Raw genomic sequence first — 57,671 nt, 5'->3', positions numbered from 1 at the left:
TTTCAGAAGTTGGTCCAAAAACTTCAGCAACAATTGGAGCTGTTATTGGCTCTTCTTTCGGTAACACTGGATGTGTTAATTCTTTCTTTTCAAATTTCCCGAAAGTATTAGCTACTTTTTTAATGGTTGTATCAAAATCTAAATCACCTACTAAAACAACTGCCATATTATTTGGCACGTAATATTTATCGAAATAGTTATTAATATCAATTAATGAAGGATTCTTCAGGTGTTCTGCAGTTCCAATAGTTTTTTGTTGACCATAAGGATGATTTGGAAATAAACCTTCTAACATAGAAGCGTAACGTTTTCTTCCATCATTATCTTGACCTCTATTAAATTCTTCAAAAACAGCTTCTAATTCCGTATGGAATAAACGTAATACTAACGTACTAAAACGTTCTGCTTCTACATCAATCCACTTATCTAATTCATTTGCTGGAATCTTGTTTTTATAAACAGTTTCTTCAAACCAAGTATGTGCATTTGTACCTGTTGCTCCAAGTGAACTAATCATCTTATCATATTCATTTGCAACAGAATAGTTAGATGCTTCTAAAGAAACTTTGTCAATTTCTTTATACAATGCTAATTTTTTAGTTACATCTTTTTCAGCTCTGTGTTGCTCATATAATTCAGAAATCTTATCTAAATATACTTTTTCTTTTTCCCAATCTACAGTACCAATTTTATGCGTTCCTTTAAACACCATGTGCTCTAAGTAATGTGCTAAACCTGTAGATTCTTTAGGATCGTAGTTAGAACCTGCTCTAACTGCAATATAAGTCTGAATTTTAGGTTCATCCGTATTTTTACTTAAATATACTTTTAAACCGTTGTCTAATGTGTACAAACGTAAACCAGTTGGGTCGTTTGTAACTGTTTCGTAATTGTAACCGCTTGCGTCTGTATGACTTTCGGTTTTTGCTTCTGTAGAATTATTGGTTTTACAGCTTAAAAAAGCGATAAAAGCAAAACTCATCCACATAATTAGTTTGATGTTCTTCATAGATGTTGATTGATTTTTGATTTTGATTAATAAAAAAATCCGAGGCTAAAGATATAGCTTCGGATTTAAAACGTTAGTTTTTTATATATATTTTAACAGTTACGCTAATACTTTAGCAACCATTTCTCCAATTTTAGCTGGAGAGCTTACAACGTGTACTCCGTTTTCAGCTAATATTTTCATTTTTGCTTGTGCTGTATCATCAGCTCCACCAACAATTGCTCCGGCATGACCCATTGTTCTTCCTGCTGGTGCAGTTTGTCCTGCGATAAAACCTACAACTGGTTTTCTGTTTCCATCAGCTTTAATCCATTGTGCAGCTTCTGCTTCAAGATTTCCACCAATTTCACCAATCATAACAATTGCTTCAGTGTCTTCATCATTCATTAATAACTCTACAGCTTCTTTTGTAGTTGTTCCAATAATTGGATCTCCACCAATACCAATCGCAGTAGTAATTCCAAAACCTTGTTTTACAACTTGGTCTGCAGCTTCATACGTTAAAGTACCAGATTTAGAAACAATACCAACTTTACCTTTCTTAAAGATAAAACCTGGCATAATACCAACTTTAGCTTCATCTGGAGTAATAACTCCTGGACAGTTAGGTCCAACTAATCTACAGTCTTCTAAACTATCGATATAGGCTTTTACCTTTACCATATCAGCAGTAGGAATTCCTTCTGTAATACAAATAATTACTTTGATACCTGCTTCTGCAGATTCCATAATTGCATCAGCAGCAAAAGCTGGTGGTACAAAAATAATTGAAGTATCTGCTCCAACTTCTTTAACTGCATTATCTACAGTGTTAAAAACTGGTTTACCTAAGTGTTCTTGCCCTCCTTTACCTGGAGTTACACCACCAACAACATTGGTACCGTAATCTATCATTTGACCTGCGTGAAAAGTTCCTTCACTACCAGTAAAACCTTGTACTATAATTTTTGAATCTTTATTTACTAAAACACTCATTGGTTTGTTTTTTTTATTTTTATAAGACAAGCAAAAATAGTTTTTTGAAGTCTATCTAAAAAATGATTTGTTACTTTTATTTTTTATTGAAATCTTTTACAATTCTTTTAATTGTTGCAAGCTCTCTTAATTTTGTTCTAACTTCTTCTGCAGGATAACCAAAATAAGATTTTCCGCCTTCTAAAGACTTACTAATTCCAGACTGTGCTTGTATAACCGCGCCTTTACCAATTGTAATTCCGCTTGCCATACCAACTTGTCCCCACATAGTAACTTCATCTTCAATTACAACACAACCAGCAATACCTGTTTGCGACGCTATTAAACATTTTTTACCAATAACGGTATCATGCCCAATATGAACTTGATTATCTATTTTGGTTCCTTCTCCGATAGTTGTATTTCCAGTTACGCCTCTATCAATTGTACAAGAAGCTCCTAAATCTACATTATTTTTAAGTACAACTCGTCCGCCTGAAAGCAATTTATCATAACCTTCTGGTCTATTTTTATAATAAAAAGCATCAGCTCCTAAAACCGTATTTGCATGTATAGTTACATTATTTCCAATTATAGAACCACTGTAAATAGTTACGTTTGGATGAATAACACAGTTTTTTCCTATGGAAACATTATCTCCAATAAAAACATTTGGCTGAATTATTGTTCCTTCTCCAATAATTGCAGTTTCAGAAATTGTACTTTTTGAAGCTATAAATGGATTGAAATGTTTTGTTATTTTATTAAAATCACGAAAAGGATCATCAGAAATTAGTAAACTTTTACCTTCTGGGCAAGCTACTTCTTTATTGATAAGTATTGTGGTAGCATTAGATGCTAACGCTTTATCATAATACTTTGGATGATCTACAAAAACAATATCCCCATTTTCAACAACATGAATTTCATTAATTCCAGTTATAGAAAAATTTGATGCACCAACAAATTCAGCTTCAATTAAAGAAGCAATTTGTTGCAATGTTTGTGGTTGGTTGAATTTCATTCTTCAATTATCAATTATAAGTAAACAATTATCAATTAAACAGAACTGATAATTGTTTATTGATTATTGTTTTCTGAATTATTCTTTAATACGTTCTTGGTAAGTTCCTTTTGTTGTTTCTACCTTAATCTTATCTCCTTCATTGATAAATAAAGGTACATTTACAGATGCTCCTGTTTCTACAGTTGCTGGTTTTGTAGCATTTGTTGCTGTATTTCCTTTAACACCTGGCTCAGTTGCTGTAACTTCTAAAATTACACTTGCTGGCATTTCTACTGATAAAGGCATTTCGTCTTCAGCATTAATAATAATAGTTACAATTTCTCCTTCCTTCATTAATTCTGGCGAGTCTAAAGCTGCTTTTTCTAATGAAATTTGAGAATAATCTTGTTGATTCATAAAGTGAAAAGTTTCACCTTCATTATATAAATATTGAAATTTATGAGTTTCTACTCGAACATCATCTATCTTTCTTCCTGAAGGAAATGTATTATCTATTACTTTACCATTTGTAACACTTTTTAATTTAGTTCTTACAAATGCTGGTCCTTTTCCTGGTTTTACGTGTAAAAACTCAACAACTTTATAAATATCGTTGTTATATCTCATACATAATCCGTTCTTAATATCTGAAGTACTTGCCATATTATTCTGCTTTTTGCTTTTAATGCAATTATTTATTATTCTATTTTTTAATTTGCTTTAAAGTATCCTTTCATAATTCCTCTATGTGAGTTTTTTATGAAATGAATAATTTCGTCACGTTCTGGAGTTGCCTCCATTTCTGCTTCAATAATATCTATAGCTTGGGTATAGTTATAGTTTTGTTGAAATAAAATTCTATATATATTCTGAATTTCTCTAATTTTTTCTGTTGTAAATCCGCGTCTTCTTAATCCAACGGAATTAATACCAACATAAGATAATGGTTCTCTTGCCGATTTTACAAATGGTGGAACGTCTTTTCTTACCAAAGAACCTCCAGTTACAAATGCGTGTTGGCCAACTGATGCAAATTGATGCACAGCAACCATACCAGCTAAAACAACGTTATCTCCAATTGTTACGTGACCTGCTAAAGTTGAATTGTTAGAAAAAATACAATTATCACCAACAATACAATCATGAGCAATATGGCAATATGCCATAATTAAACAATTATCACCAATTTTGGTTTTCATTCTATCAGCAGTTCCCCTATTTATCGTTACACATTCACGGATAGTTACATTGTCTCCAATTTCTACCGTTGTGTCTTCGTCGTCAAACTTTAAATCTTGAGGAATAGCAGAAATTACAGCTCCTGGAAAAATTCTACAATTTTTACCAATCCTTGCACCTTCCATTATGGTAACATTAGAACCAATCCATGTTCCTGAACCAATAGTAACGTTTGCGTGTATTGTTGTAAATGGTTCTATTACAACGTTTCTAGCTATTTTTGCTTGTGGATGAACGTATGCTAATGGTTGATTCATATTATTTCTTTTTTGCTATTTGCGCCATTAATTCTGCTTCTGCAACTATTTTTCCGTTGGCATAAGCATAGGCTTGCATGTGACAAATTCCTCTTCTAATAGGTGTAATTAACTCACATTTAAAAATTAAAGTATCTCCTGGAAGTACTTTTTGCTTGAATTTAACATTGTCCATTTTCATGAAGAATGTTAAATAATTTTCTGGATCTGGTACAGTATTCAACACTAAAACTCCACCACATTGTGCCATTGCTTCAACTTGTAAAACTCCTGGCATTACTGGTGCTCCTGGAAAATGTCCAACAAAGAAATTTTCATTCATTGTAACATTTTTCATACCAACCACGTGAGTATCTGTTAATTCTATAATCCTATCAATTAATAAAAATGGTGGTCTGTGTGGAAGAATATCCATAATTTGATGGATATCTAATAAAGGCGGTTGATGTAAATCGAACTTTGGTACGTTATTACGTTTTTCCTGTTTTATTAGTTTCGCTAATTTTTTAGCAAACATGGTATTTACTAAATGCCCTGGTTTATTTGCTATAACTTTACCTTTAATACGAGTTCCTACTAAAGCTAAATCTCCTATTACATCTAATAATTTGTGTCTTGCAGCTTCATTTGCCCAATGTAAATCTAAGTTATCTAATATTCCGTTAGACTTAACTTTAATATCTTCTTTATTAAATGCTTTTTTAAGTCGTTGCATTGTAGATTCAGATAATTCTTTATCAACATATACAATTGCGTTATTTAAATCACCTCCTTTAATAAGGTCGTTTTCTAAAAGCATTTCTATTTCATGTAAAAAACTAAAAGTTCTTGCCGCAGAAATTTCTTCTTTAAAATCTGAAATATGATCTAAAGTAGCATTTTGAGTACCTAAAATTTTAGTACCAAAATCTACCATAGTTGTAACTTGATACTCATCTGAAGGCATTAAAATTATTTCACTTCCAGATTCTTCATCTTTGTAAGATATTATTTCTTTTACAACATATTCTTCTACAGAAGCTTCTAATTCTTTTATTCCTGCTTTTTCAAGAGCTTCAACAAAAAACTTAGAAGAACCATCCATAATTGGTGGTTCTGAAGCATTTATTTCAATTAATAGATTGTCTATTTCTAAACCAACTGCTGCAGCTAAAACGTGTTCTGAAGTTTGTATTTGAACTCCGTTTTTTTCTAAGTTTGTTCCACGTTGTGTGTTAGTAACATACTCTGCTTTAGCTTCAATTGTTGGTTGTCCTTCTAAATCTACACGCATAAATGCATAACCATAGTTTGCAGGCGCAGGTTTAAGGGTCATTGTTACGTTGTTACCTGTATGTAATCCTACTCCAGATAACGTTATTTCGTTTTGTATTGTTTTTTGCTTCTTACTCATTGCTTATATTTTGAGTCTTCAACTCTTTTTCTATGTTATTAACTACTTTTGCTATTTTAGGTAAATTTTTAAAAAGCGCATAACTTTTAAAGTAATCAGAATAACTCATTGCTGGACTACCTTGCACTTTTTCACCATCTTTTAAGTTCTTAGAAATTCCTGATTGTGCTTGTATCTTTAAGTTGTTACCTAAAGTTAAGTGCCCAACAATACCTACTTGACCACCAATCATACAATTTTCTCCAATTTTAGTAGAACCTGCAACTCCTGTTTGAGAAGCAATTACAGTATTCTTTCCTATTACAACATTATGAGCAATTTGAATTTGGTTATCTAATTTTACGCCCTTTCTTATAATTGTAGCGCCAAAAGTTGCTCTATCTATTGTGGTTGCAGCACCAATATCTACATTGTCTTCAATAATAACATTACCAATATGCGGTATTGCTTTATATTCTCCTTTATCATCCGGTGCAAATCCAAAACCATCTGAACCAACTATTACTCCTGAATGGAATTTACAGTTATTTCCAATTATAGTATCTGAATATATTTTAACGCCAGAAAAAAATGTACAATTATCTCCAATAGTTACATTATCTCCAATATAAGAGTTAGGATAAATCTTAACATTTTTACCAATAGATACATTTTCACCGATGTAAGCAAATGCTCCAATATATTCTTCTTTGCCTATTTTAGCTGATTTTGCTATAAAGTGAGGTTCTTCTCTACCCGATTTATTATTTTTTGCTTCGTTATAAAACTCTAATAATTTTGAAAAAGATTTATAAGCATTCTTAACTTTTATAAGTGTTGCTGTAACTTCCTTTTCTGGTATAAAGCTTTTGTTTACAATAACTGCAGATGCATTTGTAGTGTAAATGAAAGGGTTATATTTAGGGTTAGATAGAAAGGTTAAAGAACCTTTTTCTCCTTCTTCAATTTTAGAAATTGTAGAAACCTCTTGATTAGGATTACCAACTATTTCTCCTTCTAATATATCTGCTATTTGTTTGGCTGTAAATTTCATCAAATGCAAATGTATAAAAAAGCTACCATTTATCTAAAATTACTTCTTTGGATAACATAAAAAATACTTAACCACTGGTTTTGTTAGTGCTTGAAGGTTTAATTGATCAGATGCAGATGCAATATCTTTTAATTTCCCTTTCTTACTTAAGATTTTTATAGGTTTTTCTGTGTTATAAGCCTGATTAGAAGTAAAATCATTAAAAACAAAATAAGAAATTTCTGAATCTGAAAGCGCTAGTTTTTCGCTATATTTTGCTTCTTTTTTAGAAATATATTCTTTTGAAAAGGGTTTATCTTGCATTTCAATTTTCAACAATTTTCTATTAATTAACATTGTTGCTAAGCTAGATAACACTTTATCCTCGCTAAACATCCATTGTTTTATGGAAGCCAACACATCATAATCATCTAATGTAGAAAAAAGTTCTAATGTTTTTTCTGAAAAGTTTTCAGCAGAAATTTCCGTATTTAAAAAGTATTTAAAAGCTTTTGTAGCAGGAACTTCTACTCCACTCTTTGCCAACTCCTTTGCTCTTTGCAATACTTTAACTAACATATTTTCAGCCACTAAACCTGTTTTATGCAGATATACTTGCCAATACATTAAACGTCGAGAAATTATAAAGTTTTCTACAGAATAAATTCCTTTTTGTTCAATTACCAGTTCATCATTTTTAACATGCATCATTGCAATTAATCGGTCTGAAGAAATATCCCCTTCTGTAACACCAGTATAAAATGAATCTCGTTTTAAGTAATCTAATCGATCAACATCTAATTGACTCGATATTAATTGGTTTAGAAACTTTCTATTGTATCTTCCTTCAAAAATTTGAATTGCTAAGTCTAGTTTTCCATTGAACTCTTCATTCAATTTTTTCATAAATTTTAGAGAAATCTCTTCATGAGAAATTCCGCTAACAATACTATGTTCTAAAGCATGTGAAAAAGCTCCATGACCAATATCGTGTAAGAGAATTGCAATTAAAAGTGCTTTTGCTTCATCATCCGAAATTACTACATTCTTAGAACGTAAAACACGTATTGCCTTATGCATTAGATGCATACAACCAATTGCGTGATGAAAACGAGTATGGTTTGCTCCTGGATACACTAAGTTAGACATTCCCATTTGAGAAACTCTTCTCAATCGTTGAAAATATCGATGCTCAATAATATCAAAAATGAGCGAATTAGGTATCGTTACAAATCCATAAATAGGATCGTTTAATATTTTTAATTTATTTTTTTTCGGTTTAGCCAAATCAATAATTTTTAGCAAATCTAACAAAATCGTTTTATTAACGTAATTTTAAGCTTTTAAAACGCAACAAATTTATTTTTTGGCGTTAATTAGTAGACGCTTATTTCTTTAAAAATTAATTAGCAAAAACTTTTAAAAATAATTATTACAAATCAGGTCTTTGGCTTGTATTTTACATATAAAACACTATGAAACAAATAGATATACTTTGGGTAGATGATGAAATTGATTTATTAAAACCACATCAACTATTTTTAGAAAAAAAAGGATATAAAGTTACAACAAGTACAAACGGAACAGATGCTATAGATTTAATAGATGAAAAACGTTTCGATATTGTTTTTTTAGATGAAAATATGCCTGGTTTAACAGGTTTAGAAACACTTGCTGAAATAAAACAAAAACAACCCAATCTTCCTATAGTAATGATTACTAAAAGTGAAGAAGAATATATTATGGAAGATGCAATTGGTTCTAAAATTGCAGATTATTTAATAAAACCAGTAAATCCAAATCAGATTTTATTGAGTTTAAAAAAGAGCTTAGATCATTCTCGTTTAATTTCTGAAAAAACAACTTCTAATTATCAACAGGAATTCAGAAAAATATCGATGGATTTAGCAATGGTAAATTCTTATGAAGAATGGTTTACGTTATATAAAAAGCTAATTCACTGGGAATTAGAACTAGAAACAATTTCTGATGCAGGAATGTTAGGTATTTTAGAAAGCCAGAAGCAAGAAGCTAATACACAGTTCTTTAAATTCGTAAAAAAGAATTACCAAGATTGGTTAACAGCTGGCGATAGACCTACTTTTTCACATACTTTATTTAAAGATTTTGTAGTTCCACATTTAAGCAAAGACCAAGGAACTTTATTAATTGTTATTGATAATTTACGTTTTGACCAATACAGAACCTTAGAACCTTTACTTAATAATTTTTATAAAAAGGAAGAAGAACACTCTTATTTAAGCATTTTACCAACGGCAACACAATATGCCAGAAACGCTATTTTTTCTGGATTAATGCCTTCGGAAATGGAGAAAAAACATCCAAATTATTGGAAAAATGACCTCGATGAAGGTGGGAAAAATTTATATGAAAATGAATTTTTAGAAGCACAAATAAAACGTTTAAACCTAGATATTAAGCACGAATATTATAAAATAACCAATTTACGAAGCGGAAAAGAACTTGCCGATAATTACAACGGAACAAAACAGAACGACTTAACAGTTGTAGTGTATAATTTTGTTGATATGCTTTCGCATGCTAAAACCGAAATGGAAGTAATTAAAGAGTTGGCTGGAGATGATAAAGCATATCGCTCACTTACAGTAAGTTGGTTTAAGAATTCTCCTTTGTTCGAGATAATTCAAAAAGCAAAATTATTAGGTCAAAAACTTATAATAACAACCGATCACGGAACCATAAATTGTAAGCATCCTACTAAGGTAATTGGTAATAAAAACATCAGTTCAAATTTACGTTACAAAACAGGTAGAAGTCTTTCATATGAAGAAAAAGATGTCTTTGCAGTAAAAAATCCGAAAGACATTTTCTTACCAAGTATAGCAATTAATAGTCCGTTTATTTTTGCAAAAGAAGATATGTTTTTCGCCTATCCAAATAATTACAATCACTTTGTGAAATATTATAAAAATACGTATCAACATGGTGGAATATCTTTGGAAGAAATGATAATTCCTTGTGCTATTTATGAACCTAAATAAAGTTGGCAGTATTCAGTTCTCAGTAAACAGTTGCAATAAAACTATGTTTTGGATGTTACTATGTGGTCAGTTTTCAGAGTTTTATATTTTTTATAAAAACTAATCGTTGTTTTCATTATTTTTGCATTAATGAACAAAGATTATTCTATAGCGCAGTTATCTGAAATTGCACAAGAAATTATTACTTCCGCAGTACATAAAACATTGTTGTTTAATGGAGAAATGGGTGTTGGTAAAACTACACTTATAAAAGAAATCTGTAAACAACTAGGTGTAGAAGATGTTGCCCACTCACCTACTTTTTCTTTAGTAAATGAATATTTAACTACAAAAGGAGAAACAGTTTATCATTTCGATTTTTATAGAATTGAGCACGAAGAAGAGGCTTACGATATGGGAATTGAAGATTATTTATATACAAATAATTGGTATTTAATTGAGTGGCCAAACAATGTAGAAAATTTACTACCTTTAGAAACTGTGGAAATTAATATTTCGCTTTTAGAAAACGGACAACGCAACATTCAACTAAAAACCAACTCATGAGTTTATACTCGCCATTTAGTAAGGAAGATTTAATGCCTCAGCCAGAAATGCTTGAAATTCAAAAGCAAAAAGGTGAATTATTTATCGGCTTACCAAAAGAAACACATTTCGAAGAAAAACGAATAAGTTTAACACCAGATGCTGTTTCTGCTTTAGTTGCGCATGGACACAGAATTGTTGTAGAAACTGGTGCAGGAGAAAACTCAAATTATGCCGATAAAGAATACTCAGAAGCTGGTGCAAAAATATCGTACGATGTTAAAGAAGTATTTGGTTGTAACATTATTTTAAAAGTAGAACCGCCTTCTATTAATGAAATTGAAATGATGAATCCACAAACCATCTTAATTTCAGCATTACAATTAAAGACTCAGAACAAAAAATACTTTGAAGCTTTAGCTAAAAAAAGAATTACTGCTGTAGCATTCGATTATATAAAAGACGAACACGGTGTGTATCCAATAGTAAAATCACTTAGTGAAATTGCAGGAACCGCTTCAATTTTAATTGCTTCAGAATTAATGAACAGCATAAATGAAGGAAACGGTTTATTATTAGGAAATATTGGTGGAGTTCCGCCAACATCTGTGGTAATTTTAGGCGCAGGAACTGTTGGTGAATTTGCAGCGCGTTCTGCAATTGGTCTAGGTGCGCGAGTAAAAGTATTCGATAACTCGCTAACAAAACTTAGAACATTACAGCATCGCTTACCGTCACCTATTTACACTTCTACAATACAACCAAAAACATTGGCAAAAGCATTAATGCGTTGCGATGTTGCTGTTGGTGCAATTCGTGGTAAAGATCGCTCTCCTGTTGTTGTTACTGAAAGTATGATTGAAAAAATGAAAGACGGAGCAGTAATTGTTGATGTTAGTATAGATCGTGGAGGTTGTTTTGAAACTTCAAACATTACAACGCATAGCAAACCAACTTTTACAGAACACGGTGTTATACATTATTGCGTTCCAAATATACCTTCTAGATATTCTAGAACTGCCTCTGTATCAATAAGTAATATTTTAACGCCGTATTTATTAAGTATTGCTGAAGAAGGCGGATTTGAAAATGCAATGCGTTACGATAAAAGTTTACGAAACGGAATGTATTTTTACCACGGAATTTTAACAAATAAAACGGTTGCAGATTGGTTTAGCTTACCATTTAGAGATATCAATTTATTGATTATTTAATTGAAAAAAAGTTTACACAACGCTTTGCGTTGAGTTTCCGTTGAAATTGTCATTCCTGCGTAGGCAGGAATCTAAAGTTAGAAATATTTTAATTATAAACTGATTTTTTACATTAAATTTGCAGTTCAAATTTAAAACATGCTTAAAAGGTTTTTTTATTACTTAATTGGTTTATCACTTGGTTCTTTAATTGTTTACTTCTTTTGGACAAAAAAAGATGTTACTTTTAATTACGGAATGGATGCGCGTACGCTAAAAACAATACGTATAAGAGAACGTTTATATTCTGACGAAGCTAAGTTAACAATGGCAAAACATAATATTGACAGTCTTCAAATAGCTACAGTTTTAGAAAATGGCGATGTTAATTTTGGTAAAAGTAAAGCACGTATAAAACCTTGTCCAGAATATTATGTTACTGGAAAAAAGTTAGACTTATACATTATTCGCTGCGATAGTACTTCAACAATAAAAAATATTACAATAAAGAGCAATTAAATTGCTAATTCTTATCATCTAAAACGTTTTCGTAAATTATTTTTCAAAAGAATAGTCTTTTTGTTAAATATAATTTACATTTGAAGCGTGAACGTTAATAAAAATACAAACACTTCTAACTCAATCATAATGATTGGGCGTATTACTATTATCACAATTTCTACAATTACCCTTTAAGGGTGTAATTAATTTCATATAAACTTTAGGTCAACATTATACTTTCAAACGAAGGCAAATAACCATAGGCTAGTAAAAAAAACAATAACAATTATCAATAAATATTTAAAATGAAAGTTTTAAAATTCGGAGGTTCATCCGTAGCCAGTTCTCAAACAATACAACAAGTTTTACAAGTTGTTAAACAAACAGCACAAAAAGATAAAGTATTAGTAGTTGTTTCCGCTTTCGGAAAAACTACAAACAAGTTAATTGCTGCTGCAGAACAAGCAGCTAGAAAAGATACTAACTATACTTCTCTTTTTAATGAGGTTAAACAACACCATCTTCAAGTTATTGCAGATTTAATTGCAACTGAAAGACAAGATGAGGTTAAAACCAAGGTCGAAAAATTATTTTCTAAACTAGAAATTTTACTACAAGGTTGTTTCTTATTAGAAGAAATTACACCTAAAACATTAGCAACTATTAGTGGTTTTGGTGAACTTTTATCTTCTTACATAATTTCTGAAGCTGCAAAAAACGAAATAGATGCGGGTTATAAAGATAGTAGAGAGTTAATTATAACATCTAACAGTTTCGAAAATGCACAAGTTAATTTTAAATTAACAGAGAAAAATTGTCAAGATTTCTTTAAAAATAACAATAACCAAGTAACATTATTACCTGGTTTTATAGCAAATACAGAAAATGGGCAATCAACTACGTTAGGTCGTGGAGGTTCAGATTATTCTGCGGCTATTTATGCGGCTTCTTTAAATGCTGAAGAATTACAAATTTGGACAGACGTTAGTGGAATGTACACTGCAAATCCATCTGTTGTAAAACAAGCATTTCCAATTCCGCATATTTCATATCAAGAAGCAATGGAATTGTCTCATTTTGGCGCAAAAGTTATTTATCCACCAACAATTCAACCAACATTAGAAAAGAAAATACCGATTCTAATTAAGAATACTTTTCAACCTGAACAAAATGGAACTTTAATTACTGATAAAACCAACAGCAAAACCAGTGTTAAAGGGATTAGCCATATTGAAAACATAACATTACTTACTTTAGAAGGAAGCGGAATGATTGGTGTTTCAGGTGTTTCTAAACGTGTTTTTGAAACATTATCTGTTGAAAATATAAACGTAGTTTTAATTACACAAGCTTCTTCAGAACATTCAATCTGTATTGGTGTTTTTGATAAAGATGCAAATAAAGCAGCAGAAAGCATCAATGAAACTTTTGCTTTTGAAATTGAAAGGCATAAAGTAAATCCTGTTATTGTTGAACAAAACTTAGCAATTATAGCTTTGGTTGGTGATAACATGAAAAATCACCAAGGTTTAAGTGGGAGAATGTTTAGTTCTTTAGGAAAAAACAACGTAAACGTTAGAGCAATTGCCCAAGGAGCTTCTGAAAAAAATATCTCAGCTGTAATTAATAGTGTTGATGCAAAAAAAGCTTTAAACACGCTTCACGAACAATTTTTTGAAGAAAATATAAAACAGTTAAACTTATTCGTTACGGGTGTTGGTAATGTTGGTGAGCGTTTTTTAGCACAAATTCATAAACAAGCAACCTATTTAAAAGAATATTTAAAACTGAATATAAGAGTAGTTGGAATTTCTAATTCTAGAAAAATGACTTTTAATGAAGACGGTCTAGATTTAACAAATTGGAAAGAAGCCTTAGAAAATGGGGAACAAACATCTTTAGATGCCTTTTTTAATAAGACTAAAGCATTAAACTTACGTAACTCAGTATTTGTAGACAACACAGCTAACAAAAACGTTTCGGAGGTTTATCAAAATTATTTAGAACAAAATATTGGCGTAGTAACTTGTAACAAAATTGCTTGTGCCTCTAATTTAGATAATTACAAGACACTTAAAAGAGTATCGCGTAAATTTAATGCTCCTTTCTTGTTTGAAACTAATGTTGGTGCAGGTTTACCTGTAATTGACACCTTAAAAAACTTAATTGCTTCTGGAGATAGAATCCATAAAATACAAGCAGTCTTATCGGGAAGTTTAAATTTTGTTTTCAATAATTTTAATGAAAATACTACTTTCCATGATGTTGTTGCACAAGCTCAAAAAGAAGGTTTCACAGAACCAGATCCAAAGATAGATTTAAGTGGAATTGACGTTGCAAGAAAAATTTTAATCTTAGCGCGTGAAAGCGGATACGAATTAGAGCTTTCTGATATTGATAACAACTCATTTTTACCAGAAAAAAGCCTTAAAACAACTAATAATGACGATTTTTACGCATCTTTAACAGCATCTGAAGCTCATTTTCAGAATATCTACAAAGAAGCGAATGACAAAGATTGTCGTTTAAAATACGTGGCAACTTTTGAAAACGGTAAAGCATCAGTTGGTTTACAACATATTCCATCAGATCATCCTTTTTATAATTTAGAAGGAAGTGATAATATTGTGTTATTTTTCACAGAAAGATATCCCGTAAATCCATTATTAATAAAAGGTGCTGGAGCTGGTGCAGAAGTTACTGCTTCTGGTATTTTTGCGGATGTAATTAGAATTGGAAAGAACTAAAAAATGAAGTATTTAAAAATATTTTCTCCTGCAACTGTAGCAAATGTTTCCTGCGGATTTGATTCGTTAGGTTTAGCAATTGACTCCGTTGGTGACGAAATGACTTTTACTAAAACCGAAGAAAAAGGTGTTAGAATTACTGAAATAACAGGCGCTAATTTACCTTTAAACGCAAAAGAAAATGCTGCAGGTGCTGTTGCTTTAGCAATGTTAGAAAAACATCCTGTAGATTTTGGAATAGAAATGACAATGCACAAAGGTTTTTCTCCCGGAAGCGGTTTAGGAAGTAGCGCGGCAAGTGCTGCTGGTGCCGCTTTTGGTGTAAATCAGTTTTTAGGAAATCCGTTTTCTCAATTAGAGTTAACAAAATTTGCTATGATTGGCGAAGAAACTGCTTGCGGAAGTGCAATTGCAGACAATGTTTCTGCGGCTATTTACGGTGGTTTTGTTTTAGTTAGAAGTTACGAACCTTTGGATATTATTAAAATTCCTGTTCCAACAGAATTAAGAGTTGTTGCAATTCACCCACAAGTGGAAGTTAAAACAAAAGATTCTAGAGACGTTTTACCAAAAGAAGTACCTTTAAAAAGTGCAATTACACAATGGGCTAATTTAGCCGGATTAATTAGCGGTTTACATACTGAAAATTACGAGCTAATATCTAACTCGTTAACAGATATTATAGTAGAACCTGCTCGTAAACATTTAATTCCGCATTTTGATGTAGTTAAAAGCGAAGCTTTAAAAGCAGGTGCTTTGGGTGCTGGAATTTCTGGCGCAGGACCTACAATTTTTGCGTTGTGTAAAGGAGATACTATTGCAAACGATGTGTTTGCATCAATTGAAAATGCATATAAAAATATAAAAATCGATTTTAATATGCATCGTTCAAAAATTAATACAGAAGGAATAAAAATTTTAGAAGAAAGATAAATCAACGAATATTTTAAACCCATAGTTTTCTATAAAAAGTGTTTTTTGAGAATTATTTGTCATTCCTGCGAAGGCAGGAATCTATAATTAAGTTTGTATGGATTCCTGCTTTCGCAGGAATGACAATGGAAGTTTAAAAAATCGTAATTAAATATTAAAAATGAAGTATTATAGTCTTAATCATAAATCACCAAAAGTAAGCTTTAAAAGTGCTGTAGTTAACGGTTTAGCGCCTGATAGAGGTTTGTATTTCCCAGAGAGCATCACTCCTATTGCTAGTGATTTTATTAAAAATATTGCCAATTATTCTAACGAAGAAATTGCGTATGAAGCTATCAAACAATTTGTTGGAGATGAGATTCCTACAGAAGTTTTAAAAAATATTATTGATGAAACCTTGACTTTCGATTTTCCTATTGTTAATGTCGAAGAAAACATTGGTGCATTAGAGTTGTTTCACGGACCAACAATGGCTTTTAAAGATGTTGGCGCACGTTTTATGGCGCGTTGTTTAGCGTATTTTAATAAGAATAATGAAGATAAAGTTACTGTTTTAGTTGCTACTTCTGGAGATACTGGAGGTGCTGTTGCAAGCGGATTTTTAGGTGTTAAAGGCGTAGAAGTTGTTATTTTATATCCAAGCGGAAAAGTTAGTGATATTCAAGAAAAGCAATTAACTACTTTAGGACAAAATATTAAAGCATTAGAAGTTGATGGTGTTTTTGATGATTGTCAAGAAATGGTAAAAACTGCTTTTTTAGATACTGAAATTTCTAAAACGTTAACATCAGCTAACTCAATAAATATTGCACGTTGGTTGCCACAAATGTTCTATTTTTTCTTTGCGTATAAGCAATTGCACAAAAAACATAAAGACATCGTTTTTTCTGTACCAAGTGGAAATTTTGGAAATATTTGTGCCGGAATTATGGCTCAAAAATTAGGTTTACCAGTAAAACATTTTGTTGCTTCAACCAATATAAACGATACAGTTCCTAACTTTTTAGCAACTGAAAAATACGATCCAAAACCATCTAAAGCTACTATCTCTAACGCTATGGATGTTGGTAATCCAAGTAATTTTATCAGAATTCAAGAATTGTTTGGTAACAATACAGAAAAATTAAAACAAGCTTTTGCCTCGTATTCTTTTACAGATGAAGCAACTAAAAAAGCTATGAAAGAAATTTATAAAACTTCTGGTTATGTTACAGATCCACACGGTGCTGTTGGATATTTAGGTTTAAAAAAATACAATTTAGCCGATACTGATTTTGGTGTATTTTTAGAAACTGCACATCCTGTAAAGTTTTTAGATATTGTTGAGGAAACATTGCCTGTAACTGTTGAAATTCCTGAGCAGATTAAATCTGTAATTGATAAAGTAAAAGTTGCTACAAAAGTTAGTAATTATACCGAATTAAAAGCGTTTTTAAATTCTTAAGATGTTATAACGATTTCAAATTTATAAACCTCGCTTCCATTTTGGAGCGAGTGTTTTTTTTTATATCTTGATTTTCTTATTAAAAATATAACTTAACTACTTACAAACTAGATGGAAAATTATATAGGAAAAATAGTTTCACCTTTTAATGAAAATGAATCTATTGATTTCGTTAGACTTTCATTGTCTAATGAAACTATAGAAATTGAATTATCATCTAGCCAACGAGGTTTTAACAGCATAAAAACTATAATTGGAGTATTTAATGGATTTGGTAAAGCTACATTAGTAAACTGTAAATACATTGGAATGTCAATTGGAGCTGGTGCAGATGTAAAAAAATATTCTGCTGAATATCTGTTTAAAGGAGATTTTATAAACAACCCCGAATTATTTTACTTTGATAATGTAAATATAGAAATGACAGGCTTATTAGATTGGACTAATATTTCAGCAATTAAAAACAATCTTATTAATGATAAAAAATTAATTATAGAAGATTTTGATTTAATTGAAATTTATAATTCTGATGTTTTTTCTGTAGAATTATACACTTCTAACAACATAAATATTAAGAGAAAAAACAATCAGATAACCATTAAAGAAAATATTGGGTTAAAAATAAAATCAAACAAAGAAGATATAAATGTTTGGAAGTTTTTAAATTTAATAAAAGAGTTAAAAAAAATATTTTTTATTCTTAGCAACGAAAAAACAGAGATTGACAGTACAACTTTCCATAAAAAAAAGGAAATGCCTGTTTCTTTATATTGGACAGGAAATAATTCTTTGGGTTCACCATCACCATTGAATCCAAGAATTAAATTTGACGACATTAAACATAATTTAGACGAAATTATTCAAAATTGGTTTGAAAAAAAAGACCTTCATACAAGTATAGAATTAATCTTAGAAAAATCTATAAATAACAAGTTAAGCCGTGAAAATTATTTTTTAAATAATTGTTTCTCTATCGAGACATATCATAGACGTTTTATGAATTATAAATTATTTGATAGGACCAAATTTAAATCTATAAAAAAAGGGATATTAGAATCAATAGAAGATAATACAATTAGAAATTTAATAGAAAATAACTTGGCACACATTAATGAACCAAATTTTAGAAAAAGGTTATCTGATTTTGAATCTGATTTCTCTACTTTACTTCCTAATGATTGGGATGTTGAGGAATATATAAGAAAAATTGTAAAATCACGTAATTATTTAGTTCATAGAAGTTCAACAAAGAATATATTTAATAATTTTGATATGTTATATGCATCAATTTATATTGAAATAATTATTAAAATTAATGTTTACAGAAGTCTAGGAATAAATGAAAGTTTAGTAAAAAAATTACTTATTGAAACTGGAGAAAGAGTTAAAGGTTTTTATGATTCTAATAAACAAAGAAGGTTTGAAAATAATAAATTGAAGATAAAACGTATAAAAAATTAGTAAAGTCATTACACAAATACTTCAGCATACATCACTTAAAGACTCAACAATTCTTATACTTATCGTGTAAACCTTCGCCACGTAAAATCATTGGAATAATTTTTTCTAAGCGAGATAATTTTGTGGTTTCACGTTTTGCTCCAAAAATATGGTCAGCAAAATCACGTTGTTTACTTTTTGTAAACTCGTTAAACGCAATTTTTATGTCTTCGTTTTTAGTAAATACTTCGTTTAGTAAATCAGGAATTAAAAGCGGTTTTGTAGTTCGTTTGGGTTTAATCTCCTTCCCTGCTTCTATATTATCAATTGCTTCTAAAATGTATCCTTTAATAATGTCTTCTTTAATTTCAGAAGCAGCAACTAAGCGCATTTGTCGCATTGCTTGGGTTTTACCTTCTTGCGCGTTTCTTAAAACCTTTGCTTTGTCTTTTAATAATCCACCTTGAAAAAACCACAATCCAAAATGATTTTTAAATGCCGCAATACTAACCACATTTTTCCCTTTGTAAGAATACGTTGGTGAACCCCATTTTATAGTTTCCTCCAAAGGAAGTTGCATCAAAATAGTACGCATGTGAATTAATTCTTGCGTCCATTTTTCTTTAGATGTAATAAATTCTGTTACTCTCGAATCCATTTTATCTATTAAGAATTATCGTTAGCAGGAGCACTAATCATCCATTGTATGCCAAATTTATCGATACAGCTTCCAAATTTTCCACCCCAAAAAACTTCAGCATAAGGCATTGTTGTTTTTCCGCCATCGGCCAAACCATCAAAAATTGCATAACCACTTTCTTCATCATCCGCCGTAATAGAAATATTACTATTATTTCCTTTAACTAATGGTTCCTCAAAACTATCAGAAAGTTTTATTTGACTGTTTGTTCCAAAAGATAAAGTTGCATGCATAATTTTATTGGCTATTTCTGGTGAAGAAAATTCAGGTGGTCCTTCAGAATAACGCATTATCATTTCAAATTTACCATCAAAAATATCTTGATAATATAGCATTGCTTCTTCGCAATTTCCATCAAAAAATAAATAAACATCACTTCTCATAATCTAACTTTTTAAAATTCTTTCTAAAGTTAGTTATTTTTATTTAAATAATGTTCTTTGATTTTATCTACGTTTTTAATGGTTTTTTCTACCCAATCTGCATAAATAGTTTCCTTTTCTTCTTCGGAAAGTTGCCAATCGATATCCGTTTTTTTCAGCTTTGTAGTAACGTCTTGTAAAATGATTGCCGCGGCAACAGAAATGTTTAAACTCTCGGTAAAACCAACCATTGGAATTTTTAAAAATCCGTCTGCATTTTCTTTTACATAATCAGAAATTCCTTCTTTTTCAACACCAAAAACAAAGGCAGTTTTTTTAGTAACATCAAAATCAGATAAAACTTTATCTGTATGTGGCGTTGTTCCAACAATTTGATATCCTTTGCTACGCAAGTCTTTAAAACAATTTTCTATATTATCTCCATCTTCTTTAAAACGATGAAAATCTAACCATTTCTGACTTCCTTTTGCTACATGACGTGATACTTTATTGATGTAATTATTTTCTACCGTATACAAATCTTGAACTCCAAAAATATCGCAAGTTCTTACCACTGCGCTTGAGTTATGCGCTTGATAAATATCTTCTAAAACAACTGTAAAATGACGTGTTCTTTCTGCTAAAACAGTTTTAAAAAGTGCTTTCCTCCTATCCGTTAAATATCCTTCTAAATATTCTCTTAAATCTTTATTAGCCATAGTACAAACATAAAAATTATTATTTTTACGTTCTAAGAGAGATTCGTTTAATTTACTCATAATTTATAATAAATGAAAAATTTAGTTGTTTTAACGGGCGCGGGAATTTCTGCCGAAAGCGGTATACAAACATTTAGAGATGCTGACGGTTTATGGGAAGGACATGATGTTATGGAAGTTGCATCGCCAGAAGGTTTTGCAAAAAATCCTGAATTGGTTTTGGATTTTTATAACCAACGAAGAAGACAATTGTTAGCAGTAAAACCAAATAAAGGACACGAAAACTTAGCAAAATTAGAAGCTTATTTCAATGTTGAAATTGTTACTCAAAATGTAGATGATTTACACGAACGCGCAAAAAGCACCAATGTTACACATTTACATGGAGAACTTTTAAAAGTAAGAAGTGTTGCCAATGAAACCTTGGTTACCTACAGAGAAAAAGACATTGTTTTGGGCGATTTAGCAGAAGACAACCAACAATTAAGACCACATATAGTTTGGTTTGGTGAAATGGTTCCGATGCTAGATAAAGCAATAGAAATTACGCAAAAAGCTGATATTTTGGTAATTATAGGAACTTCTATGCAAGTATATCCTGCAGCAGGTTTGGTAAATTATATTAAACCGAATACGCCAATTTATTTTATAGATCCAAAACCATCCGTAACTAAAAACGATTTTAATAATTTAACAATTATTAAAGACGTAGCGAGTTCTGGAACGGATACTTTGTTGGAATTATTGATTAAATAATATAGACTTTGTCTTTCCGATGGAGTGAAGCATGAACGACGAGGAATCTAATATTTTTAATATTATGAGATTCCTGAATCGCTTAAAAAGGCGCTATTCGGAATGACAGTTTTTACGAAGTAATTATCCTATTAAAATACTCGTATAATTCTCCTTTAGAAATAGAACTTCCTTTTTCAATTAAATCAAAAATTTCTACATTTCTTTCTTTTCCGTATGGTTTTTCTCCGTTTAAAAACTCCACTTTTTCATCTAAAGCGTTCGTTAACAACCATTCAAAACCTTCTTTTTCTAACAAGTTTATATCTTTATCGACCTTCACAACAATTCTGCTAATTTCTTCATCAATACACTTAAAAAGGTTGACCGTTTTTTCAGAAAAGTGCTCTAAATATTCAACTTTAGTCAATACATCATCCCAAACAACATCAGAAAAAACATTCATTTCTTCTTCTGCAACTTGTGGTTTTTCTTCTTTTAATTGCTTCCATTCTTTTACATCAATACTTTGTGATGCTAAAAAGTGAGCAAACTCTTCGTGTAAACTTTCAAACTGTTCTTTGGTAAGCTGTCTATATTTCATTTGGTAATTTTAGTAAACTATTAGGGTTTGGGCAATTTTGTTTGTAAAAAGGTAGTTTTTCTTTTGAAGAAACTCCCGGATAATCTCCAGAATAATCTTCCATATTTAAAATTAATTGAAAATGTAAATGCGGCGCATAATCTCCATTAACAGTACTATTTCCTAATGCTGCTATCTTTTCTCCTGCTTTTACGTTATTTCCAATTTTAATATTTTGAATAGATTCGGTTGATAAATGTCCGTATAAAGAGTAAAAAGTAACGTCTTCAACTTTATGTTTTAGAATAATTGTTGGTCCATAATCTCCAAAATTATTATTATTTTTAAAACTGTGTATTTCACCATCTAAAACTGCTAAAACATTAGTTTTGGCATTACACCATAAATCGATTCCTAAGTGAATATTTCGTTGATTTTCTTCGGAATTAAAGTAACCACTTCTATTATAAATGTCTCTTTCTTCTAAATAACCTCCAAAAGCAACTTTTGCAGTATTCTCCTTTAAAAAATTAGAAAGATAAGTTTCCCATTCAGATGAAGAAGAAACATCAAAATTTAAGTCTTTATTTTTTGATGAAATTGAAATTGGAACATATTCGTTCAACGAAATTGAAGCATCAATTACCCGTAAAGGACTCGCTGATAATTTTGTTAAAAATGAATTTATTTCCATAAAAAAACCGCCAACTAAATAGGCGGTTCAAATATCTAAAAATTCTAGGGGAAATTAAAAAATATACTAATTTATCTACTAACAGATCCAGAAATAATTGCAACTGGTCCTGCGCCCATTGTTATTGCTGTATGCACATCTGCATCTGCTGCAACTGGCTGAGCTAATGGTTTTAATGTAAATGGTGCAGTGCTATTATCTGGACTTGGTTCTACAGAAATTACAATTGTTGCTCCCTTTAAACTTGTAGGAAAAGTAACACCTGCTGCACTTCCGTTTAAATAATCTTCTCCAGGATAACCAGGACCATTTCCGTCTGTTCCTTTAAAAGGAGAAGTAGCTGCATTATCATCTGCCATACTTGCATCTGTAAAAGTTCCTGTAGAAACTGGTGTTCCGTTAATTACAGCCCATCCTTCGTATTTCCAACCTGCAGATAATGTTGGTAATTGCAATCCAACTGCTGCACTTACTGAAGAGTTATCTAAAAACCAAACTCCACTATCTTCATTTGTATCATCCATATCTGTTGGTGTAGCTAAAATAAATTTTCCTGAAGATGCTCCTAAAGTTCCTAAAGAACTTGTTGCATCTACAACAATATTATCTGAATTTACAGAAGCAGAATTACCGTTAAAAGCTCCCATTAATATTTTAGTTGCTGCTGGTGCAGGATCATTATCTGGATTTGGTTCTATTGATAACACAAAATTTGTTGCTGCTGCTAATTGCGCTGTATTTGTAGGGAATGAGATTTGAGATAAAGCTCCTGAATCGTCTACAGAAAATGTACCTGTAGAAACTGGTCCATCGTCAAGAATAATCCAACCTTCATAACGATATTCGTCTCCTAAATTCTCTAAACCAGAAATATCTAATGTTAAACTAGATGTTGAAGGAGTATCATCGTCATCACTACAAGAAGTAAAAGCTAATGTTGCTAAAGCTGCAACACCTAAAAGTAATTTTTTCATAATGTAAATTTTAATAGTTAATATTTCAACTTAAGTCGAAGTAAAAAAAAACTGCTTACAAAAAAAAAACTCCTTTTTTAAAACAAAAGGAGTTTTTCGCATATAAAAACTTGATACTAAGCGTTTTCTTTTTTAATTAAATTTAAAGCAGAACCCTCATTATACCATTCAATTTGCCCATCATTATATGTATGATTTGCTATAATTATGTCTTTTGAACCATCTGCATGCACAACTTCTAACGTTAAAGGTTTGCCTGGTGCAAACTCATTTAAGTCAACAAAATTGAACGTATCATCTTCTTGAATTAAATCGTAATCTGCTTCATTTGCAAACGTTAAACCTAACATTCCTTGTTTCTTCAAGTTTGTTTCGTGAATACGAGCAAAAGACTTAACTAAAACTGCAGCAACACCTAAATGTCTTGGCTCCATTGCAGCATGTTCTCTAGAAGAACCTTCACCGTAATTATGATCTCCAACTACAATTGTATTAATTCCTGCTGCTTTATAAGCTCTTGCTGTTTTTGGTACTGCGTCATATTCTCCATTTAACTGACTTTTTACAAAGTTCGTTTTCATGTTATAAGCATTTACAGCTCCAATTAACATATTGTTAGAAATATTATCTAAATGACCACGGAAACGTAACCAAGGTCCTGCCATAGAAATATGATCTGTTGTACATTTTCCGAATGCTTTTATTAATAATTTCACACCGTTTAATTCATTTCCTAAAGGAGTAAAAGGCGATAATAATTCTAATCTTTCTGAAGTAGGATTTACTTTAATTTCTACACCACTTCCATCTTCTTCTGGTGCTAAATAACCGTCATCTTTTACCTCAAAACCTTTTGGCGGTAATTCCCAACCTGTTGGCTCATCAAACATTACTTGCTCACCATTTTCGTTAATTAACGAATCCGTCATCGGGTTAAAATCTAAACGACCCGCAATTGCAATTGCCGCTGTTAGTTCTGGTGAAGCAACAAATGCGTGTGTATTTGGGTTACCATCTGCACGTTTTGCAAAGTTTCTATTAAACGAGTGGACAATACTGTTTTTGGGTGCATTTTTAGGATCGCTATATCTTGCCCATTGCCCAATACAAGGACCACAAGCATTTGTAAAAATCTTAGCGTCTAATTGTTCAAAAATCCCTAAAATACCGTCTCTTTCTGCTGTGTAACGTACTTTTTCCGAACCAGGATTAATACCTAATTGCGATTTCATTTTTAATCCTTTATCTAAAGCTTGTTTTGCTATAGATGAAGCTCTTGATAAATCTTCATAAGAAGAGTTAGTACAAGAACCTATTAAACCCCATTCAACTTGTAAAGGCCAATCGTTTTTATTTGCAATAGCTGTCATGTCTGAACCTGCTTTTGTAGATAAATCTGGTGTAAATGGTCCGTTTAATAATGGTGTTAATTCCGATAAATTTATCTCTATAACTTGGTCAAAATATTGTTCTGGATTTGCATATACTTCATCATCACCTGTTAAATAATCTTTAACCTTGTTTGCGGCATCAGCAACATCAGCTCTTTCTGTAGCTCGTAAATAACGTTCCATAGATTCATCGTAACCAAAAGTAGAAGTGGTTGCTCCAATTTCTGCTCCCATGTTACAAATTGTACCTTTACCAGTACAAGACATACTTCTTGCTCCTTCTCCAAAATATTCTACAATTGCATCTGTACCTCCTTTTGCAGAAACAATTCCTGCTACTTTTAAAATAACATCTTTTGGTGCAGCCCAACCAGAAATTTTTCCAGTTAGTTTAACTCCAATTAACTTCGGAAATTTTAACTCCCAAGCCATTCCTGCCATAACATCTACTGCATCTGCTCCACCAACACCAATTGCTACCATTCCTAATCCACCAGCATTTACGGTGTGCGAATCTGTACCAATCATCATTCCACCTGGAAATGCATAATTTTCTAATACTACTTGATGAATAATTCCTGCTCCAGGTTTCCAGAAACCTAAACCATATTTGTTAGAAACAGATTCTAAGAAATCAAAAACTTCACTACTTGTACTATTGGCCGTTTTTAAATCGGCAGCAGCACCATCTTTCGCTTGAATTAAGTGATCACAATGTGTTGTAGTTGGAACTGCAACTTTAGCTTTACCTGCTTGCATAAACTGTAATAAAGCCATTTGTGCAGTAGCATCTTGTAATGCAATACGGTCTGGTGCAAAATCTACATAATCTTTACCTCTAACAAAGGCTTTATTAGGATTTCCATCCCATAAATGTGAATACAGTATTTTTTCTGCAAGTGTTAAAGGTTTCCCTGTAATTTTACGAGCAGCATCTACTCTATCAACTACTTTAGAATAGACTTTTTTAATCATGTCAATATCAAATGCCATAAGAATTTTATATATTTTAGGTTAGACTTGTTTCCAATTCCCAAGATACAAAATATATTATTTATTTCTTTAAGTGTAAAATATTTAATATTGATAGTTTTATAGGTTATTTTGATTGAACTTAACTAAAAATAAATACGATTAGTTTCCAATAATTACTATCGCCTGGGTTAGGGATTGACGTGGAAATCCTTTTTTTTAATAAACTTATCTCTGTACCTCTTATTAAAATAAAATATCTTATGAATTTAGTAGATGCTGAAATAAATTCAGCATAAAAAAAGATTGGAGCATAAAGCCCGACCGCGCCTTTTTTGGCGTGGTAACCCCCAAATTATAATCAGTTTACGGTAAACAAAAAAAGCCTGAATCTAATATTCAGGCTTTAATTTATATATAATTAAATTATAATTATCCTACTAATTGCTTTGTTGAAGGCTTGAACTTTGTTAAAACAATACCTTCTACTGCTGCTTGATATTCCTCTAAAGTTGGTGTTCTACCTAAAATAGTTGATAACACAACTACTGGAGTAGATGATAATAAAGATTCTCCTTTTTTCTCATCGGTATCTCTAACAACTCTTCCTTGGAATAAACGTGTTGAAGTTGCCATTACAGTATCTCCTGCTTCTGCTTTTTCTTGGTTACCCATACATAAACTACAACCTGGACGTTCTAAATATAACATGTTTTCATATTTAACACGAGCTGCTGCTTTTGGCGCATTATCGTCAAATTCGAAACCTGAATATCTTACTAATACTTCCCAATCTCCTTCTGCTTTTAACTCATCAACAATATTATATGTTGGTGGTGCAACAACTAAAGGCGCTTTAAATTCTACTTTACCTTGCTGAGCTTCAATGTTTTTTAACATTTGAGCTAATATTTTCATATCTCCTTTATGAACCATACAAGATCCTACGAAACCTAAATCTACTTTTTTAGTTCCTCCGTAAAAAGATAATGGTTGAATATTATCGTGTGTATAACGCTTTGAAACATCTTCATTATTTACATCAGGATCCGCAATCATTGGCTCAACAATCTTATCTAAATCGATAACAACTTCCTGATAGTATTTAGCGTCTGCATCTGGTCTTAATGCCGATTTAATTCCTGTTTTAATCTCTGTGATACGGTTGTTTGCTTTATCAACTAACCCTTTAAGATCTTGTTTAGGGTTATCCATCCCTTTATCAATCATAATTTGAATACGATCTCTTGAAATTTCTAACGATTCAATTAAGGTTTCGTCTTCAGAAATACAAATAGACGCTTTTGCTTTCATCTCAGCGGTCCAATCTGTAAATGTAAAGGCTTGATCTGACGTTAATGTACCAATATGTACTTCAATAATTTTCCCTTGGAAAACATTTTCTCCTTCAAATTGATCTAACATTTGAGATTGCGTAGCATGCACCACATCACGGAAATCCATATAAGGTTTCATTTCACCTTTAAAAGTAACTTTTACTGATTCTGGAATTGGCATCGTAGCCTCACCTGTAGCTAATGCTAAGGCAACAGTTCCTGAATCTGCTCCAAAGGCAACACCTTTAGCCATACGTGTATGAGAATCTCCACCGATAATTACATCCCAATCATCTACTGCAATATCATTTAATACTTTATGAATTACATCTGTCATGGCATGGTATTTTCCTTCTGGATGACGTGCTGTAACTAATCCGAAGTCATTCATGAACTTCATTAACCTTGGAATGTTAGCTTTAGACTTATCATCCCAAACTGAAGCGGTATGACAACCAGATTGGTAACCTGTATCCACAATTGGAGAGATAACTGTTGCTGCCATCATCTCTAATTCTTGAGAGGTCATTAAACCTGTAGTATCTTGAGAACCTACGATATTAACTTCTACTCTTACGTTAGAACCCGCATGTAATATTTTACCAGGAGTTGTTCCAACTGCATTTTTGTTGAATATTTTTTCAACCGCAGTTAAACCCTGTCCTTCAATAGAAACTTCTTTTGCAACTGCATACACTTGAGGAACAGCAATTCCTAAAACTTTACAAGCAAAAGTTTGTAATTTCTTACCAAAAACAACGGCATATGAACCTCCTGCTTTGATAAATTCTTGTTTTGGTGGCGTTAAAGCTGTAGAAATATCTTTTACAACTTTACCATCTCTTACTAATTCTTTTGTTTTTGTATTTATAGTAAATACAGTACCTGTTGCTACTGAATACTCTTCTTTTAAAATAGGATCTCCTTCTTCATCAACAATTGTATTTCCGTTAGCATCTTTTTGCTTTACCCAGTTTTTTAAGTCGATACCAATACCACCAGTTACACCTACAGTTGTTAAAAAAATTGGTGCAATACCGTTTGTACCAGCAATTACTGGAGCAATATTAATAAATGGTACATATGGACTAGAAGAAATACCTGTCCATAATGCAACGTTGTTTACACCTGACATTCTTGAAGACCCAACTCCCATTGTTCCTTTATCTGCAATTAGCATAACACGCTTATTAGGGTGTTTTGCTTTTAATGCTAATAATTCTTTTTGCATGTCTTTATTATGCTCAAACATAGACTGACCATGTAATTCACGGTCTGATCTTGAATGCGCATCTGCACCAGGAGATAATAAATCTGTAGAAATGTCACCAATACCAGCTACGAAAGTAACGATCTCTATTTCTTCGTCAATTTCTGGTAATTTTGTAAAAAATTCTGCTTGCGCATAACTCTCTATTAATTCTTTAGCTATAGCATTTCCTGCTTTATAAGCATTCTCTAATTTTTCTGTATCTGCTTCGTATAAGAACACTTGCGTTTTTAATACTTTAGCAGCTTCATTAGCTAAAGCAGTATCACTACCTAAAGCAATATCTAAAAGAACTTCTACAGAAGGTCCACCCTTCATGTGTGATAATTGTTCAAAAGCGAAGGCAGGAGTAATTTCTTTGACTACTGATTCACCTAAGATAATTTCCTTTAAAAATTTTGCCTTTACAACAGCAGCACTGGTTGTTCCTGGTAAAACGTTATAGATAAAAAAGTTTAGAGATTGCTCTCTGTACTCATTATCTACATCTTTAATTTGCTCAATAATTGCGCTTGTTAATTCAGCGCCATCAATTGGCTGCGGATGAAGTCCTTGTGTTTTACGTTCTTCTATCTGCTTAAGGTAATCTTTATATATACTCATGTAAGAAATCTTTTATTACTGTAAATGCCCATTAAATTAATAACAATTTTTAAAAGCAATGTTAAAGTAAATTTTATGTTAATTTTTGTTGAACAAAAATACGTTTTTACTCTGAATTTTAAAAGATAAACAATGAAGCTATTCAATTAATGAATTATTCTATATTTTATCATAAAAAACAAAGAATAGTGTAATAAAATTACATTAAAGTTTAAAAAAATTATCAAGTTGATAATAAAAAAGCAGACTAATAAGCCGAATCCTGTCTAAGTCTTATCATTTATCTAGAGTTACAATTACTCGTAACTTCAATCTGCCTACCCTTTAGAATCGAGCGAGTAGCTCTCAATTTCTAATATACATGGCATTGCACCGCATAGAGTTTACCTGGTTTCACTACAGCCTAACTGTACATTCTTTCTGTTGCACTGGTCCTCAACTTACGTTGGACGGTTGTTATCCGCTATGCTACTCTTTGGTGTTCGGACTTTCCTACTTAAAATAAATTTAAGTCGATAAGATAAGTCTGCTAATATTTTAAAGAACGTTTTCATAAAAAAACCCACTCAATAAATTGAGTGGGAAAATTGCTATGAAAAAGAAAAAGTGTTGATAGATATCTCCATCAACACTACAAATATACTTTCTTTTTTCATTCAAAAAAAACTTTTTTCGATTTTTCACAAAACTTTATGAAAACATATCTTTTACTTTCTCAAAAAATGATTTATCTGAGTGCTGAGGATTTGGGCTAAAATTCTCATCTTCTTGCATTTGCTCAAAGAATTTACGTTGCTCTTTAGTTAATTCTTGAGGGGTCCAAACATTTATATGAATTAAGAAATCTCCAGATCCATAACGTTCAATACTTGGTAAACCCTTTCCTTTTAATCTTAAAATCTTCCCAGACTGCGTTCCAGCATCAATTTTTATCTTTACTTTACCTGTTACAGTTTCTACTTCTTTGGAAACTCCTAAAACTGCTTCTGAAAAATTTATATACATATCATAATGTATATTGCTTCCTTCTCTTTTTAATGTTTCGTGAGGTATTTCTTCAATTAAAACTAATAAATCTCCTGCAATAGAATTTTTACCTGGAGCATCGTTTCCTTTTCCTCCAACTTTTAATTGTACTCCTTCAGTAACTCCTTCTGGAATATTGATTGAAACCGTTTCTTCTTTTACAACTAAACCTTGCGCATCTGCTCCGCTTGGTTTTTTATCTATCATCTCTCCAGCTCCTTGACATGTAGAGCATGTTGTAGCTGTTTGCATTCTACCTAAAATAGTATTGGTAACACGCATAACTTGTCCTTGACCGTTACAGGTAGAACATGTTTTATACGTAACACCTTCGGCTTGCATTTTACGACGTACTTTAACTTTCTTCTCAACACCATTTGCGATGTCTTCTAAAGTTAATTTAACTCTAATACGTAAATTACTTCCTTTAACTCTGGCTTGTTGTCGGCCTCCGCCTCCACCAAAACCACCAAAGCCACCGCCACCAAAGATGTCACCAAATTGACTGAATATGTCTTCCATATTCATTCCGCCGCCGCCAAAACCGCCGCCGCCGCCATGACCACCTTCAAAAGCTTGGTGACCAAATTGATCATAACGTGCTTTTTTATTGTCGTCGCTTAATATTTCATAAGCTTCAGCTGCTTTTTTAAAGTTTTCTTCAGCAGTTGTATCATCTGGATTTTTATCTGGATGAAATTTTATTGCTTTTTTACGGTAGGCTTTTTTTATTTCTGCTTTTGATGCAGATTTAGATACGCCTAATACTTCGTAATAATCTTGTTTTGCCATTTATTAAGTTTTCAGTTTTCAGTCTTCAGTTGGCAGTCCAAGTTTACTGGTTACTGCTACTACAAACTGCACACTAATTTATGCTTGTCCTACAACTACTTTTGGATGACGAATAATTTTGTCTCCTAATTTGTATCCTTTTTCTACACAATCAATAACTTTTCCTTTTAAATCGTCTGTTGGTGCAGGAATTTGTGTAATTGCTTGGTGTAGTTCAGAATTAAAAACATCTCCAGCTCTAACGTCTATTGCTGATAAACCTTTTTGCTCTAATGTGTTTAATAATTTTTGATAAATTAATAAAACTCCTTTACGTAATTCTTCTGCTTCTTTGTCATCTTCAATATGTGTCAAAGCGCGTTCAAAATCGTCCAAAATTGGCAGAATAGCTGTCACAACTTCTTGTCCAGCTGTTTTAAATAACTCTATGCGTTCTTTTGTTGTACGTTTTTTATAGTTTTCAAACTCTGCAAACAAACGTAAATGTTTGTCTTTTTCAGCTTGTAAAAGTTCTTCTGTAGTTGGTTCTGGCTTTGCTTCCTCTACTTCAACTTCTTTATTTTCCTCAATAATATCATCTAATTCAGCATTTTTGATATTATCTTTTAATTCGTCTTCTTTTGTATATTGATCTTTACTCATTACTCTTATTGTCGTTAAATTGTCTACAATTTATTGGCAAAAATATTGCCAATAAAAAAATAGTGTCAGATTGACACTATTTTTCACTTTTTATATTTTTACTTTACTCCAATTCTCACCAGATTTAATTCTATGAATTTGCATATCTGAAACTCCAAATCGTTTGGCAATCATGGTTATTCTTGTTCTATTATTTTTAAGTTGTCTTTTAATTATTTTTACTTTTCCTTCGGTGAGTTTCCCGTAGGTTATATTCTTTCTAGACTCTATAAATGTTGGGTTTTTAAATTGGTGCAACTCTTTTTCTCTTTTAGTTGCCCATTTTAAATTTTTTATTCTATTATCCGTCTTATCAAAATTTAAATGAATAACAAAAACTTGCTCTTCGTTTATTCTTTCTAAAAAATGTTGTGCCACTAGTTTATGTACATACCTACCTGTAGTTTTTCCATTTACTTCTTGTCTTACGGATATAGAAACGTAACCGTTTGTAAAGCTTTCTTTTTTTAAATAAGGTTTAGCTTCATTTTTAAAGTTAATAATTCTACCATAGTTTGAAACTTTAAATTTTTCCTATTGGGAAACCTTATCATCAAAAACAATAATTTTCCACTCTTCATTAAATAAAGTTCTAATCATAATAAAGTAATTTTATATTTATAAATTACTTTCTTTTTCAATTTGCAATTATTTACCCTTCTATACGTTCAATTTTTGCTCCAATAGCTTTTAAACGTGCTTCGATGTTTTCGTAACCTCTATCTATTTGTTCAATATTATTAATTATTGAAGTTCCTTTTGCAGAAAGTGCCGCAATTAATAATGAAATTCCTGCTCTAATATCTGGCGAAGTCATTTTTGTAGCTTTTAATTGAGATTGGAAATTATGCCCAATTACGGTTGCTCTGTGCGGATCACACAAAATAACTTTTGCTCCCATATCAATTAATTTATCTACGAAAAACAAACGGCTTTCAAACATTTTTTGGTGTATTAAAACGGTTCCTTTTGCTTGTGTTGCAATTACCAAAACGATGCTTAATAAATCTGGTGTAAATCCTGGCCAAGGTGCATCTGCAACTGTTAAAACAGAACCATCGATGTAATTCTGAATTTCGTAAGATTCTTGTGCAGGAATATAAATATCGTCTCCTTTTTTCTCTAATTTAATTCCGAGTTTTCTAAAGACATTTGGTATTTGTCCTAAATTTTCCCAGCTTACATTTTTAATAGTTAATTCAGACCTTGTCATTACTGCCATACCAATCCAAGAACCAATTTCAATCATGTCTGGCAACACAGTATGCTCGCAACCTCCAAGAGATTCAACTCCTTCAATTATTAATAAATTAGAACCTACTCCAGAAATTTTTGCTCCCATAGAATTCAACATTTTAGATAATTGTTGAATGTAAGGTTCACAAGCTGCATTATATATTGTTGTTGTTCCTTTTGCTAAAACCGCAGCCATTAAAATATTGGCAGTTCCGGTTACGGAAGCTTCATCTAAAAGCATATCTGTACCTACTAAACCCGTTTCTGTTTCTACTCCGTAGAAATATTCTTCTTTATTATAACGGAATTTTGCACCAAGGTTTATAAAACCTTCAAAGTGTGTGTCTAATCTTCTACGACCAATTTTATCGCCTCCTGGACGTGGAATATATCCTTTTCCAAAACGTGCTAATAATGGCCCAACAATCATAATTGAACCACGTAACGAACTTCCATCTCTTTTAAAATCTGCTGATTCTAAGTATTTAAGGTTTACTTCATCTGCTTGAAATGAATAAGAACTTCGGCTAAGTTTTTCAACTTTAACGCCTAATTCACCTAAAATAAAGATTAGTTTATTTACGTCTATAATGTCTGGAACATTGTTTACAACTACTTTTTCTGGCGTTAATAAAACCGCACATAATATTTGTAATACTTCGTTTTTTGCTCCTTGTGGTTGTATTTCTCCGCTTAATTTATGTCCGCCTTCAATTTTAAAAGATGCCATTTATCTTTTTCTGTATTTATGGTTATTATTAGATTTTCCTTTATTGTTGGAATGGGTTTTACCTTTATTGCTTCCTTGAGAACTACGTTTACGTAATAAGTTTTTGCTTAACGCTAACTCTTCTCCGCTTTCACGTAAGTCTATTTTTCCTTCAGATAATTCAAATAAATGTTTAAAAATTACTGCATCATCAACGGTATCTTTATTCCAGTTTAAATAGCATTTTTTCATGTGATTTGCTATTACAAAAGTCAATGCTTCTTGCTTTTCATTATCATCTTCGTCCCAACTTAAAGCTACGCTTATCATTGTTTGAATATTATTACCGTAATAACGGTACTTTGAAGCCGATTTTGGATAAGGCAATCCTTCTGGTTTTTCTTGTAATTCTTCTTTCGAAGGAATTTCATAAGGCGAATCTGCATCCAACTTAAAATCAGACATTATATATAACTGATCCCACAATTTGTGTTTAAAATCTGGTACATCACGTAAATGAGGTTGTAAATTACCCATTACATTTATAATGGCTTTTGCCATTGTGTTACGCTCTTCCTTGGTTTCTAAAGCAACACAATGATTAATCATTTTTTGCATATGACGACCATATTCTGGAATTATTAAATGTGGTCTTTCTGAATTATATTCTAAATCGAATGTCATTTTATATATTTTTATATGAAGTGATCTTATTATATTTCCTTTTAAAGAAAGGAAAAGGAACTTCAACTTGTATTTGTAGTTATTTAACGTTGCAAAATAGGTATTTATTTTGAGTAATTACCCAATCACTTTTAGTTTTGCAAATTGTAATAATAATTTCTTTCTTCCTGCGGTTCCAAACATAATTTCTGCTTTTTTATTTGGACCTTTACCTTCCAAAGCTAGTACTTCTCCTCTGCCAAATCTATTGTGTTCTACAATATTACCAACGGTTATATCGCCATCAAAAAGGTTAATATCATTTGAAGTTGCTTCAGATACTTTTTTCATTTTCGTCTTTGGCGGAATTAAAGCTCCTTTGTTTTTCTTATCTAAAAACTCTTTTCTTTTCTTCTGAATTGGTTTTTGAAATCTAATTTTCTTTGGAGCATCTTCAAACAAACTTGCGTCTAAAAAGCTACTTTTAGAAGTTTCTTGTCTCTTTGGTGCAATGTATTCTAAAAATTTATCGTCTATTTCTTCTAAGAATCTACTTGGCTCGGCATCAGTTAATTTTCCCCAACGGTAACGCGTTTGTGCATAACTTAAATAGGCAACTTTTTCTGCTCTGGTTAAGGCTACATAAAATAATCTGCGTTCTTCTTCTAACTCGCTACGTGTGTTCATACTCATTGCTGAAGGAAATAAATTCTCTTCTAAACCAACTATATACACATAACCATATTCCAACCCTTTAGATTGATGAATACTCATTAAAGAAACTCTTGGCTCTTCGTCTGCTTTTTCTGAATCGAAGTCGGTTGCCAAAGCAACATCTTCTAAGAATGAAGTTAATGAAGCGTCTTCACCTTCTTCAATTTTATCTGTAATAAAATCTTTTATTCCGTTTAAAAGTTCTTGAACGTTTTCAACCTTACTTACACCTTCTGGTGTGCCATCTTTTTGTAAATCTTTTACTAATTGCGTTTGTTTTACAACTAAATCTGCAATTTCAAAAGCGTTCATTTTTTGCGAATCTATTTGGAAACGCAACATCATATTTATAAAATTCTGAAGCTTATTTTTTGTTCCGCCATTTATATTTACATCAACTTTATCTATATGTTGTATAATTTCAAAAATTGATTTTTTATAATGATTTGCCGCAATTGTTAATCGGTCTAACGTAGTTGCGCCAATACCACGAGCAGGATAATTAATGATTCGTTTTAAAGCTTCCTCATCATTTGGATTGATTAAAACTCTAAGGTATGAGAGTAAATCTTTTATTTCTTTACGTTGATAAAATGAGATTCCTCCGTAAATTTTATACTTAATATCTTTTTTTCGCAAAGCGTCTTCCATTGCTCTGGATTGTGCATTTGTTCTGTATAAAACTGCAAATTGGTCGTTCTTTAATTGCAAGTTCATCTTGTTTTCAAAGATTGAATTTGCTACAAAACGTCCTTCTTCACCATCAGAAATTGTACGCATTACTTTTATAAGCTCTCCATCTACATTAGAGGTCCAAACTTCCTTATCTAATCGCGTTTTATTTCTTGCAATTACAGAGTTTGCTGCGTTTACTATGTTTTTAGTTGAGCGATAATTTTGCTCAAGTTTAAACGTTTTTACATCGGGATAATCCTTCTGAAAACTTAATATATTTTGAATATTTGCTCCACGGAAGCTATAAATACTCTGAGAATCGTCTCCTACCACACAAATATTCTGAAATCTATCTGCCAAAGCACGAACCACAATGTATTGTGAGTGGTTTGTATCTTGATACTCATCTACCATTATGTACCTAAAACGGTCTTGGTATTTTGCTAAAACCTCCGGAAAACGCGCCAATAACTCATTGGTTCTCAACAATAAATCATCAAAATCCATTGCACCAGCTTTAAAACATCGATCTACATATTCTTTGTAAATATCTCCGACTTTTGGACGACTTGCGTGCAAATCTGCTTCAATTAATTCTGGATTATTAAAGTACGCTCTTACTGTAATTAGACTGTTTTTAAAGGATGAAATTCGACTTAAAATTTGCTTTGCTTTGTATCTTTCTTTGTCAAGTTGTAGTTCTTTAATGATTGCCGAAATTAACCTTACAGAATCTTGTGTATCGTAAATTGTAAAGTTAGTTGGATACCCTAATTTATCTGCTTCTGAACGCAAAATACGTGCAAAAACTGAGTGAAAAGTTCCCATCCAAAGACTTTTTGCTTCGCTATAACCAACAACGGAAGCAATTCTTTCCTTCATTTCACGAGCCGCTTTATTGGTAAATGTAAGCGACAAAATATTAAACGGATCTACGCCTTGCTTCATTAAATGTGCAATTCTGTAGGTTAATACTCTTGTTTTACCAGAACCTGCACCCGCAATAATAATCATTGGGCCGTCTTTTTGTAAAACTGCTGCTCTTTGTGGTTCGTTAAGTTGATCTAAATAACTATTCAATGAAGAAATTTTATACGCTGTTAAAAACGGAAAATTAACCATTTTAACTGTCTTTATAAAGTGAGTTAACTAATAGTTATTCACAAGTTTTAAAAATTTAAGCTACTAATTAATATCTATTTAAAAGCAGATAAATTTAAATATCTGCTTACAGGTAGATAAATTGAAATATCTGCTCTAGGGTAGATAATTTTGCTTTTTCAAAGAATAAAGTATATATTTGAATAAATTATTACAATAATGACCAGTATATTAACAGGAGATATCATAAAATCACGGAGAAGTCAAGATTCTTTATGGCTAAATAGCTTAAAAGAAATCTTAAATACTTTTGGAGATCCTCCAAAATATTGGCAAATCTATAGAGGAGATAGCTTTCAATTGGAAGTAGAAAATCCTGAAAAAGCGTTTTATACAGCCTTAAAAATAAAAGCACAACTAAAAGCTACCGTAAACATTGATGTAAGAATTGGAATTGGAATCGGTAAAAAAGATTTTAATACAAATAGCATTACAGAATCTAACGGAGAGACTTTTATTAACTCCGGCTATGCTTTTGATAATTACTTAAAAAAGCAAACAATTGCAATAAAAACACCTTGGAAAGAAATCGATGAAGAGCTAAATATAGCTTTTGATTTAGCTTTGTTAACTATGGATTCTTGGACAAAAAATTCTGCCGAAGTCTTTAAACTTTCTTTGCAACAAGAAAACTTTACTCAAAAAGAAATTGGAGAGGTTTTAGGAATTACACAAGGCAGCGTTAGTGAAAGACAAAAGAGAGCTGGTTTTGAGTCAATTATGAAGTTAGAAAAACGCTTTCAAAAATTAATACATCAAAAAAATAATCTATAGAAAAATGATTTTATTCCTTAAATTTTTAATTGCTCATTTAATAGGTGATTTTGTTTTACAACCTGAAAGTTGGGTGCAACACAAAGAAAAAAACAAAATAAAATCCTCTAAATTATACTTACACATTGCTATTCATGCAATTTTATTGTTAGTTATTTTACAGTTTAACACAGCATTTATTGGCGGAGTTTTCTTAATATTAATAACACATTTCTTGTTTGATGTAGGAAAAATATATCTTCAAAATGAAAAAAACAAACGTTGGTTATTTTTTGTAGACCAAGCTTTGCATGTATTTATACTTGCGCTTGCAACGTATATTTACAAACCTTTTTCAACAGATTTAAGTGAGTTTTTTACAGAGAAAAATCTACTTCTTTTAGCTTCAATTGTATTTGTAACCTACGTTTCATCAGTAATTATAAAAATAATTATTACACAATGGAATCCAGAAGCAAATGAAGATAACGATGAGTCTTTAGCAAAAGCAGGAAGGTATATTGGTATTTTAGAACGTTTATTTGTCTTTATTTTTGTGATGGCAAATCATTGGGAAGGCGTTGGATTTTTATTGGCAGCAAAATCGGTTTTTAGATTTGGAGATTTATCTTCAGCAAAAGACAGAAAATTAACCGAATACATTTTAATTGGAACACTTTTAAGTTTTGCCTTGGCAATTTTTACAGGAATGTTATATTCGCACTTAGTAAATTAAATTATGGAAGATAAAATTATAGAAGGATTGGCATATGCATTACCAGCAGCAGTTACAGGTTTTGTAGCATATATGATATTAAGTCAATTCATTAGTCAAGATAATAACGAAAAGAAACTTAATGCTTTAATTGAAAAAAAACGCGAAAGTTTACCTTTAAAATTACAGGCTTACGAGCGTTTATTATTGTTTTGTGAACGATTAAACCCTAGTAAATTATTGTTAAGAATAGCACCTATTGGAGATGATGCAACTGCTTACGCTAATCTTTTAATTGCTAATATTGAACAAGAGTATGAACACAATATGGTACAACAGCTTTATATTTCTGATGAAAGTTGGAAAGCTATATTAGCTGCTAAGAATATCACTATCAATAAAATAAGAAATACAGCAGAAAAAGCTAAAAACGCTAAAGAGCTAAGAGAAAATGTTCTAATTGATGTTTTTAAAGATGAGGATGCTACAGCTATTGCTGCTCAATTTATAAAACGAGAAGTTAAAAAATTATTATAAAAAAAAGCCGTTAAGAATTTCTTCTTAACTGCTTTTTTTCTTTCTCTAGACTAACTTTCCCTAAACTTATAATTGTAATCTAAAACCTAATTTATAGTTTACACCTTTAGTATTGTATCCTAAAACATCGCTATAATCTTCATTTAGCAAGTTAGTTACAGCACCAAAAAACATAATTTTATTATCAAAAGCTTTATAGTTTACATTAAAATCTAATAGATTATAATTATCTAAAATTACATTGTCTCCAGCAGTTCCAAAACTTCCGTATCTATCATAAATAGAACGCTCTCCTACATTTTTATAGGTAAGGTTAAAGAATGTGTTTTTCAACAAAGAAACATCTACACTTGCAACTAATTTATTCTTAGGAATATAATCATCAAAATCTTCCGTAGTGTCTTTATCAACATACGTATAACCTACATTAACTCTTACATCTTTAATTGGCTTAACACTTGTACTAACTTCAATTCCATTTGCATCAGAAGAAGCATTACCATATTTGAAAGTAGTATTATCATAAATAATAGCATCCTCTTCTTTTCTATTAAAGTATACAACACTTAATTCTAAAAAGTCTTTAAAAGTAGCTTCTGTACCAATTTCAAATGTTTTGTTAGATTCTGGTTTTAAATCTAAATTTCCAGAAAAACCATCATATAATTGATATAAACTTGGCGCTATAAAAGCTGTACTATAAGAAGTTAATAACTTAACAGATTTATTTTCATCTTTTAGAACTGAATAAGCAACGTTTCCATCGTATACAAAATGATTATCATAAACACTGTGCATGTTTAATCTACCACCAACATTAACACTTAAACCTGAATCAGAAATATAAACCGCAGATACATATGGATCAATTGTATTAAATTTTGCAACATCTTTATCTATAGTAGCAAAAGGAGTTACAGAGTTATTTGTATGGTTTTGGTAATTTAAACCTGCAATTAACTGAATACCAGTGTTCTTAAAATCGTATTTATTTACAACATCTAAATTAACACTGTTTCCTTCAAAAACATACGCATCTAAAGTTCCTCCAAAAGAGTTAAACTGATTTAAGTTTCTGGTAATTTTATTTAATGAAACTAATGCATACAATTCTCCATTATTATATTTAAAACTTGGACGAATTCCATAACGATATTGTTCTTGATCTCCAGTATTTACATCGCTATCACTAAAAGCACCTGCATCAAAATCATAATCGAATTTATCATAATTAAAAAACGCTTCAACAGCAACTTTTTTATTAAAGTTATATCCTAATTTTAACAATCCGTTTTCACTTGTAAAAGCATCGCTTTCAAAATCTGAAGCAGTATTACTTTTAGCAGAAGACATTCCGTAAGTTTCTGTAGCACCTAACATTGTTACAAAGTTAAAACCTCCAACGGTACCATTTACAGAAGCACTGTATTGATAAGTAGCCGCTTTAAATCCACTAGAATTAGCAGTATTATTAGTCTCTAAACTACTTTCTAAACCAACTGTTACTCTATCTTTAGATGCTTTTTTTAAGATGATATTAATAACACCAGTTGCAGCACCACTTCCGTATAATGTAGAAGATGCTCCTTTTAAAACCTCAATACTTTCAATTTGATTTAAAGACAATAAACGTAAATCATATTCTTGACTAATTGCTGAAGCATCTGAAACAGGAACACCGTCAATTAAAATTAAAACTTGCCTATTTCTACCTCCTCTTACATACACACTTTTAGGTTCTGTAGGATTTGTATTTACGCCTCTTACATCAATACCAACAATAGTATTTAATACATCAAGTACTGTTTTACCTGCGTTGTTTTCTAACTCTTCAGCAGTAATTTTGTGGATAACCTTACCTGTATTTTCTTTTTTCAAATTAAACTTTGTGGCAGTTACAACAACCTCATCTAATTTTTCTTGCTTCTCTTGAGCAAAAACATTGTTATTAGCAAAACTACATGCCAATAAACCAACAATTACTAATTGTTTTTTCATTTTTAATAAATTTGATTTAATTAAAATCAGGAAAAAATAAGTACAACGTACCAAAACCTTTATCCCGAAAGTTTTTTACTTTTTGTTTGATTTTTGGCAGGTCTCCTGGCTTGCGTCTTGTAACAAAACCTTCCCGTTTTAAACAGTGGTTAAAGAATTAGTTACAAGCTTTATAGCTTACAGTTGCGGGTACAGCGTTGGTTTTACACCAACTTCCCTTTTAATTTGCATCAAAACAATATTGAATGCAAAACCAAAATCGGCGCAAATGTAGTTTAAAAATTGTAATCTTGTTGAATAATTAATCTATATAATGAAACAACTTTATATTCTTTTCTTCGGATGTATACTTTCGCTCGCTTCTTGTAAAAAAGAAGTTAAATCTAAAATTGATATTCCTAAAACCAAATCAACAATTAAGTATGCAAAAGGTTTTGATATTATTGATGAAAGAGGTTCTAGAAAGTTAGTTATAAAATCTCCTTATAAAAATGCTGACGGAGAATATATACATGATATCATTGATAGAAAAAATGATACAAGCAGAATTCAAGGATTTCATAGCAATGATATTCACGTTCCGGTTAAAAATATAGTTGCTACTTCAACTACTCATATTCCTATGATTGAGTTGTTAAACGAAGAGGAATCTATTATTGGGTTTCCATATTCAAAATATATTTCTTCTAACAAAACAAGAGCTTTAATTAATGAAGGAAAAATAAAAGAAGTTGGAAAAGAAAATTCCTTAAACACTGAAATCTTATTAGATTTAGAACCAGAATTAGTTATTGGTTATAGCGTTAATTCCGCAGATAAATCTTTAATGACACTGTATAAAGCTGGTATTAGCGTTATTTATAATGGTGATTGGCTAGAGGAAACTCCGCTTGGACGCGCAGAATGGATTAAGTTTTTTGGGGTTTTATTTAACAAAGAAAAAGAAGCTGACAGCATTTTTAATCATATTGAAAAGGAATATTTACAAGCCAAAGAAATTGCTAAAAAAGCAACTACAAAACCCAGCATACTTTCTGGTGCAATTATGAGTAAAGATATTTGGAATTTACCTGCTGGTGATAGTTTTGTAGCCCAATATTTACAGGATGCAAATACTAATTATTTATGGAGAGAAACTACTGGAAAAGGAAGTTTATCTATTAGTTTTGAAAGTGTTTTAGATAAAGCTCAAAATGCAGATTTTTGGATTGCTCCTGGTTATTTTTCAACAAAAGAGCAATTATTAAAAAGCAACAAACAATATGCAAATTTTAATGCCTTTAAAAATGATAATTTATATACTCCAAACCTTAAAAAAGGAACTACTGGCGGTGTTATTTATTTTGAATTAGCTCCTACTAGACCAGATTTGGTTTTAAAGGATATCATTAAAATTACACATCCAAGTTTATTACCAAATTACGAGTTTACTTTCTTTGAAAGAATGAAATAGTAATTATTATAAAAATAAAAAGCCCATGATTTAGTTTTAAATCATAGGCTTTTTTAAAATATGGATTGAGTACTACATATTGTAAACACCACCATTGATGTCTAATGTAGCGCCAGTAATAAATCCATCATACTCAGATGCAAGATATAAAACTGCTCTTGCAACATCTGCAGCATTACCTGCTCGTTTTATTGGAATACCTGCAGTAGTTTCTGCAGCAGATTTTTTTGTTGTATGTGTGTTATGAAACGAAGTTCCCAAGATAAGACCTGGAGAAACTGCATTAACTCTAACACCTTGCCCACCTAATTCTGTAGATAAAGCTCTTGTAAATGTTAAAATAGCTCCTTTACTTGTTGCATAGACCAAAGATCCTGGATGACCTCCTTTACGCCCTGCTAAAGATGCCAAATTTACAATACTACTATTCTCATTTTTTACTAAATAAGGTACTGCTGCTTTTGTAACAAACATCATAGAAGTCATGTTAATATCCATAACCTTGTGCCAAAATTCAGCTTCCATATCACCTAGCATTTTACGCGCAACAAGTGAACCTGCATTGTTAATTAGTATATCTAAACCACCAAGTGCTTCAATTGTTTTATCAACCATTGTAATTGCATCTGCTTCCTTAGTTAAATCTCCACTAATTGCTACAGCTTTTTGTCCTTTTCCTTCAGCATATTCTACCAATTTATTTGCTGTATCTGCACTAGAAAAATAGTGAATTGCAACATTAGCACCGTTATCAATAAAATGCTTTGTTATTGATTCTCCAATTCCCTGTGCTCCAGCAGTAACAAGAACATTTTTCCCGTTTAATTTATTTTGATTCATTTTGTGTTATATTATTTATGATCGTTTTTACTAAAATACCCTTCATTTGAAACAGAAGCATCACTTACTTTAATACTTGCCGTTTTAAACCAAACCTCAGCATAATTTCCGTCTGCATATTGTTTTTGAACGTCTCCTCCATGTGTTTCTGCACCTGAACACCAATTTCTATTTACTTCTGGAGATTTTCCGTTAGTTTGATTGTAAGCACCTAATTTAAAGAAACAACCTTCACCAGTGTAAGCCTCTTTACGTTCTACACCATCTTGACCAATTGGTACAAACAATTTTTGTGTTTGTTCAGGAATATCTGCTTTTGTAGTATATTCTGATGCTATTAAGTTTTTAGTAAATGTTTTAGTTTCATGACCTTTACTTGTAAATTTCAAGTTCATAATTCCATCTTTTACTTCAATTTCATAAGTAAACTCTTCTCCTAAAGCAATACCATCTTTAGGCTCCTCTGGATATGTATCTTCAGTTTCACCAACTACAGAAAAATCATCTCCCCAAACTGCTGTTGAAAAATCCCATCTTCCAGAATTGTCTTCACCTTTTGTATTTATTTCATAATGCCAAAAAACAGATCCTTTTGTATGCCCTGGGAATTTCTTGTAAAATATCTTTAACGGCTCATTTTCATGTTTATCTGCACTATGAATTTGTCCAACAACAACAGCATGCGAAGCTGCAACTCTAGCATCTCCTGTTGCAGATACATTCATTACTTTAAGCGTAGCTGATAATTTATCATTAGCCGTTTTTGGGTACCATTTTTTAATCTGCCCCAATTCTGTTCTTGTATTGTTTGAAGTTCCATGTGTACTTCCTGCATTTGGTGCTTTAAAAACTACCCAATTTCCTTCAGCATCATTTTCAGTGTAAAAGAATTCTTTATTTTCAAAATTATTTGCAATTCCTGCATTTTCACCATTTCCTAAAACTAATTTCCAATGATCAAAAAATGGAATAACTTCACTTGCATAAACAGTTTTTTGTGCTGTTTTATCATCTACTTTTTTTGCTTCTTTTTTACAACTATTTAATGATAGTATTAAACCTACTATTAAGAATGTTGATATCGATTTAATGATTTTTTTTTTCATGTTTTACGTATTTGATTTTCTATTTTATTTAATCTTAATTTTCTATGTGTTGTGTTAATTTAAAAAAGTGCTTTTTCATCATATCTACTGCTAATTGAGGTTCTTGTAGCACTATAGCATCATAAATATCTTCGTGTTTTTTTATTTCAGAAATTACCACATCTCCTTCACAAACTGTTTCTCTTTCATAAGTTGAAAGAATTGGTGGTGTTAACAACAGCATTAAAGTAATCATTGTGCTATTTTTACTAGCTTTTGCTATTGCTAAATGGAATAATAAATCTTCTTCTAAATAATCTTCTCCATTAAGTATTTTAGCTTTAAAAGCATATAACGCATCTTTTATTCTTTCTAAATCTTCTTCTGTTCTTCTTTGAGCAGCTAACCAAACTGTTTTTAATTCTAAAGATATTCTTGTTTCAACAAGTTCATTAAAAGAAGGTGAATCTAGTGAAATTATTTCTTCAACGATACCATTAAAACCAGTTAATCCAATTGCTAAAACAGTACCACTCTGAGACATAGATTTTAATACTCCATAAAACTCTAACTTACGTATTGCTTCTCTAATATGATTTCTCTTTACATCAAATTTCTCAGACATAATTCTCTCAGAAGGTAGTTTATCTCCACGCTCTAACTTTCTAGAGTTTATTAAATCTCTAATTTTACAGATAACATCGTTCTGTATTGCTTTCTTGCTATTATTTTCTATTAAACTTATTTTCATTTATAAAAAGACTATAAATATTTATCTATTAAACCTATTACAGCTGTATATGATATAATGCATGAAAACAAAAAAGCTGAACACAGACCAATATTTACAAAAAGACTTGTTTTATATCCTTTCATTATTTTTTTATTATTCACTAAAAGAATAATCCCCATAACAACTATTGGCAATACAAATACATTAAATACCTGCGATAAAATTTGAACTACAATAGGTTTTCCTCCAAAAAAAGCGGGTCCAATTAAAGCAACTAAACAAGCTATTGCTGTTATTACTCTAAATTGTTTAGAATTTGTATCTAAAGTACCCGATTGGTAATCTGCAACCAAAAGAGGTGCAATTAATAAACATGGAAAAATAGAAGACAAACCAGCACTAAGTGTTCCAAAAAAGAAGATTGCTACTGCAAAACTCCCAGCAATTGGTTCTAGTGGTTTTGCCATATCTAAAACTTTTACTACTGGAGTTCCTTGATGAAATAAAGCTCCACTTGCAACTGCCATAATTGCTCCACTAATAACAAACACTAATATTGCTGCTGTAATAGCATCTTTACGCTGTCTTTTTAAATCTTTAATACCCCATTCTTTACCTTTTACAAATAAAGGTCTAGACAAAAATGTAGCTGCTGCCATTGTAGTTCCTACAAATGCTGCTACCATCATTTTTCCTCCTGGAACATCTGGAATACTAGGTATTAATCCTTGTACAACTTCCATTGGTAATGGTTGCACAAAAAATAAGGATACAATAAAAGACAACCCCATAAAAGTAACAAAAACAACTAGTATTTTTTCAAAGAAACTATATTTACCAACTAACATTACAGAGTAAAAAACAGCTATAATAATAATTGCGATAGCTAAAACGGTTATATACTCATAACTTCGAAGTCCTTCAAAATTAATAGCAAATATTTCATAAAGCATATTGGACGAAATTGTTAAAATTCCCATAAGCGAACCCCATTGTCCAACAGAAACTCCCACAATTACTAAAAGGGCTAGTAATTTACCTCCTTTTATATGTTTTTTAAAACTATAAAGCGCAGTTTCCCCAGTAATTAAAGCATAATTACCATACGCAAACATTAAAACTCCAGAAAACAGACAGCTTAAAAGTAAAACCCATAACAACTGCATACCATAAGTACTTCCGGCTACAAGCATGGAAGTTACACTTCCTGTACCTATAGTATAACCAATTGCAAAAATCCCTGGACCAAAGCCTAAAATAATTGTAATTAATTTCTTTAAAAATGACTTTTTAACTTCTGATGTTGCCATGTTATTCTTGTTTTAGTTTAGTTTTTTGTCCAATCTGTGTGATAAAATTTATTTGTTTTATCGTTTTTTAGTTGATATGTATGCGCTCCAAAATAATCTCTTTGCGCTTGTATTAAATTTGCTGATGAATTTTCTATTACAAAACTATTTAGGAAGCTAATAGATTCATTTAAATTTGGTGTAGCTAACTCATTTAAAATACACTCCGAAACTACTTTCTTTATACTCGGTTTTAGGGTTTTTAACTGTTCAATTACTTTCTTATCAGTTAAAATATTATCTGTTGATTTAAAAGTTGTAACCAACTCCACCATTAGATCCGATCTAATTATACATCCGTTAGTCCAAATTCTAGCTAATTCGCTTAAATTTAAGTTCCAACTATAACTTTTTGATGCTTCATCAATTAATTTGAAACCTTGATAATGATTTATTAATCTTGCAAATTGATACGCCTTTAAAACATCTTCAACAGTAAGATTAATATCCAAAGTATTGTTTACCTCTAAATTTTTACTTGCAGCTATTCTTTCCTCTTTATAAAAAGACGTATAACGGGCAAATAACGCTGAAGTTATCATTGTGCTTGGTACACCAAGTTGAGCAGTTGTAATAGTTGTCCAGTTTCCTGTACCTTTATTACCAGCTTTGTCCATTATTTTATCTACTAACCACCCTTCTCCTTCTTTCTTCCTTAAAATATCTATTGTTATTTCTAACAAATAACTATTGGTACTTTCTTTCCAACCTTCTAATATGTTTGCAATTTCATCAGGATTATTACCTAACGCTTTTAAAATAGTGTAAACTTCTGCTAATAACTGCATTTCAACATACTCAATTCCATTGTGAACCATTTTTACAAAATGACCACTTCCTTCTGTACCAATATGTGTACAACAAGGTAAATTATTTGCATCTTTTGCTGCAATAGCTTCTAAATAAGGTTTTACTTCTTTATAAGTTGCTTTGTTTCCTCCGGGCATAATAGACGGACCTTTTAATGCTCCTTCTTCTCCTCCAGAAACACCTGTTCCAACAAAGTTTATACCTTTAGATTTTAAATAATCAAAACGTTCTTTTGTTTTATGATAGTTAGAGTTTCCTCCATCAATTAAAACATCTCCAGCTTCTAAAAATGGCAATAAATCTTCAATAACGTAATCTACAATTTTACCTGCATTTACCATTAACATTATTTTTCTTGGCTTTTGAAGCGAACCAACAAAAGATTCTATATTATCAAATGGAAGTGCTGTTGATAATTCTTCAAAATCATTTTTAAAGTTTTTAGCAACATCTACCTCTACATCTTTAACATGTCTGTTAAACAACGCTATTTTAAATCCATTATTTGCTAAGTTTCTACTAAGGCTTTTACCCATTACTCCTAAACCAAATAACCCGAACTCTGCCTTATTATCCATCTCTTTACTAATTAATTTTACTATTTTATGAGGTGTTAAACTTATATCTATTTTTATTGCGTTTTGGGGAATTTCTAAAGCATCAAATTGTGATTTTAATAATTCAGAATTCATAAAATGCCCTTTTCTTGCATTAATTCTTTCTTTAATTTGATTGAATGAACCGTCAAGAAAAACAAACCTTGTACTGTCTTTAATACTGTTGTATAATATATCTCTATAAATTTTCTTTAATGCAGAACATGCTATTATAGCACCATTTTTAGATTGTTGCTCAATTGCTAATTTGTTTAATTGTTGTAACCAACCTAATCTATCATTATCATTTAATGCTAAACCCTTAGACATTTTTAAAATGTTTTCTTCTGGATGAAAGTCATCTCCATCAAAAAATGGAATACTTAACTCTTCTGATAATAGGTTTCCAATAGTGCTTTTACCAACACCTGAAACTCCCATAATAAAAATAATATTTGTTTTTTCTGTATTCATTTTTTTTGGGCACCCAATTTGGTTCACCAAATATATGTTTTTTTTATTTAATACTGAAAAAGGGAAAAATGACTAGGTTTTAATTTAAAAGACTAAAAATTGTAGTATTCATTTAGTTTGTTTCTAAACCTATTTTTAGGTAATGTTAGTTAGCTTTTAATAGTAACATTTTATACTGTTAATACTCCTTTACTTTAACCAACCCAATTAAAAAAAACTACCTTTCAATAGTTCTAAATGTTAAGTTTATTCTTGGTTTATTTACTTTGTTTGTTGGCGGCAAACGGTGTAACCAATGTGTTTGCGTGTTATCTTTCATAACCAACAAAGAACCATGTTCTAATACTTTGTAAATTGTTTGTTTGGTTGCTTTATGTTTAAATCCAAATTTACGTTCTGCTCCAAAACTTACTGATGCAATTGCACCATTTTCTTTTAAATCTTTTTCTCCGTCGCTATGCCAAGCCATGCCTTCAGATCCATCGTGATATAAGTTTAACAAGCAAGAGTTGTATGTTTCCTGGGTTTGTTCCTCAACTATTTTTTTGAGCTCTAAGAGTTCTTTTGTAAATGTTAACGCAGTTTTTTTAATTTTAGAATAATGGTATTCAAATGGTTTTTCTGCGTACCAAGCAACTTTTCGTTTTGTGGTTATTAGTTTTCCAAAAATAATGGCTTGGTCGTTTTTAAAATCTATTGTGTTTAATAACGTATTGTAATATTGTGTTGCTTTTGCTATTGATAAAATGGTTCCGTAGTAAATTACTGTTCCGTCTTTTGGTAGTAAATTTTGTGGTTGATTGGTTTGGTTGAATAAATCCATATTATGTATTAGACACGGATTTCACTGATTTTCACTGATTTTTCAATTAGTCTGAATAATCCTGTTACGTTTATAAATACGCCCGCGTTAGGGATTGAAGTGGCATCCTTTTTTGTTTTTCACAAAAAAGATATAACGTAAAGCCCGCTCGAACGCCCAAATAATACTAATTTTCTTCTTTTACTAAGCGTAATAATGGAATTGGCAAATCTACATTTTCACTAATAAACCTTTTGTGTACGGCTTCTTTGAGCTCGCATTTCATTTTAAATTCTTGAAACGGATCGTTTAACCAAACGTAAGCTCTTAGGTGAATATGATTTTCAAATGTATCTATAAAACGAACTTCTACTGGTTGTATACTTCGCTCTAAAACTTGTTCTGCAGTTCGGTTATCTATTACACTTTCCAACTTTATGGCTTCTTCTTGAATAATTTTTTTGGCTAAATCTACGTTTGCTTTAAGGCCAATTTTAAAATTATTAAAACTTAATATGTAAGAATCATCTATGGTGTGATTTAAAATAGAATCTGTACTAATTACCGAGTTTGGGATAATAAGTCTTTTATTTTCGAAGTTATTTATTACAGTATGTCTAAGTGTTATGTCTTCTACAATACCAATTCTTGCATCGTCTAACTTTATATAATCTCCAACTCTAAAGGGTTTAAAGATTACAATAAATGCACCTGCAATTAAATTAGAAAGTGCTGCTTGGGCTGCAAAACCAATAATGGCTGCTAAAATACCTGCTCCAGAAAATATAATGGCTGCTTTACTTCTAAAAACGGGTACTGTAAATATTAAATAGAAAATTGCAAAAAGGCCTAGAAAAAATTTTACTGAGTTTTTAAAAAACTGTAAACTAGTTTTACCAAACTTATCTTTTTGTTTCTTTTTTAATACTTGAACAGCTACAGATCTTATTATTCTTGAAAAAATCCAGGCAATAAAAAAAACAACAATACAATAAAGAGTGATACTCAAAATATTGTCTAGCATTAAAAATTCTTGCCAAATTTCACTCATAAACTTAATCTTTTATGTAAAGGAAAATGTTCCTTTATATATTCAAATATATGGCTTTAATTTAAAATAAAAAGTAATATTTTCTTTAGATATATGGCATAAAAAAGCCTTCAATATTTCTAATGAAGGCTTTAGTAAAAAATTGGGGGAAAATATGTTAAATCATTTATTATGCAGCAAAAGTAATAATAAAGTAAATTTAGCCTCTAATAATAATGGGTAGTTTATGGGTAGTTTACGGGCAGTAAACCCTAATTAAATGTTGTTTTAATTGTTTCCTCTATAGTTTTTACCTCTTTTCTGCTTTTTATATTTAATTTTTCATAAATATTTTTCACATGAAATTTTACTGTGTTAATAGAAATATTTACTTCACTTGCAATTTGCTTATTAGACTTTCCAACCGCAATTAAACTAAAAACTTCTCTCTCTCTTAAACTAAGATTTTCGATGTTTAAATTTAGGGATTTTTTGCTCTTCTGCTCAGTTAAAGTTTTAACTTCTTTTGAAAAAATTAATATTTCATTTTTCATATAAAAATTATCTTTTCTTAAACTTTTTTCTCTAAATAAAACTGCAAATGATAAAATTAAAATTTGAATAAAACCTCCTATTTTTAGGTTAATTGAATTACTTTGAAACAAAGAAATTCCTAAATTTCTTAAAACGAAAAAATCTAAACCACTAAATAATATTATAGCATAGCCAAATGCAAATAATTTAGTGTGATGATTACTCTTAAAAAGATATATACTAAGAAACCAACATGTAAACAATAGTATAAAAATTAATACATTTAAAAATATGTACAATTCTATATTTTTTGTGATGATAAAGAGCAATACAAATAAAAAAACTAGTCCAACCAACCCTTTTAAAACCTTTTTAATTCTAGGAAGATAAATATCTAATTGTAAAAAGCTATTGGTAAACTTATAGGTACAAAAAGATAAAAGAATATAATTAATGAGAATTAAGGATTCTACACTCTTCTCTTCTGCATTAAAAAAATAAAATATTCCATCAGAAATTACTAAAGTAAAAACCAAGGAAATTAACAAATATGTGTGATGTAAAAATGCTATGTCTTTAAAAAAGTAATAATAATTAATACTAAAAATAATTACCAAAAAAGCTGCTCCATAATATAGTCCATTTATAAAAATCTGTAGTTTTTCATTATAAATAGAAACTTCTTCTTTTTTTAGTTCTACAGGAAAATAGGCACTGAATTTAGAACTTACTTTTATATAAAAAGGAGCATCTCTTTTAAACTTAAAGGATATATACCTTTGGTTTTTTAAGGCAGGAAACTCTTTTGAGTTTTTATAGGCTATTGCATTACCAGCCCTAATACTCTTAATTCTAAATATATAGCTTTCATTTGAATCGGTTTTCGGAATCTTAAACCAATAAGAAGCATTCGAGTGCTTATCCAAGACAAGTTTAGTTTGATCCTTAAACTCTTTATCTTTTATGTTTTCAATTGATAAATTACTTTCAACATCTTTATAAAAATAAATTTCAGACTGTGCATAGGAAAAAAAGGTAAAGAAAAATGTTATTAAAAGTAGTTTAAATTTCATTAAGCAATTAGAATTATATGATCATTACTCCTTTGTGGTAAAATTAAATGCCTCTGTTGCATGTATTGTTGTCGTATCAAAAACCGGAATTGTAACATCATTTTGTTGCACCAATAACGGTATTTCTGTACATCCTAATATTACACCTTCTGCTCCTTCTTCTGTTAATTTCTGAATAATATCTATGTACTTGTTTTTTGAAAAATCACTTACAATACCTTTAGATAACTCACTATATATTATATCATTGATAAAAACCTTATCTTCATTATTTGGTATTAAAGTATCTACACTAAAGTTACCTAAAACATCTTTATAAAATGTTTTATCCATTGTATATTTTGTACCTAATAAAGCAACTTTTTTCAGGTTCTTTTGTTGAATTTGTTTTCCTGTTGCTTCGGCAATATGAATAACAGGAATTGAAACTACATTTTCAATTGCATCTATACATAAATGCATGGTGTTTGCACAAATTAAAATACAGCTTGCTCCTGCTCTTTCTAAACTTTTACCTGCGGAAGCCATAATTTCATCTAACAAATCCCAACGACCTGCTAATTGATGTTTCTTGATTTCACCAAAATCTACAGAGTGAATTACAACTTTAGCAGAATGATGTTCGCCATATTTTTCGGCAGCCAACTCATTTAACACTTGATAATACAGCATTGTTGATTGTGGTGTAATTCCGCCAATTAATCCTATTGTTTTCATCTTAAAAAAGTGTTATTTGACTATCGTCATCTGTATTTTTCTTTTCTTTTATTGATTTTAGCAATGCACGTTTTGCTTTTTCTTCCTTACTAATCATTTCATTGGTTGATGAGTTTTTTATAGTTGGCTCAACTTTTGGAACTTCTAATAAAACCTCATCCGTGATTTCTTCTTCTTCAACAACCTCAACTTCTTCTACTTTTGGTTCTTCTGGCTCCTCAAAAGGTAAAGAATCTAATAAATTTACTTGCTTAACTTTATCGGTTGTTAATTGATTTCCTTGCGCTTTAATACCTTTTACAGCTATAAAGTCTTCAAAATTAACTTCAATTTTATCTAAAGATCGTTTTGAAAAAATAACCTCTGCAACTGGACGATAATCTGTAGCAATTATTTCTAACTGACTTTTTTCATGTTCTGAAATAAAAACCTCTTCTTTATCGGTTTGCTCAATTTCAAAACGTTTTACGTAGTAACGTTGCTTTTCTCCATCGAAATAAATTGCGGAAATCGGTTTGCTTGGTTTCCATTTTTCTAAGACGATCATATCATCTTCAAAATGCATACCTAAATCTGGTGTAACCGCTTTAATTTTACCTTTTTGGGTAGCAATTAATATTTTATCTTCCGCTCTAAATTCGCCTAACAACTCACCTCTTTCGTCAACGTTTAAACGCTGAACGGTATCATCAAACCAAATTTTACGTGGTTTTAATGTTGAAACTCCTGCCGATTTAAAATCAACACTTTTTATACTATATTTAGTGATTGTATTTCCACGAACCGCTCTACCTTTTACAGCTAAATCTGCAAAATCGATGTCCCATTTTAGTTTTTTAACACTTCCAACTGCTCGTAAATTAATAGTAACTACTTCTGCTTCTCCATTAGGATTTGCAGAAAAATACAACACTTTAGAGCCTTTGCTTCCGTTGGTTAAATCGTATTCTTTATCTCGCGTTACAGATGTTACATTAAAACGTTTCATATAAGACGCGCCTTTGGCTCCATCTTTATACATAAAATTGTAAACGGTACGTTTGTCTTTCTTTTTAAAGACTGCAATGTGAATTATATCTTTACCAACAAAGGTTTTAGAGGCCACTTTTGTAACCATCATTTTACCATCTTTTCTAAAGATAATTACATCATCAATATCTGCACAATCGGTAACATATTCATCTTTTTTAAGTGAAGTTCCCACAAAACCTTCTTCTCTATTTACATACAATTTTGTGTTACGCATAACTACTTTTGTAGCAACAATGTCATCAAAAATTCTGATTTCTGTTTTACGCTCTTTTCCTTTTCCGTAGGTATCTTTTAAGCGTTTAAAGTAATCTATTGCAAATTCTATTAAATTTGCTAAATGATCTTTTACAACTGCAATTTTCTCTTCTAAACTTTCTATGTGTTGCTTTGCTTTGTCAATATCAAACTTTGATATTTTTTTAATTCTAATTTCCGTTAAACGAACAATATCTTCTTCAGTAATTGCGCGTTTTAAATGTTTAATATGTGGTTGCAAACCTTTATCAATGGCTTCAATTACGCCTTCCCAAGTTTCTACTTCTTCTATGTCTCGGTAAATCCTATTTTCAATAAAAATTCTTTCAAGTGAAGCAAAGTGCCATTGTTCCTGTAATTCGTTCAACTGAATTTCTAACTCACGTTTTAACAAATCTACCGTTAAATCTGTTGAATGTTTTAGCATTTCTGAAACACCAACAAAAACAGGTTTGTTATTTTCAATTGTACACGCTAATGGCGAAATTGAAGTTTCGCAATTTGTAAATGCATACAAGGCATCAATAGATTTATCTGGCGATACATTTGGTGGTAAATGCACCAATATCTCTACGTTTGCCGCAGTATTATCTTCAATCTTTTTTACACGAATTTTACCTTTATCATTCGCTTTTAAAATACTATCAATTAAAGAAGTTGTAGTGGTTCCAAACGGAACTTCCGTAATAACCAAGGTTTTTTTATCAAGTTGAGATATTTTTGCTCTAACTCTTACTTTTCCACCACGTTTACCGTCGTTGTAGTTTGTAAAATCTGCAATTCCTCCAGTTAAAAAGTCTGGAACAATTTTAAAACTCCTTCCTTTTAAATATTTAATGGACGCATCAATTAGTTCAATAAAATTATGTGGTAATATTTTGGTTGATAAACCTACGGCAATTCCCTCTGCTCCTTGCGCTAACAATAATGGAAATTTCACAGGTAAATCTATAGGCTCTTTTCTTCTTCCATCGTAAGAAAGTTTCCAATCGGTAGTTTTTGGATTAAAAACAACATCTAAAGCAAATTTAGACAAACGCGCTTCAATATAACGAGAAGCTGCAGCTCTATCTCCAGTTAAGATATTCCCCCAGTTTCCTTGCATGTCAATCAGTAATTCTTTCTGACCAATTTGCACCATTGCATCTGCAATAGAAGCGTCTCCATGCGGATGATATTGCATGGTATGACCAACAATATTCGCTACTTTGTTGTAACGTCCATCGTCCAAATCTTTCATAGAATGCATAATTCTACGTTGTACTGGTTTTAAACCGTCTTCCAAAGAAGGAACGGCTCTTTCTAAAATTACATACGAAGCATAATCTAAAAACCACTCTTTGTACATTCCTGTAACTTTGGTAATGGTTTCGACCGCATCGGTCTGATTATCAAGATTATCTTGATTTGTTAATTCTTCTTCGTGTTCGTGTTCGTGTTCGTTTGTTTCTTCACTCATCTAAAAAACGTTTATTCGTTTAAGAGTTTAATTGTTTATTTGGGCGTTACCTCACAAAAAAAGTGTGGTCGGGCTTTCCGTTATATCTTTTTAGTTTTGTTCTCGATACAATCACGCCCAAAAGCGTGATCACTCGAACTGACAACTAAAAAGGATGCCACTTCAATCCCTAACGCGGGCGTACTTGCCAATTATTGTTACTTCTTATAGTTATTTTATTATTTGTTAGATTGTTTCTTTAAGTTTTTTAATGATAAAAACATACCTAAAGCAACAAATCCCATAGAAACAGCCCCTAAATATGGAGATTTATTTACCTTAAAATCAGCAATTTTATCAATATTTATACTCAATAAATTAACAATCATCATTATTAATGACACTATAAAAACTATTTTAATAACTTTTTCTCTCATAAAATGTTTTAATAATCTTAAGGTGCCAAATTGGCTCCTTAAACTTTATTTTTTAAGTCGTTTTCAGCATTAGAAACTAATCAAAGTCCTTTCCTTCGGAAAGGATTTAGGATAGGATTACTTTTTATACCCAATTTTATTTCTGTCTTTCGTATTTTCTTTCTTATCAATCAATTCATCTAAATAAGAAAACACCAATTCTATATTTTTAGAATTATTGGTTATTTTCTTTTTAATATTTTCTATTTCTAACTGAAGCGACAAATTATCACTCAACAATTGACGCATTTTAGTAAATATTCTAATAATTTTAATATTTACGGCAATCGCTCTGTCACTTTTTAAAACACTTGACAACATTGCAACGCCTTGTTCTGTGAAAACCATTGGAGTATATCTGCTTCCTCCCCAACTTGAGGTCACAATTTGTGATCTCAAGTTTTCAAATTCGTTTTTTGTTAATTCAAACATAAAATCTTCTGGAAATCTATTTAAATTTCTTTTAACAGCTTGTTTTAAAACTCTTGTTTCTACTTGATACAACTCCGCTAAATCTCTATCTAACAATACTTTTTGATTACGAATCAAATAAATTTTGTTATTAATAACTTCATCTGGAATTATTAATTTTTCTTCTTCTTTCATTTTTTTATAATCTTGAGGTGCCAAATTGCGACCTCAAGTTGGTCTTAATTGGAGGTCACAAATTGCATCCTCCAATTTTATATGTTTAAACGGTTGTTTCGTTATTATTTTTATTCAACAGAAAAATACCAAGAAAAGCTGCAGCTGCAGCAATCATGTTTGTGTAGTGTGTTCTGTTTATTTCCCAACTTAAATTATCAAAATCTACATTTAACATATTCATGATAAATATGATTGCAGTAAACATAAGATACAATCTAAACCTTCTTGCTTTATTCAGCATCTTTTTTATTTTTAACTCCTATCTTCATTAATTGAAAAGAAATAATCATCATTATCATAGAGAAAATGCCTATATAAGCTGCTAAATTTTTATGAAAAGATAAATCTTCATAATTAAGTCTGATAAACCAAAATATTAAATTGATAACACATAAAATGGTTAAAATATTAAATAGTGTCTTTACTTTTTTCATACTTCGTCCTCAATAAAATCCATTTCAACCTTTAAATTCTCGATGATAAACTTCTGTCTATCAGGAGTATTTTTCCCCATGTAAAATTGTAGCATCTGCTCAATAGACATTTCTTTGTCTAACATTACAGGATCTAAACGGATGTCATCTCCAATAAAATGCACAAATTCATTTGGAGAAATTTCTCCCAAACCTTTAAATCGAGTTATCTCTGGCTTTCCTCTTAGTTTGTCTATTGCTTCACGTTTTTCGTCTTCAGAATAACAATAAAAAGTTTGTTTCTTATTTCTAACTCTAAATAGCGGAGTTTCTAAAATATATAAATGTCCTTCTTTTATAACTTCAGGAAAAAATTGCAAGAAAAATGTAATTAACAATAATCGAATATGCATTCCGTCTACATCCGCATCCGTTGCAATTACAATATTATTATAACGTAAATCTTCTAAACCGTCTTCAATGTTTAAGGCTGCTTGCAATAAGTTAAACTCTTCATTTTCATACACTATTTTTTTAGATAATCCATACGAGTTTAAAGGCTTTCCTTTTAAACTAAAAACTGCTTGTGTGTTAACATTACGTGATTTTGTAATAGATCCAGAAGCCGAATCTCCCTCTGTAATAAACAAAGTAGTATCTAAATACGCTTCTTTTTTTGTGTCTCCAAAATGAATTCTACAATCACGTAATTTCTTGTTATGTAAACTTGCTTTTTTAGCTCTATCTTTTGCTAATTTTCTAATTCCCGATAATTCTTTACGCTCCTTTTCTGCTTGTAAAATCTTCTTTTGAAGCTTGTCTGCTGTATCTGTATTTTTATGTAAAAAATTATCGAGTTGCGTTTTTAAGAAATCGTTAATATAACTTCTTACGGTTGGCAAATCGCCTCCCATTTCAGTAGAACCTAATTTTGTTTTTGTCTGACTCTCAAAAACAGGTTCCATAACTTTAATGGCAATGGCAGAAATTATCGATTTTCTAACATCAGAAGCCTCAAAATTTTTACCGTAAAAATCTCTAATTGTTTTTACAATAGCTTCTCTAAATGCCGCTTGGTGTGTTCCTCCTTGCGTGGTATGTTGTCCATTTACAAAAGAATGATATTCCTCTGAATATTGCGTTTTACTATGTGTTATGGCAACTTCAATATCATCTCCTTTTAAGTGAATTATTGGATACAACATATCTTCTTGATTGTTGTTATCTTCCAATAAAT

At 30.9% G+C, this 57,671-nt stretch carries 50 protein-coding genes, 1 other RNA gene and 1 riboswitch (2 of these 52 cut by a window edge); of the genes, 13 read left to right on the top strand and 38 right to left on the bottom strand.

The window, feature by feature from the left end; genetic code table 11:
* The 8 genes from LPB136_RS03345 to LPB136_RS03310 form a co-directional block, all read right to left on the bottom strand.
* Nucleotides 1-1,009 carry the beginning of a M16 family metallopeptidase gene (locus LPB136_RS03345; protein ID WP_072554777.1) on the bottom strand. The gene continues 1,958 nt to the left of window position 1, outside the view, so 1,009 of the gene's 2,967 nt are visible here — the first part of the coding sequence; the start codon lies at nucleotides 1,007-1,009; its stop codon lies off the left edge, out of view.
* Nucleotides 1,010-1,108: 99 nt separating this feature from the next.
* A complete protein-coding gene (gene sucD, locus LPB136_RS03340) occupies nucleotides 1,109-1,984 on the bottom strand; it encodes a succinate--CoA ligase subunit alpha (RefSeq protein WP_072556892.1) in 876 nt (291 codons plus the stop codon).
* Nucleotides 1,985-2,060: 76 nt separating this feature from the next.
* Nucleotides 2,061-2,987, bottom strand: coding sequence for a UDP-3-O-(3-hydroxymyristoyl)glucosamine N-acyltransferase (locus LPB136_RS03335; RefSeq protein ID WP_072554776.1), 927 nt, complete (start codon nucleotides 2,985-2,987; stop codon nucleotides 2,061-2,063).
* Between the two features lie 78 nt (nucleotides 2,988-3,065).
* On the bottom strand, nucleotides 3,066-3,632 hold the full coding sequence (efp, locus tag LPB136_RS03330; RefSeq protein WP_072554775.1) for an elongation factor P: 567 nt from the start codon (nucleotides 3,630-3,632) through the stop codon (nucleotides 3,066-3,068).
* Nucleotides 3,633-3,679: 47 nt separating this feature from the next.
* Nucleotides 3,680-4,465, bottom strand: a complete 786-nt coding sequence (lpxA, locus tag LPB136_RS03325; protein ID WP_072554774.1) for an acyl-ACP--UDP-N-acetylglucosamine O-acyltransferase — start codon at nucleotides 4,463-4,465, stop codon at nucleotides 3,680-3,682.
* A gap of 1 nt (nucleotide 4,466) precedes the next feature.
* Entirely contained in the window at nucleotides 4,467-5,858 is a 1,392-nt protein-coding gene (locus LPB136_RS03320) for a bifunctional UDP-3-O-[3-hydroxymyristoyl] N-acetylglucosamine deacetylase/3-hydroxyacyl-ACP dehydratase (RefSeq protein WP_072554773.1), read from the bottom strand.
* The gene (gene lpxD / locus LPB136_RS03315; protein WP_072554772.1) at nucleotides 5,851-6,891 is read right to left on the bottom strand and encodes a UDP-3-O-(3-hydroxymyristoyl)glucosamine N-acyltransferase; all 1,041 of its coding nucleotides are present in this window, start codon (nucleotides 6,889-6,891) and stop codon (nucleotides 5,851-5,853) included. Before lpxD ends, LPB136_RS03320 begins: the two co-directional genes overlap by 8 nt.
* Before the next feature lie 39 nt (nucleotides 6,892-6,930).
* Nucleotides 6,931-8,157, bottom strand: coding sequence for an HD domain-containing protein (locus tag LPB136_RS03310; protein ID WP_072556891.1), 1,227 nt, complete (start codon nucleotides 8,155-8,157; stop codon nucleotides 6,931-6,933).
* 188 nt (nucleotides 8,158-8,345) lie between these two features.
* Between LPB136_RS03310 and porX the strand changes: the two genes are divergently transcribed.
* The 8 genes from porX (at nucleotide 8,346) to LPB136_RS03270 (ending at nucleotide 18,697) form a co-directional block, all read left to right on the top strand.
* Complete coding sequence (porX, locus tag LPB136_RS03305; RefSeq protein WP_072554771.1) at nucleotides 8,346-9,893, top strand: T9SS response regulator signal transducer PorX; 1,548 nt, start codon at nucleotides 8,346-8,348, stop codon at nucleotides 9,891-9,893.
* Nucleotides 9,894-10,022: 129 nt separating this feature from the next.
* Complete coding sequence (tsaE, locus tag LPB136_RS03300) at nucleotides 10,023-10,439, top strand: tRNA (adenosine(37)-N6)-threonylcarbamoyltransferase complex ATPase subunit type 1 TsaE (protein ID WP_072554770.1); 417 nt, start codon at nucleotides 10,023-10,025, stop codon at nucleotides 10,437-10,439.
* A complete protein-coding gene (locus tag LPB136_RS03295) occupies nucleotides 10,436-11,632 on the top strand; it encodes an alanine dehydrogenase (RefSeq protein WP_072554769.1) in 1,197 nt (398 codons plus the stop codon). Before tsaE ends, LPB136_RS03295 begins: the two co-directional genes overlap by 4 nt.
* 138 nt (nucleotides 11,633-11,770) lie before the next feature.
* Nucleotides 11,771-12,130: a DUF4258 domain-containing protein gene (locus LPB136_RS03290; RefSeq protein ID WP_072554768.1), complete on the top strand. Its 360-nt coding sequence runs from the start codon at nucleotides 11,771-11,773 to the stop codon at nucleotides 12,128-12,130.
* A 287-nt stretch (nucleotides 12,131-12,417) separates the two neighbouring features.
* On the top strand, nucleotides 12,418-14,859 hold the full coding sequence (gene thrA / locus LPB136_RS03285; protein WP_072554767.1) for a bifunctional aspartate kinase/homoserine dehydrogenase I: 2,442 nt from the start codon (nucleotides 12,418-12,420) through the stop codon (nucleotides 14,857-14,859).
* 3 nt (nucleotides 14,860-14,862) lie between these two features.
* Entirely contained in the window at nucleotides 14,863-15,792 is a 930-nt protein-coding gene (locus LPB136_RS03280) for a homoserine kinase (RefSeq protein ID WP_072554766.1), read from the top strand.
* Between the two features lie 160 nt (nucleotides 15,793-15,952).
* On the top strand, nucleotides 15,953-17,236 hold the full coding sequence (gene thrC / locus LPB136_RS03275) for a threonine synthase (RefSeq protein ID WP_072554765.1): 1,284 nt from the start codon (nucleotides 15,953-15,955) through the stop codon (nucleotides 17,234-17,236).
* Nucleotides 17,237-17,347: 111 nt separating this feature from the next.
* Nucleotides 17,348-18,697 carry an ApeA N-terminal domain 1-containing protein gene (locus tag LPB136_RS03270; RefSeq protein ID WP_072554764.1) on the top strand — a complete coding sequence of 450 codons (1,350 nt, stop codon included), beginning with the start codon at nucleotides 17,348-17,350 and terminating at the stop codon, nucleotides 18,695-18,697.
* Between the two features lie 43 nt (nucleotides 18,698-18,740).
* Here the strand turns inward: LPB136_RS03270 and LPB136_RS03265 are convergent, their stop codons facing one another.
* From LPB136_RS03265 to LPB136_RS03255, 3 genes are read right to left on the bottom strand one after another with little or no spacing between them, the layout of a single operon-like run.
* Nucleotides 18,741-19,334: a YdeI/OmpD-associated family protein gene (locus tag LPB136_RS03265; protein ID WP_072554763.1), complete on the bottom strand. Its 594-nt coding sequence runs from the start codon at nucleotides 19,332-19,334 to the stop codon at nucleotides 18,741-18,743.
* 8 nt (nucleotides 19,335-19,342) lie between these two features.
* Nucleotides 19,343-19,759: a VOC family protein gene (locus tag LPB136_RS03260; RefSeq protein ID WP_072554762.1), complete on the bottom strand. Its 417-nt coding sequence runs from the start codon at nucleotides 19,757-19,759 to the stop codon at nucleotides 19,343-19,345.
* A 29-nt stretch (nucleotides 19,760-19,788) separates the two neighbouring features.
* Nucleotides 19,789-20,457, bottom strand: coding sequence for a TrmH family RNA methyltransferase (locus LPB136_RS03255; RefSeq protein ID WP_072556890.1), 669 nt, complete (start codon nucleotides 20,455-20,457; stop codon nucleotides 19,789-19,791).
* A 72-nt stretch (nucleotides 20,458-20,529) separates the two neighbouring features.
* On the opposite strand from LPB136_RS03255, the gene LPB136_RS03250 reads away from it, so the two are divergent.
* Nucleotides 20,530-21,213: an SIR2 family NAD-dependent protein deacylase gene (locus tag LPB136_RS03250; RefSeq protein WP_072554761.1), complete on the top strand. Its 684-nt coding sequence runs from the start codon at nucleotides 20,530-20,532 to the stop codon at nucleotides 21,211-21,213.
* Between the two features lie 112 nt (nucleotides 21,214-21,325).
* Here the strand turns inward: LPB136_RS03250 and LPB136_RS03245 are convergent, their stop codons facing one another.
* The 12 genes from LPB136_RS03245 to LPB136_RS03190 form a co-directional block, all read right to left on the bottom strand.
* On the bottom strand, nucleotides 21,326-21,796 hold the full coding sequence (locus tag LPB136_RS03245; RefSeq protein ID WP_072554760.1) for a DUF6495 family protein: 471 nt from the start codon (nucleotides 21,794-21,796) through the stop codon (nucleotides 21,326-21,328).
* Entirely contained in the window at nucleotides 21,786-22,469 is a 684-nt protein-coding gene (locus LPB136_RS03240; RefSeq protein WP_072554759.1) for a peptidoglycan DD-metalloendopeptidase family protein, read from the bottom strand. Before LPB136_RS03240 ends, LPB136_RS03245 begins: the two co-directional genes overlap by 11 nt.
* Nucleotides 22,470-22,540: 71 nt before the next feature.
* Nucleotides 22,541-23,443 (bottom strand): anti-sigma factor, encoded by a 903-nt coding sequence (locus LPB136_RS03235; RefSeq protein WP_072554758.1) that lies wholly within the window; start codon nucleotides 23,441-23,443, stop codon nucleotides 22,541-22,543.
* A gap of 116 nt (nucleotides 23,444-23,559) precedes the next feature.
* Nucleotides 23,560-25,827: an aconitate hydratase gene (locus LPB136_RS03230; protein ID WP_072554757.1), complete on the bottom strand. Its 2,268-nt coding sequence runs from the start codon at nucleotides 25,825-25,827 to the stop codon at nucleotides 23,560-23,562.
* Nucleotides 25,828-26,238: 411 nt separating this feature from the next.
* Nucleotides 26,239-29,016 carry a bifunctional aconitate hydratase 2/2-methylisocitrate dehydratase gene (locus tag LPB136_RS03225; RefSeq protein WP_072554756.1) on the bottom strand — a complete coding sequence of 926 codons (2,778 nt, stop codon included), beginning with the start codon at nucleotides 29,014-29,016 and terminating at the stop codon, nucleotides 26,239-26,241.
* A gap of 235 nt (nucleotides 29,017-29,251) precedes the next feature.
* Nucleotides 29,252-29,549, bottom strand: an RNA gene (gene rnpB, locus LPB136_RS03220) — RNase P RNA component class A.
* A 157-nt stretch (nucleotides 29,550-29,706) separates the two neighbouring features.
* Nucleotides 29,707-30,834 (bottom strand): molecular chaperone DnaJ, encoded by a 1,128-nt coding sequence (dnaJ, locus tag LPB136_RS03215; protein WP_072554755.1) that lies wholly within the window; start codon nucleotides 30,832-30,834, stop codon nucleotides 29,707-29,709.
* 78 nt (nucleotides 30,835-30,912) lie between these two features.
* Complete coding sequence (locus tag LPB136_RS03210) at nucleotides 30,913-31,476, bottom strand: nucleotide exchange factor GrpE (protein WP_072554754.1); 564 nt, start codon at nucleotides 31,474-31,476, stop codon at nucleotides 30,913-30,915.
* A gap of 90 nt (nucleotides 31,477-31,566) precedes the next feature.
* Nucleotides 31,567-31,950 (bottom strand): HNH endonuclease, encoded by a 384-nt coding sequence (locus LPB136_RS14200; protein ID WP_472573241.1) that lies wholly within the window; start codon nucleotides 31,948-31,950, stop codon nucleotides 31,567-31,569.
* 217 nt (nucleotides 31,951-32,167) lie between these two features.
* Nucleotides 32,168-33,481 carry a UDP-N-acetylglucosamine 1-carboxyvinyltransferase gene (gene murA, locus LPB136_RS03200; RefSeq protein WP_072554753.1) on the bottom strand — a complete coding sequence of 438 codons (1,314 nt, stop codon included), beginning with the start codon at nucleotides 33,479-33,481 and terminating at the stop codon, nucleotides 32,168-32,170.
* Complete coding sequence (locus tag LPB136_RS03195) at nucleotides 33,482-34,144, bottom strand: DUF4290 domain-containing protein (RefSeq protein WP_072554752.1); 663 nt, start codon at nucleotides 34,142-34,144, stop codon at nucleotides 33,482-33,484.
* Between the two features lie 117 nt (nucleotides 34,145-34,261).
* A complete protein-coding gene (locus LPB136_RS03190; protein WP_072556889.1) occupies nucleotides 34,262-36,592 on the bottom strand; it encodes an ATP-dependent helicase in 2,331 nt (776 codons plus the stop codon).
* 240 nt (nucleotides 36,593-36,832) lie between these two features.
* On the opposite strand from LPB136_RS03190, the gene LPB136_RS03185 reads away from it, so the two are divergent.
* Genes LPB136_RS03185 through LPB136_RS03175 form a run of 3 tightly spaced genes read left to right on the top strand, consistent with a single transcriptional unit; the run spans nucleotide 36,833 to nucleotide 38,678 of the window.
* The gene (locus LPB136_RS03185) at nucleotides 36,833-37,447 is read left to right on the top strand and encodes a SatD family protein (protein WP_072554751.1); all 615 of its coding nucleotides are present in this window, start codon (nucleotides 36,833-36,835) and stop codon (nucleotides 37,445-37,447) included.
* A 4-nt stretch (nucleotides 37,448-37,451) separates the two neighbouring features.
* On the top strand, nucleotides 37,452-38,162 hold the full coding sequence (locus tag LPB136_RS03180; RefSeq protein ID WP_072554750.1) for a DUF3307 domain-containing protein: 711 nt from the start codon (nucleotides 37,452-37,454) through the stop codon (nucleotides 38,160-38,162).
* A 3-nt stretch (nucleotides 38,163-38,165) separates the two neighbouring features.
* The gene (locus LPB136_RS03175; RefSeq protein ID WP_072554749.1) at nucleotides 38,166-38,678 is read left to right on the top strand and encodes a DUF7935 family protein; all 513 of its coding nucleotides are present in this window, start codon (nucleotides 38,166-38,168) and stop codon (nucleotides 38,676-38,678) included.
* 66 nt (nucleotides 38,679-38,744) lie between these two features.
* Here the strand turns inward: LPB136_RS03175 and LPB136_RS03170 are convergent, their stop codons facing one another.
* On the bottom strand, nucleotides 38,745-40,676 hold the full coding sequence (locus LPB136_RS03170) for a TonB-dependent receptor plug domain-containing protein (protein WP_072554748.1): 1,932 nt from the start codon (nucleotides 40,674-40,676) through the stop codon (nucleotides 38,745-38,747).
* 78 nt (nucleotides 40,677-40,754) lie between these two features.
* Nucleotides 40,755-40,949: riboswitch (cobalamin riboswitch) on the bottom strand.
* A 40-nt stretch (nucleotides 40,950-40,989) separates the two neighbouring features.
* Between LPB136_RS03170 and LPB136_RS03165 the strand changes: the two genes are divergently transcribed.
* Nucleotides 40,990-42,129 carry an ABC transporter substrate-binding protein gene (locus LPB136_RS03165; RefSeq protein ID WP_072554747.1) on the top strand — a complete coding sequence of 380 codons (1,140 nt, stop codon included), beginning with the start codon at nucleotides 40,990-40,992 and terminating at the stop codon, nucleotides 42,127-42,129.
* Between the two features lie 72 nt (nucleotides 42,130-42,201).
* Here LPB136_RS03165 and LPB136_RS03160 read toward each other — a convergent pair whose 3' ends face one another.
* From LPB136_RS03160 to LPB136_RS03095, 14 genes are all read right to left on the bottom strand, one after another.
* Entirely contained in the window at nucleotides 42,202-42,969 is a 768-nt protein-coding gene (locus tag LPB136_RS03160) for an SDR family NAD(P)-dependent oxidoreductase (RefSeq protein WP_072554746.1), read from the bottom strand.
* 11 nt (nucleotides 42,970-42,980) lie between these two features.
* Entirely contained in the window at nucleotides 42,981-44,075 is a 1,095-nt protein-coding gene (locus LPB136_RS03155; protein WP_072554745.1) for a polysaccharide lyase family 7 protein, read from the bottom strand.
* Nucleotides 44,076-44,109: 34 nt separating this feature from the next.
* Nucleotides 44,110-44,805, bottom strand: coding sequence for a FadR/GntR family transcriptional regulator (locus LPB136_RS03150; protein WP_072554744.1), 696 nt, complete (start codon nucleotides 44,803-44,805; stop codon nucleotides 44,110-44,112).
* An 11-nt stretch (nucleotides 44,806-44,816) separates the two neighbouring features.
* Nucleotides 44,817-46,097 carry an Nramp family divalent metal transporter gene (locus LPB136_RS03145; protein WP_072554743.1) on the bottom strand — a complete coding sequence of 427 codons (1,281 nt, stop codon included), beginning with the start codon at nucleotides 46,095-46,097 and terminating at the stop codon, nucleotides 44,817-44,819.
* A gap of 17 nt (nucleotides 46,098-46,114) precedes the next feature.
* On the bottom strand, nucleotides 46,115-48,016 hold the full coding sequence (gndA, locus tag LPB136_RS03140) for an NADP-dependent phosphogluconate dehydrogenase (protein WP_204218357.1): 1,902 nt from the start codon (nucleotides 48,014-48,016) through the stop codon (nucleotides 46,115-46,117).
* A 217-nt stretch (nucleotides 48,017-48,233) separates the two neighbouring features.
* Nucleotides 48,234-48,839: an alpha-ketoglutarate-dependent dioxygenase AlkB family protein gene (locus tag LPB136_RS03135; protein ID WP_072554742.1), complete on the bottom strand. Its 606-nt coding sequence runs from the start codon at nucleotides 48,837-48,839 to the stop codon at nucleotides 48,234-48,236.
* 166 nt (nucleotides 48,840-49,005) lie between these two features.
* The gene (locus LPB136_RS03130) at nucleotides 49,006-49,869 is read right to left on the bottom strand and encodes a mechanosensitive ion channel family protein (protein ID WP_072554741.1); all 864 of its coding nucleotides are present in this window, start codon (nucleotides 49,867-49,869) and stop codon (nucleotides 49,006-49,008) included.
* 251 nt (nucleotides 49,870-50,120) lie between these two features.
* Nucleotides 50,121-51,455, bottom strand: a complete 1,335-nt coding sequence (locus LPB136_RS03125; protein WP_072554740.1) for a LuxR C-terminal-related transcriptional regulator — start codon at nucleotides 51,453-51,455, stop codon at nucleotides 50,121-50,123.
* A gap of 24 nt (nucleotides 51,456-51,479) precedes the next feature.
* A complete protein-coding gene (locus tag LPB136_RS03120) occupies nucleotides 51,480-52,172 on the bottom strand; it encodes an aspartate/glutamate racemase family protein (protein ID WP_072554739.1) in 693 nt (230 codons plus the stop codon).
* 1 nt (nucleotide 52,173) lies between these two features.
* A complete protein-coding gene (locus LPB136_RS03115; protein ID WP_072554738.1) occupies nucleotides 52,174-54,918 on the bottom strand; it encodes a DNA gyrase/topoisomerase IV subunit A in 2,745 nt (914 codons plus the stop codon).
* A 218-nt stretch (nucleotides 54,919-55,136) separates the two neighbouring features.
* Nucleotides 55,137-55,334, bottom strand: coding sequence for a hypothetical protein (locus LPB136_RS03110; RefSeq protein ID WP_072554737.1), 198 nt, complete (start codon nucleotides 55,332-55,334; stop codon nucleotides 55,137-55,139).
* A 117-nt stretch (nucleotides 55,335-55,451) separates the two neighbouring features.
* The gene (locus tag LPB136_RS03105; protein WP_072556887.1) at nucleotides 55,452-55,979 is read right to left on the bottom strand and encodes an ORF6N domain-containing protein; all 528 of its coding nucleotides are present in this window, start codon (nucleotides 55,977-55,979) and stop codon (nucleotides 55,452-55,454) included.
* Between the two features lie 85 nt (nucleotides 55,980-56,064).
* The gene (locus LPB136_RS13975) at nucleotides 56,065-56,262 is read right to left on the bottom strand and encodes a hypothetical protein (protein WP_158009591.1); all 198 of its coding nucleotides are present in this window, start codon (nucleotides 56,260-56,262) and stop codon (nucleotides 56,065-56,067) included.
* Nucleotides 56,263-56,451: 189 nt separating this feature from the next.
* Nucleotides 56,452-57,671, bottom strand: partial view of a DNA topoisomerase IV subunit B gene (locus LPB136_RS03095; RefSeq protein ID WP_072554735.1) — the 3' portion only. Its footprint extends 640 nt past the window's final position; only the last 1,220 of its 1,860 coding nucleotides appear in the window; its start codon lies off the right edge, out of view; its stop codon occupies nucleotides 56,452-56,454.

The sequence above is a fragment of the Tenacibaculum todarodis genome (genome assembly GCF_001889045.1).
Classification (GTDB): domain Bacteria; phylum Bacteroidota; class Bacteroidia; order Flavobacteriales; family Flavobacteriaceae; genus Polaribacter; species Polaribacter todarodis.
Note: the sequence above shows the minus strand (reverse complement) of the source record. Positions and strands in the feature narration are given on the sequence as shown.

Excerpts from the sequence above, each read along its gene's own strand:
- LPB136_RS13975 (WP_158009591.1), bottom strand. The coding sequence starts at position 56,262 with ATGCTGAATAAAGCAAGAAGGTTTAGATTGTATCTTATGTTTACTGCA.
- porX (WP_072554771.1), top strand. The coding sequence starts at position 8,346 with ATGAAACAAATAGATATACTTTGGGTAGATGATGAAATTGATTTATTA.
- LPB136_RS03175 (WP_072554749.1), top strand. The coding sequence starts at position 38,166 with ATGGAAGATAAAATTATAGAAGGATTGGCATATGCATTACCAGCAGCA.
- LPB136_RS03135 (WP_072554742.1), bottom strand. The coding sequence starts at position 48,839 with ATGGATTTATTCAACCAAACCAATCAACCACAAAATTTACTACCAAAA.
- LPB136_RS03150 (WP_072554744.1), bottom strand. The coding sequence starts at position 44,805 with ATGAAAATAAGTTTAATAGAAAATAATAGCAAGAAAGCAATACAGAAC.
- thrC (WP_072554765.1), top strand. The coding sequence starts at position 15,953 with ATGAAGTATTATAGTCTTAATCATAAATCACCAAAAGTAAGCTTTAAA.
- LPB136_RS03120 (WP_072554739.1), bottom strand. The coding sequence starts at position 52,172 with ATGAAAACAATAGGATTAATTGGCGGAATTACACCACAATCAACAATG.
- LPB136_RS03225 (WP_072554756.1), bottom strand. The coding sequence starts at position 29,016 with ATGAGTATATATAAAGATTACCTTAAGCAGATAGAAGAACGTAAAACA.
- LPB136_RS03245 (WP_072554760.1), bottom strand. The coding sequence starts at position 21,796 with ATGAAATATAGACAGCTTACCAAAGAACAGTTTGAAAGTTTACACGAA.
- LPB136_RS03240 (WP_072554759.1), bottom strand. The coding sequence starts at position 22,469 with ATGGAAATAAATTCATTTTTAACAAAATTATCAGCGAGTCCTTTACGG.
- LPB136_RS03180 (WP_072554750.1), top strand. The coding sequence starts at position 37,452 with ATGATTTTATTCCTTAAATTTTTAATTGCTCATTTAATAGGTGATTTT.
- gndA (WP_204218357.1), bottom strand. The coding sequence starts at position 48,016 with ATGAATACAGAAAAAACAAATATTATTTTTATTATGGGAGTTTCAGGT.
- LPB136_RS03250 (WP_072554761.1), top strand. The coding sequence starts at position 20,530 with ATGAAAAATTTAGTTGTTTTAACGGGCGCGGGAATTTCTGCCGAAAGC.
- LPB136_RS03235 (WP_072554758.1), bottom strand. The coding sequence starts at position 23,443 with ATGAAAAAATTACTTTTAGGTGTTGCAGCTTTAGCAACATTAGCTTTT.
- LPB136_RS03210 (WP_072554754.1), bottom strand. The coding sequence starts at position 31,476 with ATGAGTAAAGATCAATATACAAAAGAAGACGAATTAAAAGATAATATC.
- LPB136_RS03195 (WP_072554752.1), bottom strand. The coding sequence starts at position 34,144 with ATGACATTCGATTTAGAATATAATTCAGAAAGACCACATTTAATAATT.
- lpxA (WP_072554774.1), bottom strand. The coding sequence starts at position 4,465 with ATGAATCAACCATTAGCATACGTTCATCCACAAGCAAAAATAGCTAGA.
- lpxD (WP_072554772.1), bottom strand. The coding sequence starts at position 6,891 with ATGAAATTTACAGCCAAACAAATAGCAGATATATTAGAAGGAGAAATA.
- LPB136_RS03155 (WP_072554745.1), bottom strand. The coding sequence starts at position 44,075 with ATGAAAAAAAAAATCATTAAATCGATATCAACATTCTTAATAGTAGGT.
- LPB136_RS03270 (WP_072554764.1), top strand. The coding sequence starts at position 17,348 with ATGGAAAATTATATAGGAAAAATAGTTTCACCTTTTAATGAAAATGAA.
- LPB136_RS03115 (WP_072554738.1), bottom strand. The coding sequence starts at position 54,918 with ATGAGTGAAGAAACAAACGAACACGAACACGAACACGAAGAAGAATTA.
- LPB136_RS03185 (WP_072554751.1), top strand. The coding sequence starts at position 36,833 with ATGACCAGTATATTAACAGGAGATATCATAAAATCACGGAGAAGTCAA.
- LPB136_RS03105 (WP_072556887.1), bottom strand. The coding sequence starts at position 55,979 with ATGAAAGAAGAAGAAAAATTAATAATTCCAGATGAAGTTATTAATAAC.
- LPB136_RS03290 (WP_072554768.1), top strand. The coding sequence starts at position 11,771 with ATGCTTAAAAGGTTTTTTTATTACTTAATTGGTTTATCACTTGGTTCT.
- LPB136_RS03335 (WP_072554776.1), bottom strand. The coding sequence starts at position 2,987 with ATGAAATTCAACCAACCACAAACATTGCAACAAATTGCTTCTTTAATT.
- LPB136_RS03260 (WP_072554762.1), bottom strand. The coding sequence starts at position 19,759 with ATGAGAAGTGATGTTTATTTATTTTTTGATGGAAATTGCGAAGAAGCA.
- LPB136_RS03255 (WP_072556890.1), bottom strand. The coding sequence starts at position 20,457 with ATGGCTAATAAAGATTTAAGAGAATATTTAGAAGGATATTTAACGGAT.
- LPB136_RS03230 (WP_072554757.1), bottom strand. The coding sequence starts at position 25,827 with ATGGCATTTGATATTGACATGATTAAAAAAGTCTATTCTAAAGTAGTT.
- LPB136_RS03110 (WP_072554737.1), bottom strand. The coding sequence starts at position 55,334 with ATGAGAGAAAAAGTTATTAAAATAGTTTTTATAGTGTCATTAATAATG.
- LPB136_RS03125 (WP_072554740.1), bottom strand. The coding sequence starts at position 51,455 with ATGAAATTTAAACTACTTTTAATAACATTTTTCTTTACCTTTTTTTCC.
- LPB136_RS03320 (WP_072554773.1), bottom strand. The coding sequence starts at position 5,858 with ATGAGTAAGAAGCAAAAAACAATACAAAACGAAATAACGTTATCTGGA.
- LPB136_RS03170 (WP_072554748.1), bottom strand. The coding sequence starts at position 40,676 with ATGAAAAAACAATTAGTAATTGTTGGTTTATTGGCATGTAGTTTTGCT.
- LPB136_RS03280 (WP_072554766.1), top strand. The coding sequence starts at position 14,863 with ATGAAGTATTTAAAAATATTTTCTCCTGCAACTGTAGCAAATGTTTCC.
- efp (WP_072554775.1), bottom strand. The coding sequence starts at position 3,632 with ATGGCAAGTACTTCAGATATTAAGAACGGATTATGTATGAGATATAAC.
- LPB136_RS03130 (WP_072554741.1), bottom strand. The coding sequence starts at position 49,869 with ATGAGTGAAATTTGGCAAGAATTTTTAATGCTAGACAATATTTTGAGT.
- LPB136_RS03160 (WP_072554746.1), bottom strand. The coding sequence starts at position 42,969 with ATGAATCAAAATAAATTAAACGGGAAAAATGTTCTTGTTACTGCTGGA.
- murA (WP_072554753.1), bottom strand. The coding sequence starts at position 33,481 with ATGGCATCTTTTAAAATTGAAGGCGGACATAAATTAAGCGGAGAAATA.
- sucD (WP_072556892.1), bottom strand. The coding sequence starts at position 1,984 with ATGAGTGTTTTAGTAAATAAAGATTCAAAAATTATAGTACAAGGTTTT.
- LPB136_RS03295 (WP_072554769.1), top strand. The coding sequence starts at position 10,436 with ATGAGTTTATACTCGCCATTTAGTAAGGAAGATTTAATGCCTCAGCCA.
- LPB136_RS03145 (WP_072554743.1), bottom strand. The coding sequence starts at position 46,097 with ATGGCAACATCAGAAGTTAAAAAGTCATTTTTAAAGAAATTAATTACA.
- thrA (WP_072554767.1), top strand. The coding sequence starts at position 12,418 with ATGAAAGTTTTAAAATTCGGAGGTTCATCCGTAGCCAGTTCTCAAACA.
- tsaE (WP_072554770.1), top strand. The coding sequence starts at position 10,023 with ATGAACAAAGATTATTCTATAGCGCAGTTATCTGAAATTGCACAAGAA.
- LPB136_RS03265 (WP_072554763.1), bottom strand. The coding sequence starts at position 19,334 with ATGGATTCGAGAGTAACAGAATTTATTACATCTAAAGAAAAATGGACG.
- dnaJ (WP_072554755.1), bottom strand. The coding sequence starts at position 30,834 with ATGGCAAAACAAGATTATTACGAAGTATTAGGCGTATCTAAATCTGCA.
- LPB136_RS03165 (WP_072554747.1), top strand. The coding sequence starts at position 40,990 with ATGAAACAACTTTATATTCTTTTCTTCGGATGTATACTTTCGCTCGCT.